This is a genomic window from Streptomyces sp. NPDC002088, assembly GCF_040296605.1.
Taxonomy (GTDB): domain Bacteria; phylum Actinomycetota; class Actinomycetes; order Streptomycetales; family Streptomycetaceae; genus Streptomyces.
The window spans coordinates 287,372-342,895 of record NZ_JBEOXO010000006.1; the positions used below are offsets into that span (position 1 = coordinate 287,372).

Below are 55,524 nucleotides of genomic sequence, written 5' to 3' on the forward strand. Positions count from 1 at the left end.
ACCGTCTGCACACAGGACCCCGGGGCCCCGGCCGCCGACCCGGTGAGCGAGGCGGCCGCGAAGAAGGCGGCCGCGCCGATCCTCAAGGCGCTGGACCAGGACGACGCGAAGATCGACGCGAGCCAGGTCATGGGCGCCCAGCGGGTGGTGAACGCCGACCCGGTGGTCGGCGGGCTGCCCACGTACGGCCTGACGACCGGGCTGACCGTGAGCGCGCAGGGCGAGGTGGTCGGCGGCAACGGCCAGGTGAAGACGCCAGTGAAGGGGGACACGTATCCCGTGCTGAGCGCGCGGAAGACGCTGGACCTGATGAACGCGGCGCCCGGGACCGAGCACCGCATGGGCATCGGCGGCTGCGCCAGCCCCGTACCGCTGAAGGACCGGCTGGAGCAGCCGTGCGGGTCGTCGACCGGGTCGCCCGGTGCCGGGCGGCAGACGATCACCATCGAGGACGCGGTGCTCGGGCTGGCGGTGCGCGGGGCGAACGGGCGGCAGGCCCTGGTGCCGACCTGGCTGTTCGAGGCACGGGGGTCGGGCGCGCAGGACGACTTCACGGTGCCGTATCCGGCGGTGGACCCGAAGTACCTGACCCCGGCGGCGTCGGCCACCCCGTCCGCGCCGACCGCGGCGCCGACGTCGTACGACGTGAAGGTGGACGGCTACACGGCCGACGGCAAGGAGCTCACGGTGAGCTACACGGGCGGGGTGTGCGCCGACTACAAGGTGGCGGCGGTCGAGAGCTCGGACAAGGTGACGGTGACGGTGACCGCGAAGCCGTGGCCGAACAAGATCTGCATCAAGATCGCCGAGATCTTCCACCAGACGGTGCTGTTGGACGAGCCGCTGGGCGGACGGAAGGTCGTGGGGTCGGACGGCAAGGCGATCCCGCTGGAGAAGGCGGGGGCACGGCTGCCGGGGGCGTCGACGCAGCCGCAGTAGTGGTTGCGTGACGCGGACTGCGGATACGAGAAAGCGGCGGCCCCGCCGGAGGGGGCCGCCGCTTTCTCGTTGCTCAGACTTGGCTGAGGTCGCCAAGTGACTTAGCTGAAGGAGTCACCGCAGGCGCAGGATCCCGTCGCGTTCGGGTTGTCGATCGTGAAGCCCTGCTTCTCGATCGTGTCCACGAAGTCGATGGACGCGCCGCCCAGGTACGGAGCGCTCATGCGGTCGGTGACGACCTTGACGCCGCCGAAGTCCTTGACGACGTCACCGTCGAGGGAACGCTCGTCGAAGAACAGCTGGTAGCGCAGGCCGGAGCAGCCGCCGGGCTGAACGGCGACGCGCAGGGCGAGGTCCTCGCGGCCTTCCTGGTCGAGCAGGGCCTTGACCTTGGACGCGGCGGCGTCGGTCAGGATGATGCCGTCGGTGACGGTGGTGGTCTCGTCCGATACGGACATCTACATCTCTCCCGGGTTGTACGGAGACTGCTTGCCGACGGTTGCAACCGGCGGGGCCGCGGATTCATTCCGGGCCGGGCGCGTGTCTTTCGGGTTCCTTCGGTTCCTTCTGTTTCCTTCGGATCCCACTTCATGCTCGCACACGTGGCGGAAAGCGGAAAACAGCTGACCGGGATTCATGTCACACCGACACTATGGCCATCGTCAAAGTGACGTGAAGCGGTTATGATAGATAGCGTCATTTCGACGAAAAGTAGCGCCGGCCCGATGTCCGAGCCGGCGAGCCGCAGAACAGAAAGGGTGCGTGTCGTGACCACCGCCCAGACCCAGGAGCTCGACGTACAGCCGACGCCCCTCGCCCTGCTGCTCCTCGGCCGTGAGGCCGACCCGAAGAGCGAGCGCGGCGTCGAGTGTCCCGGCGACCTCCCCTCGCCGTCCGACCCGGACCTGGTCGAGCGCGCCCGCGCGGCCAAGGAAAAGCTCGGCGACAAGGTCTTCGTGCTCGGCCACCACTACCAGCGCGACGAGGTCATCCAGTTCGCGGACGTCACGGGCGACTCCTTCAAGCTGGCCCGGGACGCGGCCGCCCGCCCGGAGGCCGAGTACATCGTGTTCTGCGGTGTGCACTTCATGGCGGAGTCCGCGGACATCCTGACCGGCGACGACCAGAAGGTCGTCCTCCCCGACCTCGCCGCCGGCTGCTCCATGGCCGACATGGCGACCGCCGAGCAGGTCGCCGAGTGCTGGGACGTGCTGACCGAGGCCGGCATCGCCGAGCAGGTCGTCCCGGTCTCGTACATGAACTCGTCCGCGGACATCAAGGCGTTCACGGGCAAGCACGGGGGCACGATCTGCACTTCGTCGAACGCCAAGAGGGCGCTGGACTGGGCGTTCGAGCAGGGCGAGAAGGTTCTCTTCCTTCCCGACCAGCACCTCGGCCGCAACACCGCGGTCCGCGACATGGGCATGTCGCTGGAGGACTGCGTGCTCTACAACCCGCACAAGCCGAACGGCGGCCTGACGGCGGAGCAGCTGCGTGACGCGAAGATGATCCTGTGGCGCGGCCACTGCTCGGTCCACGGCCGTTTCTCGCTGGACTCGGTGAACGACGTGCGCGAGCGCATCCCGGGCGTGAACGTCCTGGTCCACCCCGAGTGCAAGCACGAGGTCGTGGCCGCGGCGGACTACGTCGGTTCGACCGAGTACATCATCAAGGCGCTGGAGGCCGCCCCGGCCGGCTCCAAGTGGGCCATCGGCACGGAACTGAACCTGGTCCGCCGCCTGGCGAACCGTTTCGCACCCGAGGGCAAGGAGATCGTCTTCCTCGACAAGACGGTCTGCTTCTGCTCGACCATGAACCGCATCGACCTCCCCCACCTGGTGTGGACCCTGGAGTCCCTGGCCGAGGGCAACCTCGTCAACCGCATCGAGGTCGACAAGGAGACCGAGGCGTTCGCGAAGCTGGCGCTGGAGCGGATGCTGGCGCTGCCGTAGGGCCCAGATTTCCAGGAGATACCAAGATGCCCCTTCCTTCCGGAGGGGCATCTTGGTGTTGGCTTGTCACTACCGTTCTGCGTACGAGTGGCGGGGCCAGTTCGACAACGCCTCCCTCAACGCGCTGCACGCCGACGGCTTCGGCCACCGGGTCGCTCAGACCCGTCAACGTTGTCTGGGACGGCGGAGCTCATGCCTTCATCCTGGACACGGTGGTCGCCCCCGATTGCCGAGCGAGAGGGGTCGGCGCCGCCCTTGTCGCCGCTGCCGCCGAAGAAGCCCGTGTCGCAAAGTGCGAGTGGCTTCACGTCGACTTCGAAGAGCATCTGCGTTCGTTCTACTTCGATGCCTGTGGCTTCAAGGAGACGGCAGCCGGGCTGATCGCCCTGTAACGCGTGGCCAAAGCCCTCGTCGCGACTCCTGACCACCCCAGATCAGTCGTCACGGAGCGGGTCCGGCCAACGGTGCCCCCGACTCCCCGCGATCCGCAACGCGTCCGCCAACGCCTCGGCCATGCGAACCCCCGCGAACCGCAACTCCCGTCTGCGCGCCTCCGGTTCGTCGAGCAGCGCCCGCGCGGCGAACAGGACCGACTCGGCGGAGTCGAGCAGATCCGCCTCCACCTCGTCCGCCAGCCGTGACAGCCGGCTGTTCGGATCATCCGTGCTGAGGTAGCACGGCAGCCCCTCCGGCGTGGTCCACGGAAGTAACCGGAGGGCAGTACCCGTACCGTCGCGCAGCATCTGACGCCTCTCTCTTCGAAACAGCCCCTCGGGCGGACTCGAACCCGCATGATTACTGTGTGCGACGCAATCATCGCTCCGCGCACACGACCCTCGACAAGGACGACGCGTCCCGACATCAGGAGCGGGACAACAGAGAGGCGAGACAATGACGTTCAGGCCGCAGACGCTGACCCCGTACCTGTCAGCCCGCCACTACTTCGGCGCCGAGCAACGCCGACACCGCGAGACCGCGGGACTGTCACTCGTACAGCTCGCCGGCATCGTGAACTCCAGCAAGAGCACGCTCGCCCGCATCGAAACGGCCGAGTTGATGCCACCGCCGGACCTCCCGGACCGGCTCGACGCCGCGTTCGGCACGGACAAGCACTTCCACGGGCTGTACGAACTGGCCAAACGCGAGGCCCACCCGGACCAGTACCGCCGCTTCATGGACTTCGAGGCGCAGGCGGAGGTCATCGAGAACTACGAACCGCAGGTCATCCCAGGGCTGTTGCAGATCAAGGAGTACGCCGACGCTCAGCTCAGCCTCCAGGAGGAGCTGGCCCGGGAGAAAGTGGAGGAACTCGTCAACGCCCGTATGTCCCGCCAGGAGCGGCTGCATGCGGCCCAGCCCCCGCTCCGCTGGGCGATCATCGACGAGGCGGTCCTCCGGCGGCCGTTCGGCGGCAGGGAGTGCATGCACAAACAACTGGCCTCGCTGCTCGGCCAGGTGGATACTCCGGACAGCAAGGTCCAGGTGATGCCCTTCAGTGCCGGTCCGCACTACCTGATGGGCGCCTCGCTGACCCTGCTGACCCTTCCCAACGGCTCCACCATGGCCTACGAAGAGGGCATCGAGGTCGGCCACCTCTACGAGGACCGGGACTCGGCGAAGAAATGGCGACGGCGGTACGAAGTGCTCCGCGCCAACGCCCTCTCGCCGACCGCCTCGGCGGAGCTGATCCGACAGGCGATGGAGGACTACAAGCCATGCGACACACCCCCGAGCTGAACTCGGCCCATTGGCGCCGGAGCAGCTACAGCAATGCCAACGGGGGTAATTGCGTCGAGATCACCGAGGACTTCCCCGGCGTCGTCCCCGTCCGCGACAGCAAGAACCCTCACGGCCCCGTACTCGTCGTCCCCGCCTCCGCCTGGGACGCTTTCGTCCACTCCCTGAAGGCATAAAAGCAAGGACGGCCGGGCCTCCTTCGAGACCCGGCCGTCACGCTGTCACACCCCTACCGGCTCCGGCACCTCCACCTTCGCCTCCCGCTTGGCCGCCCGCTTCTTCGCCCGGCGCTCCTTGCGGAGCTCCAGCATCGCGTACAGCGTCGGGACCAGCAGCAGCGTCAGCAACGTGGACGTGATCAGACCGCCGATCACCACCACCGCCAGCGGCTGCGCGATGAAGCCACCCTCGCCCGTGACGCCCAGCGCCATCGGCAGCAGCGCGAAGATCGTCGCCAACGCCGTCATCAGGATCGGGCGGAGACGGTGGCGGCCACCCTCCACCACGGCCTCGACGACGCCGTAACCCTGTCGCCTGTACTGGTTGATCAGGTCGATCAGGACAATCGCGTTCGTCACCACGATGCCGATCAGCATCAGCATGCCGATCATCGCGGGGACGCCCATCGGGGTACCGGTCGCCAGGAGGAGACCGATCGCGCCCGTTGCCGCGAAGGGGATGGAGACCAGCAGGATCAGAGGCTGGGCCAGCGAGCGGAACGTCGCCACCAGCAGCATGAAGACGATCGCGATGGCCGCCAGCATCGCCAGGGCAAGGTTCTTGAACGCGTCGTCCTGGTTCTGGGAGACGCCGCCGATCTCCGCCGTCGCGCCCGCCGGGAGCTTCAGGGAGTCGAGCTTCGAGGTGAGGTCTGCGCTCACCGCGCCCGTGTTGTCGCCGGTCGGCTTCGCGGTGATGGTCGCCGCTCGCTGGCCGTCGATACGGGTCATCGAGACCGGACCGTCCACCAGCTTCACCGTCGCGATGTCGCCCAGCTTCACCGCGCCCAGGCGCAGTTCCTGAAGCTGCTTCAGGGTCTGGGCCGGCTTGGCCGACTTGATGACCACGTCGCGCTCGGTGTCGTCGACGATCGCCTTCGCGGCCGTCGTACCCCGTACCGCCTGAGCCACCGCCGCGCCCAGCGTCTGGTCGTTGAAGCCCGCCGTCGCGGCCTTCGGGTTCGCCTTGACCGAGATGCGCGGCACGCTCTGCGCCAAATCGCTGGTGACGTCCGTGACATCGTCCAGACCGGCCACCGCGTCGCGGACCTCTCCCGCCGCCTTGCGCAGCACGTCCGCGTCGGCCGCCTTGACGACCACACTCAGGTCCTGGTTGCCGAAGCCGTCACCGGCGGCGACCGTGGTCGTGCCGATGCCCTTCAGGGCCTTCAGACCGTCCTCGATGCGGTTCTGCACGTCGTCGTACGACGCCGAGTCGTCCAACATGACCTGGTACGACGCCTGGTTGGTGTCGGTGCTGCCGCCGAAGGCCGCCATGAAGCCGGACGAGCCGACGGTGACCTGGTAGTCCTTGACGCCCTTCACCCCGGCGAGCAGCTTCTCGACCTTCTGCGCCTGCTCGTCGGTCGCCGTCAGGCTCGTGCCCGGCGCCAATTCCTGCTTGACGGTGAGGACTTCCTGGTCGCCCTGGTCGAAGAAGTTCGTCTTCAGGAGCGGGGCCATGGCGAAGGTGCCGATCAGGACCACCACCGCTATCGCCACGCTGGTCAGGCGGCGGCGGGTCGCGAAGCGCAGGACGGGGACGTAGACGCGCTGGAGGCGGCTGCTCGCCTCCTTCTCCTCCGCCTTGCGGCGGGCTTCCGCCGCGTCCGCCGGGGTGCCCTTGGGGGCGCGCAGGAACCAGTACGACAGGACCGGGACGACCGTCAGCGAGACGAGGAGGGAGGCCAGCAGGGCCGCCGTCACCGTGATGCTGAACGAGCCGAACAGTGCGCCCACCATGCCGCCGACCAGGCCGATCGGGAGGAAGACCGCGACCGTGGTCAGGGTCGAGGAGGTGACCGCGCCGGCCACCTCGCGGACCGCGTTCAGGATCGCGGCCTGGCGCTCCTCGCCGTAGCCGAGGTGGCGTTTGATGTTCTCCAGGACGACGATCGAGTCGTCCACCACCCGGCCGATCGCGATCGTCAGCGCGCCGAGCGTCAGCATGTTCAGGGAGAGGTCCCTGGTCCACAGGACGATCAGGGCCAGCACCACGGACAGCGGGATGCTCACCGCCGTCACCAGCGTCGAGCGGACCGACGCCAGGAAGACCAGGATGACGAGGACCGCGAAGAGCAGGCCCAGCCCGCCCTCCGTGGTCAGGCCCTTGATGGACTTCGACACGGCGGGGCCCTGGTCGCTGACGACGGTGATCGTCGCGCCGGAGCCCAGGTCCTTGCGCATGTCCGGCAGCTTGTCGTCGACGGCGTTCGAGATGGCGACCGCGCTGCCGTCGTGGTCCATGGTGACCATCACGGCGAGGCTCGGCCTGCCGTTCGTGCGGGTGATGGAATCGGCCGGGGCCTCCTGCTGCTTCACCGTCGCCACGTCGGCAAGACTGACCGGGCGCTTCCCGCCCGTCACCATCAGGTCCTCGATCTGCTTCAGCGAGGTGAAGCCGCCGCCGACCTGGACGGTGCGGTTCTTGCCGGACTCGTCGAAGGAACCGGCCGGGACGGTCGCGCCGCCCGCCTGGAGGGCCTGGGCCAGGGCGGCCGTGGTCAGACCCGCCTTCGCCAGCTTCGCGTCGTCGGGGGTGACGGTGACCTGGAGGTCGCGTACGCCGTTGACGGTGACCTGGCCGACGCCGTCGATGTCCTTCAGGTCCGGTACGACCGTCCGGTCGAGCTGGTCGGCCAGGGCCTGCTGGTCCTGGCCGGAGGTGACGGCGAGGACGACGGTCGGCATGTCGTCCGTCGAACCGGCGACGACCTGCGGGTCCACGTCGTCCGGGAGCTGGGCCCGGGCCCGGTTGACGGCCTGCTGGACGTCGGCGACGAGCTGCTTGGAGTCGTTGCCGTAGTCGAAGGACGCCACGATCACGGCGTTGCCCTCGCCGGCCGTGGAGGTGACGCCGGAGATGCCGTCGACGGCGTCGAGGGTGTCCTCGATCGGCTCGACGACCTGCTTCTCGACGACGTCCGGGGACGCTCCCTGGTAGGGCGCCAGCACCGACACCATGGGCAGTTCGATGGTGGGGAGGAGTTGCTGCTTGAGCTGCGGGATCGCGATCGCGCCGAAGGCGATCGCGATGATGGACATCAGGCCTATCAGGGCCCGTTGCGCGAGGCTGAACCTGGACAGCCAGGACATGGATCGGGTCTCTCTTCTGGGAGCGGCAGAAGTCATGGAACGCACGCACATGCACATGTGAGCGCCCACTCCTACACCCTGCGCCATCGCCAGGGGGCGATCCCTAAGCCCCAGGTCCATTTCCTTATACGGCGCATACTCCCGGCGCAGTACGGCCGGGTTGAGGTCAGTCCACCCTCGGGCGTACCAGGCCGGACTCGTACGCGATCACGACGAGCTGGGCCCGGTCCCGGGCGCCGAGCTTGGCCATGGCCCGGTTGACGTGCGTCTTCACCGTGAGCGGGCTGACCTCGAGGCGTTCGGCGATCTCATCGTTGGAGTGGCCTCCGGCGACCTGGACGAGCACCTCGCGCTCGCGCACGGTGAGCGTCCCGAGCCGCTCGGAGCGGACCGGGTCGGCGGCCTCGTCCGCCGCGTCGCCCTGGGCGAGGAAGCGGGAGATCAGGCCCTTGGTGGCGGCCGGGGACAGCAGGGCCTCGCCGCCGGCCGCGACCCGGATGGCGTTGAGGAGTTCCTCCGGCTCGCTGCCCTTGCCCAGGAAACCGGAGGCGCCGGCGCGCAGCGACTGTACGACGTAGTCGTCGACCTCGAAGGTCGTCAGGATGACCACCCGGACCTGGTCCAGGGCCGGGTCGGCGCTGATCAGGCGGGTGGCCGCGAGGCCGTCCGTGCCGGGCATGCGGATGTCCATCAGGACGACGTCGGCGCGTTCCTCCTTGGCCAGCCGGACCGCCTCCGCGCCGTCGGACGCCTCCCCCACCACCTCCATGTCGGGCTCGGAGTCGACGAGTACCCGGAAGGCGCTGCGGAGCAGCGCCTGGTCGTCGGCGAGCAGGACACGAATGGTCATACGGACTCCCCCGGCTCTCCCGCGGCGGCTGTGCGGGTCTTGACCGGCAGGATCGCATGGACGCGGAAGCCACCGCCGTACCGGGGACCGGTGGTGAGGGTGCCGCGCAGGGCGGTGACGCGCTCGCGCATGCCGAGCAGCCCGTGGCCGCCGCCGGAGTCGAGAGTGCCGCCCGCCCCGGACGGCACCGCGGCGGGGCGGCCGTTGTCGAGGACGGTGACCTCGATGTGCGGTCCCACGCGTACGACGCTGACCTCGGCCTTGGCTTCGGAGCCCGCGTGCTTCTGCACGTTGGTGAGGGCTTCCTGGATGACGCGGTAGGCGGCCAGGTCGACGGCGGCGGGGAGGGTGGTGTCCTGGTCGGCGCGGGCCACCTCGACCTGGAGGCCGGCGCTGCGGAAGGTGCCGGCGAGCTCGTCCAGGCGGTCGAGGCCGGGGGCGGGCTCGGTGGGGGCCTCTGGGTCGCCGGACTGGCGGAGCAGGCCGACGGTGGCGCGCAGTTCGTTGAGCGCGGAGCGGCTGGCCTCGCGTACGTGGGCGAGGGCTTCCTTGGCCTGGTCGGGGCGCTTGTCCATGACGTGGGCGGCGACTCCGGCCTGGACGTTGACCAGAGCGATGTGGTGGGCGACGACGTCGTGCAGGTCGCGGGCGATGCGCAGGCGTTCCTCGGCGACCCGGCGGCGGGCCTCCTCCTCGCGGGTGCGTTCGGCGCGGTCGGCGCGGTCGCGGATGGCCTGGACGACGGCGCGGCGGCTGCGGACGGCGTCCCCGGCGGTGGCGCCGATGCCGGTCCAGGCGAAGATGGCGAGGTTCTCCTGGGCGTACCAGGGGAGGGGGCCGGCGAGCATGGACGCGCCGGTCAGGACGGTCATGGTGAGCAGGCCCGCACGCAAGGTGGTGGGGCGGTCGGTGGCGGAGGCGACGGTGTAGAGGGCGATGACGGCGCACATCGCGACCGGGGCGCGGGGATCGCCGGTGACGCTCTCGACGAGGGCGAAGGTGCCGGTGAGGGCGAGGACCGTCATGGGGGCGCTGCGGCGGAAGACGAGGGCCACGGCACCGAGGGTGATCAGGACGAGGCTGAGGGGGTCCGGGGTGCGGAGGCTCCAGCTGACGCCGTTGTCACCGCGCGGCTCCACGAAGGAACCGGCCACCATGCAGACGAGCACGCCCGCCGCCAGCGCCGCGTCCAGCGCCAGGGGGTGCGCTTTCAGCCGGCAGCGGGCGCGTTCGAGGGTGCTCACGGTTGAACAGTACGGGGGAGTCGTCGGCGCCGGAACAGGTGTCGGCGTAACCCCCCGCACGGTCGACGTGACCCCGTAAGGGCCCCGGTACGGCACCCGTAAGGGCCCCGGCATGGCAGCTGTCAGCCCGGGATGAGGCCGTCGTTGCTCAGCAGGTCCCGGACTTCCTCCAAGGTCGAGTCCTCGGAGGGGAGGATGAGCTCCGACGGTTCCAGGGAGTCGTCCGGGAGGGGCTCGCCCAGGTCGCGGACCTTGGTGAGGAGTGCCTGGAGGGTGCGGCGGAAGCCGGGGCCGTCGCCCTTCTCCACCTCGGCCAGAAGCTCGTCGTCCAGTTTGTTCAGCTCGGTGAGGTGGCTGTCGGCCAGCCTCACCTGCCCCTCCCCCATGATCCGTACGATCATGTCGCCCTCCTCGGCGTGGGCCCCGGCTGCGGTCCGGTGATTGCTGCTGATTACTGCTTGTCGAAGCGCGGGGTGTCCTGCGGCTGCTGCTGGGACTGCGACTGGTCCGTGCCGCCCTCGATGGCCTGCTGGCCCGAGGACGTGCCGCCGGCCAGCTCCGCCTTCATGCGCTGCAGTTCCAGCTCTACATCCGTACCACCGGAGAGCCGGTCCAGCTCGGCCGTGAGGTCGTCCTTGGCCATGCCGGTGGGGTCGTCGAGGGCGCCCGAGGCCATCAGTTCGTCGAGGGCGCCGGCGCGGGCCTGGAGCTGGGCGGTCTTGTCCTCGGCGCGCTGGATGGCCAGGCCGACGTCGCCCATCTCCTCCGAGATGCCGGAGAAGGCCTCGCCGATCCGGGTCTGGGCCTGGGCCGCCGTGTAGGTCGCCTTGATCGTCTCCTTCTTCGTACGGAAGGCGTCGACCTTGGCCTGGAGGCGCTGGGCCGCCAGGGTGAGCTTCTCCTCCTCGCCCTGGAGCGTCGAGTGCTGCGTCTCGAGGTCCGTCACCTGCTGCTGCAGCGCGGCGCGGCGGGAGAGCGCCTCGCGGGCCAGGTCCTCACGGCCCAGCGCGAGCGCCTTGCGGCCCTGGTCCTCCAGCTTGGTCGACTGCTGCTGCAGCTGATTGAGCTGGAGTTCCAGGCGCTTGCGCGAGGTCGCCACGTCGGCGACGCCGCGGCGCACCTTCTGGAGCAGCTCCAGCTGCTTCTGGTACGAGTAATCGAGGGTCTCGCGCGGGTCCTCGGCCCGGTCAAGGGCCTTGTTCGCCTTCGCGCGGAAGATCATCCCCATACGCTTCATGACACCGCTCATGGGCTTCGCGCGCCCCCTTCTGACGGACTCCAGCTCCAGCGACTGCAACAGAACCCACAGTACGGGCCCTGCATCCATTACCGCACTGTTCGGGGACGGATGCGCTCATCCCCAAGGACGACTGCTGACGGCCCTGCTCCGGCGTGAGGAGTAGGTGGCCCCCGGGGTTGCCGACGGTGGCCTCCAGGGTGTTCGCCGGGTGAACCGCCTGCAACGTCCCCTCTGTCCCCTTACAGACGACTGGTGTTGCCGGATCGTTCCCGGCCGGGCTGGGGTCCATGCCCCCGCACCACGTACCCTTGGGTTTTGTGTTCCGTAGCCGTGCCAAGGAAGAGAAGGCCCCCGCCGACAAGGCGCAGGTGACCGACTCCAAGCAGACCCGTGACCCGCAGGCCCCGAAGGGCAGGCCCACTCCCAAGCGGAATGAGGCCCAGTCCCAGCGCCGCAGCGTCGCCAACACGTCGCTGACGCGCAAGGATGCCGCCAAGCGGCAGCGCGAGGAGCGCCGCCAAGCCATGGACCGGCAGCGCCAAGCGCTGGCCAGTGGCGACGAGCGGTACCTCCCGGCCCGTGACAAGGGCCCGGTCCGCAAGTTCGCGCGTGACTTCATCGACTCGCGCTTCAACATCGCGGAGTACTTCCTGCCGATGGCCGTGGTCATCCTCGTGCTGAGCATGGTGCGGGTGGGCTCGCTGCAGAGCATCGCGCTGCTGCTGTGGCTCGTCGTGATCGTGCTGATCGTGCTGGACTCGATCCTCTCGGGCTTCCGCCTGAAGAAGCGGCTGGCCGAGCGCTTCCCCGACCAGAACAGGCGGGGCGCGGTCGCCTATGCCCTGATGCGCTCTCTCCAGATGCGTCGGCTCCGGCTGCCGAAGCCGCAGGTCAAGCGCGGAGAGCGGCCCTGAGCACTACGTCTTTCTCCGGGGGCGCCGCCGATGCCTGGCTGAGCAAGCTGGGCGGGCTGCGGAACGTCGTACGGCAGGAGCTGGTGGCTCGGCAGCTCGATGAGCAGATAGCCGGGCGGTTTCCCGTCGGGCAGCGGCTGCGCGTGCTGGACGTCGGGATGGGCCAGGGCACGCAGGCGCTGCGGCTGGCCCGGGCCGGGCACCAGGTGACCGGGCTCGAACAGGACGCGAAGATGGTCGCGACCGCGCGGGAGACACTGGCGTCGGAGCCGGAGGGGATCCGCGACCGCATGCGGATCATCGAGGGCGACGGCCGGGACACCGGGGTGCACTTCCTGCCGGGCAGTTTCGACGTCGTGCTCTGCCACGGCGTCCTCATGTACGTCGAGGAGCCCGACCCGCTGGTGGCCGGGCTCGCGCGCATGCTCGCGCCGGGCGGCCTGCTGTCGCTGCTGGTGCGCAACGCGGACGCGCTCGCGATGCGGCCTGGCCTGTCCGGGGACTGGGCGGGAGCACTGGGCGCCTTCGACACCACGGCGTACCGCAACCGGCTCGGCCTCGATGTACGCGCGGACCGCCTCGCCACACTGACCGCCACACTCGCCGGCATCGGCGCACCCCTGCACGCCTGGTACGGAGTGCGGGTCTTCACGGACACCGCGGCGGACGGCGCCGAATCACCCGCCGACGTCGAGACGCTCCTGGCGGCCGAGGAACGGGCCGGGCGGACGGATCCGTATCGGGGCGTCGCGGCGCTGCTGCATCTGTGCGGGGTGCGGGGCTGAGTCCTCGGCGGGTGCCGGACTGAGTCCTTGCCGGGTGCGGGGCCGGCCTCGGTGGGTGTGCTCGTTCGGGCGAGCAGGGCAAGCCGGATATTCACTCCGAAGAGAGACTCGGGGCATGGACGCTTCTCTTGCGCGTGCCCGTCGGGTGGTCGCTCTCGTCTGCTTCGCCGTGCTGGTCTCCGGGTGTTCCGAGTCCGGTTCGCCGGGCAAGGAGGAGGACTCGACGAGGCAGACAGCCGCGGAGGCGGCCGCCGTGCCCAGGTCGGGCAGCGACCTGCAGAGCGACTACCAGAGGGTGATCAAGGACGTTCTGCCGTCGGTCGTGCAGATCCAGGCCAGAAGTGACCTGGGGTCGGGGGTCGTCTACGACGACAAGGGGCACATCGTCACCAATGCGCACGTGGTGGGGAACGAGAAGTCCTTCCAGGTGACGACCGCCAACAGCGAGGACCCGCTGACCGCGAGCCTCGTCTACTCGTACCCGGAGCAGGACCTCGCCGTCATCAAGCTCGACCAGGTGCCGGAGGGGCTGAAGGCCGCGACCCTGGGGGACTCCGCCAAGGTCGAGGTGGGGCAGATCGTGCTGGCCATGGGCTCGCCGCTCGGGCTGTCGTCCAGCGTGACCCAGGGCATCGTGTCCGCGACGGGGCGGACGGTCAGCGAGGGGCGGACGGGTGGGGGCACCGGAGCCACCATCGGCAACATGGTGCAGACCTCCGCGGCCATCAACCCCGGCAACAGCGGGGGCGCGCTCGTCAACCTCGACGGCCAGGTCATCGGCATCCCGACGCTCGCCGCCACCGACCCCGACATCGGGGGCGGTGCGGCGCCCGGGATCGGGTTCGCGATCCCCGCGTCGATGGTGCAGACGATCGCCGACCAGATCGTCAGGGACGGCAAGGTCACCGACTCGGGCCGGGCGGCGCTCGGCATCGTCGGCCGTACGGTCGTCGACGAGACCTACCAGGCCGCCGGGGTCGCGGTGGTGGAGGTGAAGACCGGCGGCGCCGCCGACAAGGCCGGCATCGAGCCCGGGGACATCATCACCAGGCTGGGCCGCGTGGCCGTCACGTCGATCACCTCACTGTCGGAGGCACTGGTGGCGGACCAGCCCGGCGACAGGACCACGGTGACGTTCACACGCAACGGCATCGAGAAGACGGTGGATGTGACGCTGGGCGAGCAGTGAGGCGGGCGAGGGCCGGCCGGCAGCCCTCGCCCCAGGGCTCAGGACTCCTCGGCGTGCAGGCTCATCGGCCCGTAGATCTCCGTCGAGTCCTCGAACAGCCGCACCTGGTCCGCGCCACCTTCGAGCAGGTCCTTCCAGACCTCCCCGATCCAGGACTCGGCGTCCCCCTGCGTCGTGAACTCCTCGGGCTGCACCGCGGGCTGGACCTCTGTCCCGTCGGCCTTCTCGAACCGCCACAGCCATGCCGCCATGTACGCCTCCCAGATGTGAGCACATGCAGAGCAGAAGCCGGATCTTGGTCCGGCTCCTGCCCTGAGCCTATGCGCTCCGCCGGTTGCGAGGTCAGAGGAGTGCGGGTTGTTCGCGGCTGCGGCTCATCCGCGGCCGGACGCGCCCACGCGGCCCGGCCGCACCTGGACGCGCGCTGTCTCCGGCGACACGGGAAAATCGGGTCCGTGGAACTGACTCTGCTCGGCACCGGTGCCCCCGCGGGACTCCCCCGCCCCGACTGTCCCTGCGCTGCCTGCGCGTACGCGCTCGGCGCGGATGCGCGGGCGGCCACCGCGCTGCTCGTGGACGGCACGCTGCTGCTGGACCTGACGCCCGGCGCGGTCTTCGCGGCGGCGCGTGCGGGGCTTTCGCTGGGCGGCGTACGGCAGGTGCTGCTGTCGCATCCGCACAACGGGCCCGCGCTGGAGGTGCCGGTGGGGCTGCCGCAGCCCGGGCGGGTGCCGGACGGGCGGGAGTTGGCGCTGCTGACGGGGCATCGGGTGCGGGCGGTGGCGATGGACGCGCCCGGCACGGGGTACGCGGTGACCGGGCCGGACGGGCTGCGGCTGCTGTATCTGCCGCCGGGGTGTGCGCCGGCGGGGCTGGAGGAGGGAAGCGAGCTGTCGGCGCCGTACAACATGGTGCTCAGCGATGTCGTGGGGCGGCCGGACGCGCTCGCGAAGCTGCGGGCGGTGGGGGCGGTGGGGGCGACGACCGACGTCGTGGCGGTCCACCTCGACCACGATGTGCCGCCGGGGCCCGAGTTGCGGCGGCGGCTCGCGGCGGCCGGAGCGCGGGCGGTGCCGGACGGGTCGACGCTGACCGTGGGGGTGTACGAGGACGTACCGGACGTACCGCGGCGGACGCTGGTGCTGGGCGGCGCGCGGTCCGGGAAGTCGGTGGAGGCCGAGCGCAGGCTGGAGGCCTTTCCCGACGTGCTGTACGTCGCCACGGGCGGTTCGCGCAGCGGCGACCAGGAGTGGGCGGAGCGGGTCTCGGCGCACCGGGAGCGGCGTCCGGGGTCGTGGCGGACGGTGGAGACGTGCGACCTGGTGCCACTGCTGGCGGAGGACGGGGCGCCGCTGCTGATCGACTGTCTGTCGCTGTGGCTGACGGACGCGATGGACTCGGTCGGGGCGTGGGACGACGCGGTGTGGGCGGACGGCGGTGAGCGGGCGCTGCGGAAGCGGGTGCGGGAGTTGACGGCGGCGGTGCGCGCCACCCGGCGGACCGTTGTCGCCGTGTCGAACGAGGTGGGGTCGGGGATCGTGCCGGCCACGGCGTCGGGGCGGCGGTACCGGGACGAACTCGGGCGGCTGAACGCGGCGTTCGCCGGTGAGTGTGAGCAGGTGCTGCTGGTGGTGGCGGGGCAGGCGCTGGTGCTGCGCGGATGAGCGCGAGCGTCGAGGCGGGGTTCAGTTCCTGCGGGCGATGACGCGGTACGTGTTCGCGAAGCGGGTGCGGCGGAGCAGCGGGGCCAGAGTGTGGTCGAGGGTTGCCGCCGCGGCGACGAGGGGGGTGCTCGTCCCGAGCAGGGCCGTGCGCAGTCGGCGCTGGAACTCGCCGGGCGGGACCGCTCTCCAGGGTGCGTCCGGCGTGGGGAGGGCCCGGGTCAGGGCCAGGGCCAGCGCGGCGGCCAGGTCGTGCGGGACGTGGGAGGCGCGGCGGTCGGTGGTGACGATCGTGCAGCCCTGGGACTCGAGTTCGGTGCGCAGGTTGGGCAGCGGGATCAGGTGGAGGTGGCGGGGCTGGCCGTACGGGAGCCACCACTTGCCCAGCAGGGTCGCGAACACGCAGCGCGGGTCGGGGAGTTCGAGCAGGAGGTGGCCGCCGGGGCGGAGGGCCGTGAGGGCGGCGCGGAGTTCCTCGCGGGGGTGGGGGATCTGTGGCAGGTGGTGGAGCATGCTCACCACGTCGTAGCGGGCGCGCAGCCGCGTGGTGATCTCCGGGATGCTCAGGTGGCCCACGTACGCCTCCTCGACGCGGCCGGCCTCCCTGGCCCGCGCCACCCGCGGCGTGGGATCCAGTCCGTCGAACGAGGTGTAGGGGAACACCTCGTTCGCGACCTCCGGGAAGTGGGCGTGGCCCGTCCCCACGTCGAGCCAGCTCTCCGGCTCGGGGAACCGCAGCATCGCGCGGGCGGTGGCGCGCAGGTGCCGGCGGCGGCCGCGAACCCCGAGGGCACGTTCCGCGAGGACGGCGACCTCCTCGGGGCGTCCTTCGTACAGGCCGCGGTGGTAAAAGGCCAGGCCTTCGGCGGTCAGACGGGGGTTCTGGAAGGCGTGCGCGCAGTCCCCGCACTTGTCGACGACGAACGTGCCCGGTTTCCCCTGGAGCAGGTCGGGGGCGCGCAGGCGGGTGCGCAGCCGGGTCGAGCCGCACCAGGGGCAGTCCTCGCGGCGCGGCTCGTGGAAGCGGTCGGTGCCCTGGGCGAGTTCGGCGGTGTAGAGGGCGCGGCGGTGCTCGGCCGGGTGGGGGACGGAACGCGAGGCGGGGTGCGGGACAGGGGGCGGGACGGGCTTCGAGGACATGTGCGGCTCCCGGTGAGGCGAGAGGGCGACGGCAGGGGCAGAATCGGAGGCTGGCCAATTCACCGCAAAGTGGAACGTATGGGATCGCGATCTTGGGTGCAACGACGTCGCGCCCACGGGGTGGCGATGTGACGCCGACACGTTCGATCAGTGCCGGTACTGTTCGGCGAATGAGCTCGCTTAATCTCGACGACTTCACCGATCTGATCGAGCGCCCCGACGGTGGGGTGCGCCGCGACGCCGAGGCGCGCCGGGAGCGCCAGATCGTGCCGCCCGGATCGCTGGGGCGCCTCGACGACCTGGGTGAGTGGCTGGCCGCGGCGCAGTCGGCCGTGCCGGTGCGCCCGGTCGAACAGCCGCGGGTCGTGCTCTTCGCCGGGGACCACGGGATCGCCGGACGCGGCGTCTCCGCACGGCCCGCGGGCAGTGCCGCGGAGCTGGTGCGCGAGGTACTGGAGGGCGGCCGGCCCGTCTCCGTGCTCGCCCGCCGGCTGGGGGTGCCCGTACGGGTGGTGGACATGGCCCTGGACTGTGAGCCGGACGCGCTGCCCGCGGACGTCGTACGGCATCGGGTACGGCGCGGCAGCGGGTCCATCGACGTCGAGGACGCGCTGACCCTGGAGGAGGCGGAGGCCGCGTTCCGGGCCGGCGTCGCGGTGGCCGACGAGGAGGCCGACTCCGGTACGGATCTGGTGGTGCTCGGCGATGTGAGCGTGGGCGGGACCACGGCGGCGGGGGTGCTGGTCGCCGCGCTGTGCGGGACCGACGCGTCCGTGGTGACCGGGCGGGGCGGGCTCGCGATCGACGACCTCGCGTGGATGCGCAAGTGCGCGGCGATCCGTGACGCGCTGCGGCGGGCCCGGCCGGTACTCGGGGACCAGTTGCGACTGCTGGCGACGGTGGGCGGCGCCGACCTCGCCGCGATGACCGGGTTCCTGCTGCAGAGCGCGGTGCGGAAGATGCCGGTGGTGCTGGACGGGGTCGTGGCGGCCGCGTGCGCGCTGGTGGGTCAGCGGGTCGCGTTCCGGGCGCCGGACTGGTGGCTGGCCGGGCACAGCAGCGGGGAGCCGGGCCAGGCGAAGGCGCTGGACCGGATGGCGCTGGAGCCGCTGCTGGATCAGGGGGTGACCGTCGGCGAAGGGGCGGGGGCCCTGCTGGCACTGCCCCTGGTGCAGGCCGCGGCGGCACTGGCGGCGGAGCTGCCGGAGAAGCCGGAGGCGAAGAAGGAGGAGCTGGAGGAGCAGGAGGAGGAGCCGGAGCAGCAGGAGGCCTAGCCAACAGAAAGGGCGGCGGCGAAAGAGCGGTTCACGGGAGGTACCCCCATATGATCGCCCTTCATGGGAGATGTCCGAATCGCGCCTGTCCGGGATCGCCGTAGTACCGGAGTCTCGCGGCGGGCTGCCGGCCTCGCCGTCTGGTACCTGCGGGCCGTCGCCTTCGTCAACTTCCTCAGCGCGGTGTGGGTCTCCCTGGGGCAGGACGTGCGGCGGCACAACCAGGAGAACTTCTTCACCCCGTACCTGCTGACGGCCGGGTTCGCCTCGGGTGTGTTCACCGCGTTCCTGGCCGTCACCATGCGGCGCCGCAAGCGGGCCGCATGGATCCTGAACCTCGGACTCAGCGGGCCGTTCCTGCTGCTGTTCGCCCTCGCGATGGCGTTCCCCGAGGTCCGGCAGTACGCGCAGAACTGGATCTCCCTGGGCCTCACCGCGGCCTTCGTCGGCGTGCTCCTCGTCGGGCGGCGCGAGTTCTACGCCAAGGGCGACCGCGCCAATCCCCGGCTCGCCGCCGTCGTCGGCGTCGGCGGGCTGCTGCTCTCCTCCCTGCTGGCCGCGCTGCTGGTGACCATCACCAACCAGGCGGCGGACGCGGGCCGTTCGACGTTCCCTGAGCGGTGGTGGTACGGGACGCTGCGGCTGGTCTCGGTCGCGGCCGACGAGTCCCGCTTCCCGGGGATCTCGACGCCCAACTGGGCCAACGTCGCCGTCAACGTACTCAGTACGGCACTGGTGCCGGCCGTGTTCTACGCCGCCTTCCGCTCCCGGCGCGCCGTCGACCCGCTCACCGAGGACGACGAGAAACGGCTGCGGGTGCTGCTCGAACAGCAGGGCGAGCGGGACTCACTGGGGTACTTCGCGCTGCGGCGGGAGAAAAGCGTCGTCTGGTCGCCGACGGGCAAGGCGGCGGTCGCCTACCGGGTCGTGGGCGGGGTGTCGCTGGCGTCCGGGGACCCGATCGGGGACCCGGAGGCGTGGCCGGGGGCCATCGAGCCGTGGCTCGCCGAGGCCCGGGTGCACGGGTGGATTCCGGCCGTGATGGGGGCGAGCGAGGAGGCCGGGACCGTGTACCGGCGGCACGGCCTTGACGCGCTCGAACTCGGGGACGAGGCGATCGTGGAGGTCGCCGAGTTCACGCTGGAGGGCCGGGCCATGCGGAGCGTGCGGCAGGCGTACAACCGGGTGAAGCGGGCGGGCTACGGCGTACGGATCCGGCGCCACGAGGACATCGGCGCGGACGAGATGGCCTACCTCGTCCGGCGCGCCGACGACTGGCGCGACGGGGCGACCGAGCGCGGGTTCAGCATGGCGCTGGGCCGGCTCGCGGACCCGGAGGACGGGCGGTGCGTGATGCTCGAGTGCACCGACGCGCAGGGGGAGTTGAAGGCGCTGCTCTCCTTCGTGCCGTGGGGGCCGCACGGGCTGTCTCTCGACCTCATGCGGCGGGACCGGGACTCCGACAACGGGCTGATGGAGTTCATGGTCATCGAGCTGCTGCGGCGGGCCCGCGAGATCAGGATCACGCAGGTCTCGCTCAATTTCGCCATGTTCCGTTCGGTCTTCGAACGTGGTGCGCGTCTCGGCGCCGGGCCGGTGCTGAGGCTGTGGCGGTCGCTGCTCAGCTTCTTCTCCCGCTGGTGGCAGATCGAGTCGCTGTACCGCGCCAACGCCAAGTACCGGCCCATCTGGGAGCCGCGGTTCCTGCTCTTCGAGAAGAGCGCGGATCTGCTGCGCATCGGCGTCGCGTCGGGGCGGGCGGAGGGGTTCCTGGAAGCGCCGGGACTGCCGAAGTGGCTGCACCGCAGGCACCTGGACACGCACAGATGAGACCACGGGGATGAGGAACACCGGATGAACAGGCTCGCCCGCTGGGCCCACGCCGAATGGGGCCTGCTGTACGTCACGGTGCGGGAGCCGCTGCTGAAGCGGCACTGGCGGGCGATCCCGATGAGCATCGGGGCGGTGTGCCTGACGACGGTCGCACAGGTCGTGCAGAACCAGTCCTGGGGTTACCGGTTCGTACAGAACATCGGTGCCGTGCGTGCCGAGGACCCGCTCTGGCCGGCCCTGCTCCGTACGCCCCTGTCGCTGTTCGTTCCGGCGCTCGACCTGCCGGTGTGGGGTGCGCTCGCGCAGCTCCTGCTCGTGTTCGGGATCGCGGAGATCTGTCTGGGCTGGTCGCGGACCCTGGTCATCGCGTACGCCGCCACCCTCGCCGGAACGCTCTACGCCCGCCTCGGCATCCGGCTCGGCCCCGACCACCCCCTGGGCCTGCCCGCCTCGGACGCCCACGTCGTGGACACCGGGCCGTCGGCGGCCGTGGTGGGGCTGGCGATCTTCCTGGGCTGGCGCTACGGCGCGTACGCGACCGCGGGTGCGGTGGCCCTCGCGATAATCATCGAGGTGCTCCTGAAGGAGAACCTGGCCGGCAAGGAGCACTTGGCGGCGCTCGCGGCGACGGTGCTGCTGTGCGGCGCCTCGGCACGACGACACCGCCCACGGGGCCGCGGACCGGGACTGTACCGACCGTCAGGCCTGGGCCGGGGCCCGGGGAAACGGGCCGGCACCGGCACCGGCCCGCCGCCCAACCCGCCCTGAGAAACCCCACCCCACCACCGAAACCCTCACCGCTCGCCAGGGCCCGGACCCGGGCCGGGAAGCCGGGTCGGCAGGGGGTCGGGTTTGCCGCCGATCCAGTCCTCGAGGGCGCGGCGGGGACCCGCCCAGCGACGGTCGTGGTGGTAGGCGCGCAGGCGGGATCTGGCGCGGGCGCGTGGGCGGCGGCGGTAGAAGCGCTTGGCCCAGGGGGATCCGGGACGGGCCAGGCGGATCGCGCCGACCAGGGCGACGACGGGGACGATCACACCGAAGATCGCGGTACGCGCCTTCCCCTTGCTCAGCGCGACGAGGGAGAAGAGGAAGCTCGTGGCGACGGTCACGATGACGCCGCCGCGGTCCTGGAATTCCTCCTGGGAGACGTCGTTGACGCCGAACGGGACGAAGCCGGCGAGGACCAGGCCGACCAGGGCCGCCGTGACCACCACGACCTCCACGCTCTTGCGCCCCTCCTCGGTCCAGTAGACGTCGTCGAGGTGCAGGATCAGCGCGAACTCGTCCAGGACGAGACCCGCGCCGACACCGAAGAGGATCGCGCACAGGACCGAGCCGAAGCCGTTCCGGCCGCTGGCGACCGCCCCGAAGCCGCCGATGACGGTGAGCACGACACCGGGCACCACGTGGTGGATGTGCATGCCGCCGGCCTTGACGTTGCGGAAGGGACCCTTTCCGGCCCGGATCGTGCGGGTGATGACCCGGGTGACCACGAAGGTGACGACGAAGGACGTGAGGGCGAGGAGCAGCGGAAGTTTGCCCGGTTCGATGATGTTCCGGTGCAACCAATGTCCCATATAGGCACTTTATCCACGGCTGCCGTGGGCACTCTCCCGACCGCCGGGTAATCTGCGCCGGTGCCCAAGACCCCCACCTGGCCGGACGGCCTCCGTTTCGCGTTCGGCACCCTGACCGTGCTCCCGGTGCGGGTGACCCGGTGGGACCGGGAGGCCGCGCGCGGCGGCATGCTGTGCGCTCCGCTGGCCGGTCTGGTGGTCGGCGTCTGCGCCGCCGCACTCGGTGTGCTCCTGCTGTTCCTCGGCGCCGGCCCGCTGCTCGCCGCCGTCGCCACCGTCGCCGTACCGGCCGTGCTCACCCGCGGGCTGCATCTCGACGGGCTGGCCGACACCGCCGACGGGCTGGGCAGCGGCAAGCCCGCCGAGGACGCACTGCGGATCATGAAGCAGTCGGACATCGGGCCGTTCGGGGTGATCACGCTCGTCCTCGTGCTGCTCGCGCAGGTGGCCGCGCTGGCACAGGCGTACGGCGACTCCTGGGCCCGCGGCGCTCTCGCCGCCGTCGTCGCGGCGACCGCCGCACGGCTGGTGCTGACACTGGCCGCACGCGGCGGGGTGCCGGCCGCCCGGCCGGAGGGGCTGGGGGCCGCGGTCGCCGGGGTGGTTCCGGTGCGCGGAGCGGTGGGAGCGGTGGCCGTCGTCGTCCTCGCCTCCGGCACCGGCGGCGCGCTCTTCGGGACGTACGACGTCGTCCGCACGGCCCTCTCCGTCCTCGCCGCAGCCGCCGTCGCCGAACTCCTGCTGCGCCGCTGCACGCGCCGCTTCGGCGGGGTCACCGGTGACGTGTTCGGCGCCCTCGCGGAGACGGCCGCGACGGCTGTGTTCGTGATCCAGTCGCTCGGTCGCTGATCTGTTCCGCCGTACACGGACAGGTGATCGCGATCGGGGGGTGTTCGTGCCGAAGCTGCGCCGTGCCACGGTGACCGGGTTCGGGCTCGGGCTCGGGCTCGGCAGGGGCGACGCCGCGCCCCCCCGTTCGCACTTCTTGAGCACGAACTCATCTTCAGGCGCCGGGACTCGGCGCACTGTTCGTTGACCGCTCGTTGACCGCTCATCGACCGCTCGTCGACCGCGAAGTCGAAGTCGTCGGCCAGGTCGGGCATTTGGTCGAGGTCGCTCTTCGGACCGACCGACATGCCACGCTCGTGGGCCAGTTGGGCGATGAGGTGGTTGTAACGGAGCCGGTTGGCAAGGCGGGCCGCCATCAGGAGGATCGCCGACACCAGGCACCGAAAAGCGCTCATCTGTACCCGATGCGCGTGACTCAGGCCACGGAGTGCGAGGATCGGGAAGTGACCAGGACGCCACCGGCGGGTGAACGCCCGCCGGAATGAGCGGACGCCCGTACGCGCGTAGGCTCCTCCCAGGTGTCCGCACCGGTTCGCCGCACCGGTGAGGGCCCCGGTGGAGACCGCTCCCGCCGACCGGATCTAGGGTCGACAGTCGGGCCCGGTCGACCCACACAGAACGACCACAGAAACTTCACATCGGAAGCGAGATTTCACCACCGTGACTGCTCTCACTCTCAGCACCGCCGCGGCGCCCGGTCTGCGGGCCGACGCCATCGTGATCGGTGTCGCCAAGGGCCCGAAGGGTCCGGTCGTCGCACCGGGCGCCGAGGCCGTGGACCAGGCCTACGACGGCCGGCTCGCCGGCGTCCTCGAGACCCTCGGCGCCTCCGGTGCCGAGGGCGAGGTGACGAAGCTGCCCGCACCGACGGGCTTCAAGGCACCCCTCGTGGTGGCGGTGGGGCTGGGCGCGGAGCCCGCGAAGGACTCCTCCTACGACGCCGAGGCGCTGCGCAAGGCCGCCGGCGTGGCCGCCCGTACCCTCACCGGGGCCAAGAAGGCCGCCTTCGCGCTGCCGCTCACCGACGCCGCCGACATCGGCACGATCGCCGAGGGCGTGCTGCTCGGCGCGTACTCCTTCGACGCCTACAAGGACAACGGCAAGGACGCCAAGGCCCGGGCCGGCAAGGCCCCGCTCGCCGAGGCCTCGCTGCTCGGCGGCAAGCCCCGCGACAAGGAGCACAAGGCCGCGGTCGAGCGCGCCACGGCCGTCGCCCAGGAGCTCAACCGCGCCCGCGACCTGATCAACATGCCGCCGAACGACCTCGACCCGGCGGCGTTCGCCGCCATCGCACAGGCCGCGGCCAAGGAGCACGGCCTCAAGGTGCAGGTGCTCGACGAGAAGGCCCTGGAGAAGGGCGGCTACGGCGGCATCCTCGGCGTCGGCCGGGGCTCGGCCGCCGGTCCCCGCCTGGTGAAGCTGTCGTACACCTCGTCGAAGGCGGACAAGCACCTCGCCTTCGTCGGCAAGGGCATCACCTACGACTCGGGCGGCATCTCGCTGAAGCCGGCCGGTCACAACGAGACGATGAAGTGCGACATGAGCGGTGCGGCCGCGGTCTTCGCCGCGGTGGTCGCCGCCGCACGGCTCGGCCTCGAGGTCAACGTCACCGGCTGGCTGGCGCTGGCGGAGAACATGCCGTCGGGCTCCGCGACCCGTCCGGGTGACGTGCTGCGCATGTACAGCGGCAAGACCGTCGAGGTGCTCAACACCGACGCCGAGGGCCGTCTGGTCCTCGCGGACGCGCTGTGGGCCGCCTCCCAGGAGAAGCCGGACGCCGTCGTGGACGTGGCGACCCTGACCGGCGCGATGATGCTGGCGCTCGGCAGTCGCACCTTCGGGATCATGGCGAACGACGACGCGTTCCGCTCCGCGGTGCACGAGGCCGCCGAGGAGGTCGGCGAGCCGGCGTGGCCGATGCCGCTGCCGGAGCACCTGCGCAAGGGAATGGACTCCCCCACCGCGGACATCGCGAACATGGGCGAGCGGATGGGCGGCGGCCTGGTCGCCGGTCTCTTCCTGCGCGAGTTCGTCGGCGAGGGCGTCACCTGGGCGCACCTCGACATCGCCGGGCCGGCCTTCAACGAGGGCGGGCCGTTCGGTTACACGCCGAAGGGCGGTACGGGCACGGCGGTGCGGACGCTGGTGCGTCTGGCCGAGCTGACGGCCGCGGGCGACCTCGGTTAGTTCCTGTGGGTGCGGGGGACTGTGCGCCTGATCACTCGGGCCGACCCGTAGCTGGTCGCGCCCACGCGGCGTAGCCGCAGATCGGCACAGTCCCGCGCCCCTGAGCGGGACCAGTCTGCCCTCGTTGCAAATGAGCGTGGGGTGTCTCACACACCGGCCCCGCGTCTCGCCTGCCTCCTACAAGTGCGAAGATGGGGCTCGGCAGGACAGGGCCCCCACCGAAGGGCCGAAACAGAGCGGCCGGACACCAGCCGCCGACCGGTCACTGGAGACCGGCGTGGCGCACATGCATGGAGGACGTGACGTGGCGAACGACGCCAGCACCGTTTTCGACCTAGTGATCCTCGGCGGTGGTAGCGGTGGTTACGCCGCGGCCCTGCGCGGGGCCCAGCTGGGTCTGGACGTCGCCCTGATCGAGAAGGACAAGGTCGGCGGTACCTGCCTGCACCGGGGTTGCATCCCCACCAAGGCCCTGCTGCACGCGGGCGAGATCGCCGACCAGGCCCGCGAGAGCGAGCAGTTCGGCGTCAAGGCCACTTTCGAGGGCATCGACGTCCCGGCCGTCCACAAGTACAAGGACGGCGTCATCTCCGGCCTGTACAAGGGTCTGCAGGGGCTCATCGCCTCCCGCAAGGTGACCTACATCGAGGGTGAGGGCCGCCTGTCCTCCCCGACCTCCGTCGACGTGAACGGTCAGCGGATCCAGGGCCGCCACGTCCTCCTGGCGACCGGCTCCGTGCCGAAGTCGCTGCCGGGCCTGGAGATCGACGGCAACCGGATCATCTCCTCCGACCACGCCCTCGTCCTGGACCGCGTGCCGCAGTCCGCGATCATCCTGGGCGGCGGCGTCATCGGCGTCGAGTTCGCCTCCGCGTGGAAGTCCTTCGGCTCGGACGTCACCGTCATCGAGGGCCTGAAGCACCTCGTTCCGGTCGAGGACGAGAACTCCTCCAAGCTTCTTGAGCGCGCGTTCCGCAAGCGCGGCATCAAGTTCAACCTGGGCACCTTCTTCTCGAAGGCCGAGTACACCGCGAACGGTGTCAAGGTCACCCTCGCCGACGGCAAGGAGTTCGAGGCCGAGGTGCTGCTCGTGGCCGTCGGCCGCGGCCCCGTCTCCGCCGGTCTCGGCTACGAGGAGCAGGGCGTCGCGATGGACCGCGGCTACGTCCTGGTCGACGAGTACATGCGCACCAACGTGCCGACCATCTCCGCCGTCGGCGACCTGGTCCCGACGCTCCAGCTCGCGCACGTCGGCTTCGCCGAGGGCATGCTGGTTGCGGAGCGTCTGGCCGGCCAGAAGGTCGTCCCGATCGACTACGACGGTGTCCCCCGGGTGACGTACTGCCACCCCGAGGTCGCCTCCGTGGGCATCACCGAGGCCAAGGCCAAGGAGATCTACGGCGCGGACAAGGTCGTCGCTCTGAAGTACAACCTCGCGGGCAACGGCAAGAGCAAGATCCTGAACACCTCGGGCGAGATCAAGCTCGTCCAGGTCAAGGACGGTGCCGTGGTCGGCGTCCACATGGTGGGCGACCGCATGGGCGAGCAGGTCGGCGAAGCCCAGCTGATCTACAACTGGGAGGCGCTGCCGGCCGAGGTCGCGCAGCTCATCCACGCCCACCCGACGCAGAACGAGGCGATGGGCGAGGCCCACCTGGCCCTGGCCGGCAAGCCGCTCCACTCGCACGACTGACCCTCGGTCACCCACGCGACGACACAGACTTCCGCAATTCGTAAGGAGCAACCGAAACCATGGCGGTTTCCGTAACCCTTCCGGCGCTCGGTGAGAGCGTCACCGAGGGCACTGTCACCCGCTGGCTGAAGGCCGAGGGTGAGCGCGTCGAGGCCGACGAGCCGCTGCTCGAGGTCTCGACCGACAAGGTCGACACCGAGATCCCCTCGCCCGCCGCCGGTGTCCTGGCCTCCATCAAGGTCGCCGAGGACGAGACCGTCGAGGTCGGCGCCGAGCTGGCCGTCATCGACGACGGCACGGGTTCGCCCGCTGCCGCTCCGGCTCCCGCTGCCGCCGAGGCTCCGGCCCCGGTTGCCGAGCCCGCCCCGGCGCCCGTCGCCGCGGCCCCGGCCGCCCCCGCCCCCGCTGCGGCCCCGGCCGCTCCGGCCGGTGGCGCCACCGGCACGGACGTGGTCCTGCCGGCGCTCGGCGAGTCCGTCACCGAGGGCACCGTCACCCGCTGGCTGAAGGAGGTCGGCGAGGAGGTCACGGAGGACGAGCCGCTGCTCGAGGTCTCCACGGACAAGGTCGACACCGAAATCCCGGCGCCCGTCTCCGGTGTGCTGCTCGAGATCACGGTCGCCGAGGACGAGACCGCTGAGGTCGGCGCCAAGCTCGCCGTCATCGGCGCGGCTGGCGCCACCCCGGCCGTGGCTGAGGCACCGGCCGCTCCGGCGCCCGCCGCTCCGGCTCCCGCCCCGGCCGCCCCCGCGGCTCCGGCGCCCGCCGCTCCGGCTCCCGCGCCCGCCCCGGTCGCCGCCGTCCCGGCTCCGGCCGCCCCGGTCGCCGCCGTCCCGGCTCCGGCTGCCCCGGCCCCCGCTCCGGCCGCCCCGGCTCCGGTCACTCCGGCCCCGGCTGCTGCGGCACCCGTCGCCGCGCAGGCCACCGACGAGGGTGCCTACGTGACCCCGCTGGTGCGCAAGCTCGCCGCCGAGAACGGCGTCGACCTGGCCGCCGTCAAGGGCACCGGCGTCGGCGGTCGTATCCGCAAGCAGGACGTCATCGCCGCCGCCGAGGCCGCGAAGGCCGCCGCCGCTGCTCCGGCTCCGGCCGCTGCCGCTCCGGCCGCCAAGAAGGCCCCCTCGCTCGAGGTCTCCCCGCTGCGCGGCCAGACCGTCAAGATGACCCGCATCCGCAAGGTCATCGGCGACAACATGGTCAAGGCCCTGCACGAGCAGGCCCAGCTGTCCTCGGTCGTCGAGGTCGACATCACCCGCCTGATGAAGCTCCGCGCGCAGGCGAAGGACTCCTTCGCGGCCCGCGAGGGCGTCAAGCTCTCCCCGATGCCGTTCTTCGTGAAGGCGGCGGCCCAGGCGCTGAAGGCCCACCCGGCCATCAACGCCCGGATCAACGTGGACGAGGGCACGATCACCTACTTCGACGCCGAGAACATCGGTATCGCGGTGGACTCCGAGAAGGGCCTGATGACCCCGGTCATCAAGCACGCGGGCGACCTGAACATCGCCGGTATCTCCAAGGCCACCGCCGAGCTCGCGGGCAAGGTGCGGGCCAACAAGATCACCCCGGACGAGCTGTCCGGCGCGACCTTCACCATCTCCAACACCGGCTCGCGCGGCGCGCTCTTCGACACGATCATCGTGCCGCCGAACCAGGTCGCGATCCTCGGCATCGGTGCCACGGTCAAGCGTCCGGCCGTCATCGAGACGGAGGAGGGCACGGTCATCGGCGTCCGCGACATGACGTACCTGACCCTGTCCTACGACCACCGTCTGGTGGACGGCGCCGACGCCGCGCGTTACCTGACCGCGGTCAAGGCGATCCTGGAGGCCGGCGAGTTCGAGGTCGAGCTCGGGCTGTAGTCCTCAGGAGCAGTCGTACGGTGCCCCCGACCGGAGTTTTCCGGCCGGGGGCACCGGCGTTTCCGTCGGCCGTCGCGCGGGCGGAGGTCACGGGTCACGCCCTGGTGGGAGCGTGTAAGCCTCGTCTCACCTGCGCGAAAGCGCCCCCATGCGCCCCTCCGGGAGGCGCCCGCGGCCTTATTGTCTAAACGTCAAACGCCCCGGGGGCCCGTAGGCCTCTCCCTAAGGAGCTCTCATGACCGCGCCCGTCGTCCACTCGCTGCGCGAACAGATCCGCGAGCACATCGTGGAGGGGATCGTCAGCGGGCGCTGGCAGCCGGGCGAGCGGATCGTGGAGCGGCGGATCGCGACCGAGCTGGAGGTCAGCCAGACGCCGGTGCGGGAGGCGCTGCGCGAGCTGGAGTCGCTGCGGCTGATCGAGTCCGCGCCGAACAAGGGCGTACGGGTGCGGAATCTGACCGCGGCCGACCTTGAGGAGAGCTACCCCGTCCGGGCCGGTCTGGAGGCCATCGCGGCGGAGCTCGCGGCGGAGCGGCTGTCGGAGGACTGCTCGGCCCTGGAGCCGCATGTCGCCGCGCTGTACGAGGCCGACCGCAAGGCGGACGGCACGGCCCAGGTACGGCACACGGTGGGCTTCCACCGGGAGCTGGTCCGGGCGGCCGGCAACTCGGTGCTGCTGCACACCTGGGAGGGGCTCGGCATCGAGGTGTTCACCGCGCTGTCGATCCGCTGGCTGGGGACGGTGCAGCAGTCGTACGCCGAGGAGCACGAGGAGCTGGTGCAGGCGTTCCGGCGCCGGGATCCGCGGATCGCGGAGCTGGTGAAGGCTCACGTTCTGGGGTGCGCGCCGCGGGCGTGACACAGCCGAGCATCTACGCGCTCACCTGCGGAAACCCTATGAGAAACACCCCAAAAACACGGCACCGCGTGCCTATGGCGCAGGCACCCCGTGCCGACTTTCTCGTAATCAAGAGGTTTTGCCCCTCAACCCTTTGATCGATCATCGATCAGCGAGTTAGAGTCTCCGACGGGCTTCCACCAGAGCCCATGCCCTGTCCTGCCAAAGACCAAGGGCAAACCCGAAACACCTCATAGGGAACCCCCTTCGACTGAGGAAGGCGGCGAAATGACCGACCCCAACGCCATCCAGCCGAGCGCGCTCGACCAGCTCCCGGACCGTGACCCGGAGGAGACCGCCGAATGGCAGGCCTCACTGGACGCGGTCGCCAAGGCGGCCGGACCGCACCGTGCGGCGTACCTGATGCGCCGGACGCTGGAGCGCGCGGAGGGCAACGGCGTCGCGCTGCCCAAGCTCCTCGAGACGGACTACGTCAACACCATCCCGACCGCCGCCGAGCCGTCCGCGCCCGGTGACCCGGAGATGGAGCGCCGGATCACCGCCTGGAACCGCTGGAACGCGGCCGCCATGGTGACCCGCGGCGCGAAGCACGGCGTCGGCGGTCACATCGCCACCTTCGCCTCCGCGGCCTGGCTGTACGAGACCGGCTTCAACCACTTCTTCAAAGGCAAGGAGGCCGACGGCTCGGGCGACCAGCTCTACATCCAGGGCCACGCCTCCCCCGGCATCTACGCCCGCGCCTTCCTCGACGGACGGCTCAGCGAGCACCACCTCGACAACTTCCGTCAGGAGGCCGGCGGCAACGGCCTGCCCTCCTACCCGCACCCGCGGCGCCTGCCCTGGCTGTGGGAGTTCCCGACGGTGTCGATGGGCCTCGGCCCGCTCTCCGCGATCTACCAGGCGCGCTTCAACCGCTACCTGACCAACCGCGGCATCAAGGACGTCTCCGCGTCCCACGTCTGGGCCTTCCTCGGCGACGGCGAGATGGACGAGCCGGAGTCGACGGCGGCACTCGCGCTCGCCTCCCGCGAGGGTCTCGACAACCTGACCTTCGTCATCAACTGCAACCTGCAGCGCCTCGACGGCCCGGTCCGCGCGAACTTCAAGATCGTGCAGGAGCTGGAGGCCCAGTTCCGCGGCGCCGGCTGGAACGTCATCAAGACGCTGTGGGGCACCGCCTGGGACGAGCTGTTCCAGCTCGACACCACGGGCGCGCTGGTACGCCGGCTGCGCGAGGTACCGGACGCCCAGGTGCAGACGTACCAGACCCGCGGCGCCGCCTACATCCGCGAGGACTTCTTCGGCAAGGACCCGGCGCTCGCCGAGATGGCGAAGCTGCTGAGCGACGACAAGATCCTCGAGTGCTTCCACCTCTCCCGCGGTGGTCACGAGGCGCGCAAGGTCTACGCCGCGTACAAGGCGGCCGTCGAACACAAGGGCGCGCCGACCGTCATCCTGGCGCAGACGGTCAAGGGCCACACCCTGGGCGAGGGCTTCGCGTCGAAGAACGCCAACCACCAGATGAAGAAGCTGACGGTGGACGAGTTCAAGACGATGCGTGACCTGCTGGAGCTGCCGATCTCGGACAGCCAGTTCGTCGACGGGGTCGTGCCGTACGGCCACCCGGGCGCCGACTCCCCCGAGGTCCGTTACCTCCAGGAGCGCCGCGCGGCCCTCGGCGGCCCGGCCCCGGCCCGCCGTACGCACGCCCTCGCGCCGCTGCCGACCCCGGCGGAGAAGGCGTTCGCCTCCTTCGACAAGGGCTCCGGCTCCCAGAACGTCGCCACCACCATGGCCTTCGTCCGCCTGATCAAGGACCTGGTCCGCGACAAGGAGACCGGCAAGCGCTGGGTGCCGATCGTTCCCGACGAGGCGCGCACCTTCGGTATGGAGTCGCTCTTCCCGTCGCTCGGCATCTACTCGCCCAAGGGCCAGACGTACGAGCCGGTCGACCGCGACCAGCTGATGTACTACAAGGAGGCCAAGAACGGCCAGATCCTCAACGAGGGGATCACCGAGGCCGGTTCGATGGCCGACTTCATCGCCGCGTCCACCGCGTACGCCACGCACGGCGAAGCGATGATCCCGTTCTACATCTTCTACTCGATGTTCGGCTGGCAGCGCACGGCCGACCAGATGTGGCAGCTCGGCGACCAGCTCGGCCGCGGCTTCCTCGTCGGCGCCACGGCCGGCCGTACGACGCTGACCGGTGAGGGCCTCCAGCACGCGGACGGCCACTCCCCCGTCATCGCCGCGACCAACCCGGCGGCCCTGACCTACGACCCGGCCTTCGCGTACGAGATCGCGACGATCGTCAAGGACGGTCTGCGCCGCATGTACGGCGAGGCGGCCCCGGGCGAGGACCCGAACGTCTTCTACTACCTCACCGTCTACAACGAGCCGATGCCACAGCCGGCCAAGCCGTCCGGCCTCGGTATCGACGAGGGCATCATCAAGGGCCTGTACCGCTTCAACACGGCGGAGTCGGCCGGGCTCTCGCCGGTGGCCAACGCCCCGCGCATCCAGCTGCTGGGCTCCGGCACCGCGATCCACTGGGTGCTCGAAGCCCAGAAGCTGCTCGCCGAGGAGTGGGGCGTGGCGGCGGACGTGTGGTCCGCGACGTCCTGGACCGAGCTGCGGCGCGACGCGCTGGAGGCCGACGCGGCCCTGCTGCGCGGCGACGAGCGGGTCCCGTACGTCCGCCAGGCGCTGCACGGTGCCGAGGGCCCGGTGCTCGCGGTCTCCGACTACATGCGCCAGGTCCCGGACCAGATCGCGCAGTGGGTCGAGCAGGACTACTCGTCCCTGGGCGCGGACGGCTTCGGCCTCTCCGACACCCGCGAGGCGGCTCGCCGCCACTTCGGCGTCGACGCCCAGTCGGTCGTCGTCGCGGCCCTGGCCCAGCTCGCCCGGCGCGGCGAGGTCAAGGCGACCGCGGTGAAGGAAGCGCGGGACAAGTACGGCCTGTAACACCGGGTCTCAGTGGAGGGGTACGGCGACCGACCGCCGTACCCCTCCACTGTCAGTGGGGCCCGGCATCATGGCCGTATGCGCGCTGCCCGGCTCATCAAGATGGTGCTGCTGCTCCAGTCCCGGCCCGCCATGACCGCCGCCGAACTCGCCGGGGAACTGGAGGTGTCGGAGCGGACCGTGACACGGGACGCGCAGGCGCTGTCGGAGGCGGGAGTGCCGGTGTACGCGGAGCGGGGGCGGGCCGGGGGGTACCGGCTGGTCGGCGGGTACCGGACTCGGCTGACCGGGCTGGCCCGCGGTGAGGCCGAGGCGCTGTTCCTGAGCGGCGTGCCGGGGGCGCTGCGGGAGATGGGGCTTCAGGACGCGGCCTCGGCGGCCCGGCTGAAGGTGTCGGCGGCACTGCTGCCCTCCCTGCGCGACGCCTACCGTACGGCGGCGCAGCGGTTCCATCTGGACGCGCCCAACTGGTTCGCGGAGCCCGAGACGCCTGAGCTGCTGCCGGCCGTGGCGGACGCGATGTGGGACGACCGGCGGATCACCGCGCGCTACCGGCGCGCGGAGCGGGAAGTCGAACGGGAGCTGGAGCCGTACGGGCTCGTGCTCAAGGCGGGTGTCTGGTACCTGTGCGCGCGGGTGGCGGGCGACGGGGCCTTCCGGGTGTACCGGATCGATCGGTTCACGGCGGTGGCCGCCGACGAGGAGCGCTTCACCCGTGACGAGCGGTTCGATCTGCCCTCCTTCTGGGAGGAGCGGGCCGAGCAGTTCGCGCGGTCGATCCTGCGGGCCGAGGTCGTGGTGCGGCTGTCCGGGGACGGGGTGCGCAGGTTGCCGTACGCCGTCGGTCCCCGGTCCGCGCGGGAAGCACTGGCGGCGGCCGGCGCCCCCGACGGTGATGGCTGGGTGACCGTGACCCTGCCGGTGGAGTCCGAGGAGGTCGCGCACACGCAGCTCACGGGGCTCGGGCCGGAGGTCGAGGTGCTGGCGCCGGAGGGGCTGCGGGAGCGGTTCGCGCGGGACGCGGCGCGGCTCGCCGGGCTGTACCGCCCATAACAATCCGCCGCACTCCACGTGCGTCCCTCTGCGCCAGGCACGATGCTGGACCCGTGATGGACGAGATGGAGTTCTGGGAGCTCGTGGACGCCGCCCGCGAGACCGCCGACGGCGATCCCGAGGAGCAGGCCGACCTGCTCATGGACCGCCTGCTCCAGCAGGACCCGGAGTCGGTCCTCGACTTCGCCCGTCACTTCGAGTCCCGCTACAACCGCGCCTACACCTGGGATCTGTGGGGCGCCGCCTGGGTGCTGCTCGACGGGGCCAGCGACGACGCCTTCGACTTCTTCCGGTGCTGGCTGATCGGCCAGGGCCGGGACGTCTTCGAGGGCGCGATGCACGACCCGGACTCGCTGGCCGACCTGCTGGACGACTTCGACGAGGAGATCGACGGCGACGGCGAGGAGCTCGGCTACGCGGCCGACGAGGCGTACGAGCAGCTCACCGGCACCGTCGCCCCGGACCTGGGCATCCCGCCCGCGCCCGCGGAGCCCGAGGGCACGCCGATCGACTTCGAGAGCGAGAGCGCGCTCGCGGAGCGGTACCCCAAGCTGTGGGACCGGTTCAGGGACTGAGGTTCACGTTCAGGACTGAGCTTCACACGGACAGCCGACGGCGGCCCGGGTCCGACGGGATGTACGCCTGCGTCTGCTCGGCCTTCACCGCGTGGTGGAGCGGCGCCTGGTTGGCCTGGTCGAGGGCGGACGCGGTCACCGCAGCCGGGCCCAGGACGACGGTCGCGACGGCGCAGACCATCGCCCAGGGACTGCGCGCGGCCCTGGCCCAGCCCGCCGTCCGCTCCGTGGCTTCCGCGGGACGGCTGTTCGTACGACTGCTGCTCATGAGATCCCCACCTCCAGTCGGCTTGTGTTGTCCATGACCGTAGGCGGCCGGGATCTGTGGACCCTGCGTGCCGCCTATGGCGTTCCTGTGGACGTCCTGCCCTGCAGCCGTGCCGCCGCCTGCCTGATGTCCGGGAGCCGGGCACTGAGGGCCGCGCCCGGGCAGTTGGTCGGGTAGCCGTCGTTGTGGCCCGCCAGGGCGGGGAGCGTGGCGGTGCGGCCGGCGGCGTAGCGGCTGAGGCTGTTGCTGGAGATCAGGTGGACGGAGGCGCGCGGGTCGATGTCGGCGAGGCCCAGCTTCCAGGCGGCCAGCGCCGCGATCGCGTCGGTCATCACCTTGGGGACGGTGGCCCCGGCCGTGAAGGTGCCGATGGCGGCGATGCCGGCGCTGCGGTGGTTGAAGCCCTGGGTGTGGGCGCCGGTGACGGCGCGGTCGACGCCGCCCGCACGGCCCTCGTAGATCGTGCCGCAGCGGTCGACGAGGAAGTTGTAGCCGATGTCGTCCCACTGGCGGGCGCCCGTCTGACCCTCGTAGAGGTGGCGGATGATGCGGGGGGAGTCGGCGCAGGCGTAGCCGTTGGGCGAGTCGGTGTGGTGGACGAAGACGGCGAGGACCTTGTCGTCGTAGCGCGGGGGCGGCTGGGAGTGCGGTGCGGTGGTGTCCATCCAGGCCGCACGCGGCACGATGCGCGGTTTGTCCGCCAGGTGCCGGCCGGCGGGACGCTGGGCCACGTCCGGCCGCCCCGGCCGGGCGGCCAGGGCGGCCGTCGCCGCGCTGTCGACACCGCCCGCGCACAGCGCCAGCGCGATGACGGCGGTGAATCCAGGCAGACAGGCCAGCAGAACCAGCACGACGCTCGGCACCCGCCGCTCGCGTGCCCCTCGTGTTCTTCGGAGGCCCGGTCGGAAGAAACGCATGGGTCCCACTGTCGATGCGAACCGCACCGCCCGCGATGTGTGCTGTGCCACCCGGTGGAACCATCGTCCCGGTCCATGACGTTTTTCTGGGTACACGCACGCGTGGCCGCTTCCGATCAGCCACGCGCGCGTGGCTGATCACTGGGACCGTCCCGCGCGTACTAGGAGACGCCCCCTGAGGGTCCGAGAGAAAGGCGGCTCCGTGGACCTGCTCGACATCGTGCTGTTGCTGGTGATCCTGGCCTACGCCGGGTCCGGCTACCGGCGCGGGCTGGTGGCCGGCTGCGTCTCGCTCGCCGGGTTCGTGGGCGGTGCGGTGGTCGGCGTGTGGATCCTGCCGTGGGTGATGGACCTGGTGACACCGGGGACGACGGCGGCGACGGTGACGGCCGTGCTGACCGTGCTGGTCCCGGCGGCGGTGGGCCATGAGCTGGCCGGGCGGCTGGCGCTGAAACTGCGCCGGGAGCTGGACCGGGGGCCGCTGCGGGTGGCGGACGGGGTCGGCGGGGCCGCGGCCAACGCGGTCGCCGTGCTGATCGTGGCGTGGGTGGCCGCGAGCGTCCTGGGCGCGTCCTCGTCCCCGCTGGTGACGACGGCGATCCGCGACTCGGCGCTGCTCGGGACCGTGCAGAAGGCGATGCCGGACACCACCCCGGCGTGGTTCTCGAACGCCACGTCCGCGCTCACCCAGGCGGGTTTCCCGCAGGTCTTCAACCCGTTCGAGAACGAGTCGACGGCCGAGGTCGCCGAGCCCTCCGGCGACAGCGTCACGGCGAGCGCGACCAACGCCGCCAAGCTGAGCACGGTGAAGATCGAGGGCGTCTCCGGCGACCAGGGCCGCGAGGGCAGCGGCTTCGTGTACGCCTCGCAGCACGTGATGACCAACGCACACGTGGTGGCGGGCATCGACAGCCCGGCCGTGCGCGTCGGCGGTGTCGGGCAGTCGTACGAGGCGCGGGTCGTGCTCTTCGACCCGGACAAGGACGTGGCGGTGCTGTACGTGCCCGGTCTGCGCGCCCCCGTGCTGCGCTTCGACGGCAGTGCCGCGCGCGGCGACCAGGCGGTGGTCGCGGGCTATCCCCAGGACGGCGACCTGAACCTGCAGGCGGCGACGGTCGCGAACCGGGTGAAGGCGACCGGCCAGAACATCTACAACGACGCCACCGTCACCCGCGAGATCTACTCGATCCGCTCGACCGTCCGCCCGGGCAACTCCGGCGGCCCGCTGCTGACCACCGACGGCCGCGTGTACGGCGTCGTCTTCGCCCGCTCCACCTCGGACGACCGGACCGGTTACGTCCTGACGGTGGCCGAGGTCTCCGCCGACGCCGAGCGCGCGTCGAGCGCGACGGCGCCGGTGGACACGGGCGACCTGATCACTTCGTAGCCCCGGAAGGAGCAACGAGGGGCAGCTTCGCGAGCGTCACAGGGCCGGCGCGCTCCGTGAAGAAAGGCTCGTGGGGCCGGCCTGGCGGCGGGGTGACCGCGTGCAGGTACGACCAGGTGGCGCGGTCGAGCCCGCCCAGGGTCTCCTCGTCGTTCCACGTGGCTTGGCGTATGTACGGCACCGGCATGGATGTCACCCTACGACGAAGACGACGAGCCGCCCGGCGGGGTTTTCGTGGGCCCACCCGGCAGGATGGTGAGCATGGAACGTGCGCGAATCGCGGTGGCCGGTGCGTCCGGTCTCATCGGCAGTGCTCTGGTGCGGTCCCTGACCGCGGACGGGCACGAGGTGGTGCGCCTGGTGCGCCGTGCGGCCCATGGCGCGGACGAGGTCTGCTGGGACCCCGCGGGGCGGTACGTGGACCCGGCCGGGCTCGACGGGTGCGACGTCGTGGTCAATCTGGCGGGGGCCGGGGTGGGTGACCGGCGCTGGACGGAGGCGTACAAGAAGAAGATCCACGACAGCCGGGTGCTCGGTACGGCGGCGCTCGCGGAGGCGGTGGCCACGCTGGACCGGCCGCCGCGGGTGTTCGTCAACGGCAGTGCGATCGGCATCTACGGGGAGACCGGGGAGCAGGTCGTCGACGAGGACGCGCCGGCCGGTCACGGCTTCCTGCCCGAACTGTGCGTGGAGTGGGAGGCGGCCGCGGCGCCCGCGCGGGAGGCGGGCGTGCGGACGGTGTTCCCGCGGACCGGGCTGGTGGTGGCGCGCGGGGGCGGGGCCTGGGGACGGCTGTTCCCGCTGTTCAAAGCCGGGCTCGGGGGACGGCTGGGCGACGGGCGGCAGTACTGGTCGTACATCTCGCTGCACGACGAGGTCGCCGCGATCCGGCATCTCATCGAACGTGACGACCTTTCGGGGCCGTTCAACCTGACGGCCCCGCAGCCGCTGACGAACCGTGAGATCACAGCGGCGATGGGGCGCGTGCTGCGCCGGCCGGCGCTCTTCTCGGTGCCCGAGCCGGTGCTGCGGGCGGCCCTCGGGGAGATGGCCGGAGACGTGCTGGGCAGCCAACGGGTGGTGCCGAAGCGGCTGCTGGAGTCGGGGTTCGCGTTTGCGTTTCCGGGGATCGAGGACGCGATCCGGGCAGCGTGACAGCTGCCGCGACCGTATGCGACCGCCGTGCGACCGTGCCCTGTACATGCGCGACTGTCCCTGACCGAACACAGCCCTACCCTCGATCCGAACTCGGGCATCCCGGACGCCCGTTGGGGGCATGACGTCTCCACCGGCCGCGCAACCTCGAGGAGGGGCACGTGCTTGAGCCCGCGTACCAGGCAGATGTCGTCGTAGTGGGAGCCGGGGTCGCCGGACTCACGGCGGCGCATCGGCTGTCCAGCGCAGGAGTCACGATCGCAGTCCTGGAGGCCGCCCCTTGCGTGGGCGGCCGCATGTCGACCGAGAAGGTCGACGGGTTCCGGCTGGACCGGATCGGACAGCTGCTGTCCACGTCGTATCCCGAACTGGGCCGGACCCCGGGGCTCGACGCGCTCGTGCTGCGCCCCTTCGCGCCGGGGGTCCTGCTGCACAGCGACGGCCACCGGCGCCGTGCGGGCGCCCCGGCGGGCGGAGGGGGCGCAAGGGGCGCACTCCACGCCGTACGCGCCCTCGCGAGCGCCCCCCGGCCCGCCCCCCTGCCCAGGCCCCTGCCCCGACCGCTCCCCCGGCCCCGGAACGGCACCCCGCGGCCGTCGTCCGTGCCCCGGGCCCGCACGGGCGCCCCGCTGGGCACCCCCGTCGACCAGGCCCGCCTGGGCGCCGCGCTCACCCGTATCGCGCACACCCCGGTCGAACGGCTGCTGTCCCGCCCCGAGGCGCCGGCGGCCCTCGCCCTCGCCGCCCGTGGCGTCCCCGCCCGGACGGTCGACGGCTTCCTGCGCCCGCTGCTCGCCGCCCTGCTGTGCGACCCGGACCTCACCACCTCCAGCCGGTGCGCGGACCTCGCGCTGCACTCCTTCGCGTCCGGCCGGCTGTGTCTGCCGGAGGGCGGGGCCGAGGTGCTGCCCGAGCTACTGGCGCGGACGCTGCCGCCGGGCACGGTGCGCACCGGCGTGCGGGTCACCTCGGTCGCCACCAACTCGGTGACCACGGCGGAGCACGGCGAGTTCCGCTGCCGTGCCGTCCTGGTAGCCACCGACGCGCGCAGCGCCGCCGAGCTGCTGCCCGGGCTGCGCGTGCCGGACTTCCATCCCGTGACGGTCGTCCACCACGCCACGGACGAGCCGCCGGAGACCGGCGCGGCCCTGCTGCTGGACGCCGACCGCGGCGGTCCCGTCGCGCACACCGCCGTGGTCAGCCGGGTCGACCCCAGCCGTGCGCCCGAGGGCCGGGCGCTCGTGTCGTCCACGGTGCTGGGCACGCCCCCGGCCGACCTCGACACCGCCGTACGGACGCACCTGGCCCGGCTGTACGGCACCTCGACCGCGCGCTGGGAGACCCTCGCCGTGCACCACACGGCCGAGGCCGTGCCCGCGATGCGGCCGCCGCACGACCTGCGGCGGCCGGTGCGGCTGCTGGCGGGCCTGTACGTGTGCGGCGACCACCGCGACACCGGCACGGTGCAGGGGGCGCTGCACTCGGGCCGGCGGGCCTCGGCGGCGATCCTGGCGGACCTGGGGGCAGCGGGGTCGATGCACGCGGCGGAGCAGCTGCGGTCGGCAGCCTGAGCCGGGCGGCCGCCCGCCCCTGGACCTGAGCGGGGCGGCCACCCGCCCCGGGCCTGAGCGGGGCGGCCGCGCCCGCCCCTCACCCCAGGGCGGCGGCCACCTTGTCCCGGTAGCCGCGCACGGGCGCCGCGTCCTTGTACGGCTCCAGCCTCCGCTCGAAGTCCCTGACGTACTCGATCGCCCGCACCGACCGCATCTCCGCCGCCTGCCCGGCCGCCTCGGCGCCGAGCTGGCATGCCTGGTCGAGTTCACCGAGGCCGAGCCGGGCGGAGGCGAGCACGATCCGGCAGAAGACCCGGCTGCGGGCGAAGGAGGGGGCGCGCAGTTGCAGGGAGCGCTCGGCGTGCTGGGCGGCGGCCCGGAACTGTTGCAGGTCCCGGTGGCAGTGCCCGAACTCGTCGGCGAGCTGCGCCTCGTCGAAGAACCGGGCCCAGTACGGCACCTCGTCCCCGGTCCGGGCCGCCTCCAGGGCGCGCTCGGCCCGGACGAGCGAGGAGGTGCAGGCGCGCACCTCGCCCAGCACCCCGTGCGCGCGTGCCTCGACCGAGTGCAGCAGCGCCTGCACGACCGGCGGGGCGTTGGTGCCGACCCCCTGCTGGGCCACGCGCGCGAGCTGCACGGCCTCGCGTCCGTGCGCGAGGTACACGGCCTGCCGGCTCATGGTGACCAGGACGAACGAGCCGTAGGCCCGGTCACCGGCCGCCTGCGCCAGCCGCAGCGCCTGCACGAAGTAGCGCTGGGCGAGTCCGTGCGCGGCGATGTCGTACGACGTCCAGCCGGCGAGCCGGGTCAGGTCGGCGGCCGCGGCGAACAGGCGGCGGCCGGTCTGCTCACCGTAGGTGCCGCGCAGCATCGGCTCGCACTCGTGCTCCAGGTAGCGCACGAGGGCCTGGCGGGCGTGGCCGCCGCCGTAGGCGTCATCGAGGGTGCGGAACAGCTCGCCGACCGAACGCAGCGCGGCGATGTCGCCGCCGGTGACGCGCTGCCCGGGGCCGCGTTCGGACTGGCCCTGGCCGCGCTGGCGGGGGACGGCGGGGCGGCCCTGGGCGGGCACCCGGGCGGGTGGTTCGCTGCGGGCGACCTTCTCGTCGGGCCGGCCGATCAGCCAGTCCCGGCTGGGCACGACGAGCCCCGCCGGAGTGAACGCGATCTTGCGGAGCTCGGCGTGGCTGCCGGAATCCTTGCGCCACAGCCCGCTGACGATGTCGATGGCCTCCTCGGGGGTACCGGCGAACTCCAGGCCCGCGTACACGGGGGCGCAGGCGTCCAGGCCGAGATCCTGGGCCGAGAGCCTGCGCCCGAGCCGGCGCGTGAAGACCTCGGCGATCAGCGCGGGCGTGGTGCCCCGGGGCTGCTGTCCGCGCAGCCATCGCGTCACGGACGTCTTGTCGTATCTCAGGTCGAGCCCGTGCTCGAGACCGAGCTGGTCCACGCGACGGGCGAGACCTGCGTTGGAGAACCCCGCTTCTGCGATGAGCGCGGCGAGCTGGCGGTTGGGAGTGCGCTGCGCGGGTCGGTCCGTCATCTGCGGTGCGGTCTCCTGCCTTTCGGGCCTCACTAAGGCCCTGCGGTGCCCGGATTGCCTGTGAGCAGCCCATATGGCCTCATGAACGGCGCGAATGTAGCGGAGCGTAAGCATCCGATCGCACATCTCGACGCTCATTCATCCGATCGTGTGAGGATTGGCCGCGCGGCTGACGGAATTCGGCCGGACGTACAGTGGCGTGGGCACGTTTCGTGCCTTACGACCCGACCTTCTAGGGAGGCGCTTGCCGTGAGTGAGTTGCGGTTCGTCCGCATGGGGTTCGGTGCCGATGCCGTCGAGTACCAGGAGGCGTGGGACGAGCAGCGCCGGGTGCACGCGGCACGGTTCGCCGACGAGGTCCCCGACACCGTACTGCTCCTGGAGCACCCCCCGGTCTACACGGCCGGCCGGCGCACGGCGGACAACGAACGCCCGCTCGACGGCACCCCGGTCGTCGACGTGGACCGCGGCGGCAAGATCACCTGGCACGGGCCGGGCCAGCTGGTGGGCTACCCCATCCAGAAGCTCCCGCGTCCGGTCGACGTCGTCGCTCACCTCCGCCGCCTCGAGGACGCGATGATCCGCGTCTGCGCGGAGTTCGGCGTCGAGACCAGCCGGGTGGAGGGCCGGGCCGGCGTCTGGGTGCTGGGCGACCCGGTGGAGCAGCGTCCGTCGATCGGCGGCCTCTCCCTGGACTTCGACCCGCGGCTGGCCGACGAGGAGTTCGACCCCCGCCTCAACGGCCCCGAGTACGCCCCCTCCAACGCCGGCCAGCGGCGCGAGGACCGCAAGATCTGCGCCATGGGCATCCGGGTCGCCAAGGGCGTCACCATGCACGGCTTCGCGCTGAACGTGAACCCGGACACATCCAGCTTCGACAAGATCATCCCGTGCGGCATCCGCGACGCCGGTGTGACCTCCCTCGCCCATGAACTGGGCCGCGACCTCACCATCGCCGACGTCCTGCCGGTCGCCGAGCGGCACCTGAAGGACGTACTGGGGAACGCGGAGCTGAAGCCGCGGGAGATCGAGCGGGCGTCGGTCTAGCCGTACGGGGGAATGCACCCCCGTTCCGCAAGGTTGCCCACACGCAGGGCCGGAAACAGTACGGGCGTACCCTGGTGTACGCCGACGAATCGAAGCTACAGGGAGCCGACGTGTCCGCAGTCGCACCCGACGGACGCAAGATGCTGCGCCTGGAGGTCCGCAACAGCCAGACCCCCATCGAGCGCAAGCCCGAGTGGATCAAGACCCGGGCGAAAATGGGTCCCGAGTACACGAAGATGCAGAACCTCGTGAAGAGCGAGGGCCTGCACACGGTCTGCCAGGAAGCCGGCTGCCCGAACATCTACGAGTGCTGGGAGGACCGCGAGGCGACCTTCCTCATCGGCGGCGACCAGTGCACCCGGCGCTGCGACTTCTGCCAGATCGACACCGGCAAGCCCGAGGCGCTCGACCGTGACGAGCCGCGCCGCGTGGGCGAGTCCGTGGTCACCATGGACCTGAACTACGCCACCATCACCGGCGTCGCCCGCGACGACCTGGCGGACGGCGGCGCCTGGCTGTACGCGGAGACGGTCCGCCAGATCCACGCGCAGACCGCCGGGCGCGAGGCCGGCCGCACCAAGGTCGAGCTCCTCGCGCCCGACTTCAACGCCGTCCCCGAGCAGCTGGCGGAGGTCTTCTCCTCCCGGCCCGAGGTCTTCGCGCACAACGTCGAGACGGTCCCGCGGATCTTCAAGCGGATCCGCCCCGGCTTCCGCTACGAGCGCTCCCTGCAGGTGATCACCGCCGCGCGCGACTACGGCCTGGTCACCAAGTCCAACCTGATCCTCGGCATGGGCGAGACCCGCGAGGAGGTCAGCGAGGCGCTCAAGCAGCTGCACGACGCCGGCTGCGAGCTGGTCACCATCACGCAGTACCTGCGCCCCTCCGTGCGCCACCACCCGGTGGAGCGCTGGGTCAAGCCGCACGAGTTCGTGGAGCTGAAGGACGAGGCCGAGCAGATCGGTTTCTCCGGCGTGATGTCGGGCCCGCTGGTCCGCTCGTCGTATCGTGCCGGCCGGCTCTACCAGATGGCCATCGAGAAGCGGGGCACCTACGTCGCCACGCAGGCCGTCTGACAGACCGTCACCCCCCTTGCCCCATACGGGCGCGAGACATACGCGTGAATTCGCGCACAAGATACTACCGGCCGGTAATGGCCGATACGACGCGGTCCTGACCGTCCTCGCAGATGAGGGCGTCCGTCAGGGCCGCGTCAGTCTTTCGGGCCCCCGCATCAAGGTTTCATTCGTGTTTGACCGGTCGGTCATGCCCTGGTAACACCAATCAGTGACGCTGGTATCACAGCACGTACACCCGCACCCGTACCCGGAGCCATACCGAGGGGGGACCTACACCATGCAGGCCGCGCCCGTTCGCGCCACAGCGATCCCGTCCTTCACCGACGCACTTCGCGCAGTCGAGTCGCTGCTCATGAGCAGCGGCCAGCGCACCGCCCGCCGCAACGCCTGGACCTCCGTCCTGGAGGACCGCCGCCGCGCCAAGGACCGGGTCGAGACGCAGCGCGTCCTCGAGGAGACCCTGTCCGCCCGCCCCTGAAACACACACCCTCCCGCTCTCCGGGCACTGCCGTCGTCGGCACTCCCGGGGACACGTAGACTTCGTGGCATGGCGAGGAAGGACAACGCGGCGGACGCCGCGAACCCCGGGCGACTGAAGCAGATCGCCCTGACCTACAAGATGACCCGCAAGGCCGACAAGAAGATCGGTCTTGTACTCGCGGCTGTCGGCATCATCACCTTCGGTGTCTTTCTCGCGATCGGTTTCCTGATCGGTCACCCCATCTATCTCGGCATCCTGGGCTTTCTGCTCGCCTTCCTCGCGTCGGCGATCGTGTTCGGGCGCCGGGCCGAGCGGGCGGCCTTCGGGCAGATGGAGGGCCAGCCGGGCGCCGCAGCGGCCGTACTGGACAACATCGGCCGGGGCTGGACGACGACCCCTGCGGTGGCGATGAACCGCAGCCAGGACGTGGTGCACCGCGCCGTCGGCAAGGCCGGCATCGTCCTGGTGGCCGAGGGCAACCCGAACCGGGTGAAGTCCCTGCTGGCCGCCGAGAAGAAGAAGATGAACCGCGTGGTCGCGGACGTGCCGGTGCACGACGTGATCGTCGGTACGGGCGAGGGCCAGGTCGAGCTGAAGAAGCTGCGCACGACCATGCTGAAGCTTCCGCGCGTACTGACCGGCCCGCAGGTCACCACGACCACCGACCGGCTGCGCGCCATGGGCGACCTGATGAGCAACATGCCGCTGCCGAAGGGGCCGATGCCGAAGGGCATGCGCCTGCCGAAGGGCGGGCCGAACGGCCGCTGACACCCCTCCTGCGCTACGACGACCTTCTACGAAGTAGGGGGCGCCCGGATCACTCCGGGCGCCCCCTACTTCGTGTCCCGCCCCGTAGGTTCTTCGTCTCCAGTCTCTTGGGTGCGCGCCTCCAGACCTCTTGGATGCGCACCTAGATCTCTTAGATGCGCACCTCGACCGTGCGGGCCAGCCGGTCGTGGAGCCCCCGGCCGTCGCGGTCCCAGATCAGAGCCGGGATGGCGAGGCACAGCAGGACCGTGCGCAGCAGGGCGCGCAGCGGCTTGACGGTGCCGGTCTCCAGGGCGACCACCCGCAGGCCGAAGAGGCGCTTGCCGGGGGTGCAGCCGACCGTGCCGAGGGTCAGGACGCCCAGCGCGAAGAAGACGAGCAGCGCCCAGTTGCCGGTCCGCTGGTCGTAGCCGTCCGTGATCAGGCCGTATGCGATCAAGAGGCACAGGCCCCAGTCCACGGCGAGGGCGCCGAGCCGCCGTCCCGGGCGGGCGATCGAGCCGGGCCCCTCCTCCGGCAGACCGAGCTGTTCGCCCCGGTATCCGAAGTCGGCACCGGCGTCTTCCATGGCCGCGCGCGGCCCGGAAAGCCACGATCCGATTGCTTGCCTGTTGTCCACCCGTCCACGGTACTGCGCCCGTATATGACCGGGGGACGTCGGGGTGTGTCGGGGCTACCTTGGAACCAGGGCTGGTTAACTTCTGCGAAACAAATGGGTCACGCCCGAGAAATCACGCATCCCTAGTGTCGAGGCAGCGTGTGCCACCGCACTGGCCGCACGAACGAACTACCACCCCGGCAAGACGGTCGGGAGTAGGAGGAGCTGGATGTTCCAGAACGCCGACGAAGCCAAGAAGTTCATCGCGGATGAGGACGTCAAGTTCGTCGACGTCCGCTTCTGCGACCTGCCGGGCGTCATGCAGCACTTCACGCTGCCCGTCGAGGCGTTCGACCCGGACGAGGAGCTCGCGTTCGACGGTTCGTCGATCCGCGGTTTCCAGGCCATCCACGAGTCCGACATGGCCCTGCGCGCCGACCTGTCGACGTCCCGTGTCGACCCGTTCCGCCGGGACAAGACCCTCAACATCAACTTCTTCATCCACGACCCGATCACGGGCGAGCAGTACTCCCGTGACCCGCGCAACGTGGCGAAGAAGGCCGAGGCCTACCTCGCCTCGACCGGTATCGCGGACACCGCGTACTTCGGTCCCGAGGCCGAGTTCTACGTCTTCGACAGCGTGCGCTTCAAGACCGCCGAGAACGAGTCCTTCTACCACATCGACTCCGAGGCCGGCGCCTGGAACACCGGTGCCATCGAGGACAACCGCGGTTACAAGGTCCGCTACAAGGGCGGTTACTTCCCGACCCCGCCGGTCGACCACTTCGCCGACCTGCGTGCCGAGATCTCCCTGGAGCTGGCCGCCTCCGGCCTCCAGGTCGAGCGCCAGCACCACGAGGTGGGCACCGCCGGCCAGGCCGAGATCAACTACAAGTTCAACACGCTGCTCGCCGCGGCCGACGACCTCCAGCTCTTCAAGTACATCGTGAAGAACGTCGCCTGGCGCAACGGCAAGACCGCGACCTTCATGCCGAAGCCGATCTTCGGTGACAACGGCTCGGGCATGCACGTCCACCAGTCGCTGTGGAGCAACGGCGCCCCGCTGTTCTACGACGAGGCCGGCTACGCGGGTCTGTCGGACATGGCCCGCTACTACATCGGCGGCATCCTCAAGCACGCTCCGTCGCTGCTGGCCTTCACCAACCCGACGGTGAACTCGTACCACCGCCTGGTGCCCGGCTTCGAGGCCCCGGTCAACCTGGTGTACTCGCAGCGCAACCGCTCCGCGGCCATGCGTATCCCGATCACCGGCTCGAACCCGAAGGCCAAGCGCGTCGAGTTCCGCGCGCCCGACTCCTCCGGCAACCCGTACCTGGCGTTCTCGGCTCTGCTGATGGCCGGCCTGGACGGCGTCAAGAACAAGATCGAGCCGGCCGAGCCGATCGACAAGGACCTCTACGAGCTGGCGCCCGAGGAGCACGCGAGCGTCGCGCAGGTCCCGACCTCGCTCCCGGCCGTCCTCGACCGCCTCGAGGCCGACCACGAGTTCCTGCTCGCGGGCGACGTGTTCACGTCCGACCTGATCGAGACGTGGATCGACTACAAGCGCACGAACGAGATCGCTCCGCTGCAGCTGCGTCCGCACCCGCACGAGTTCGAGCTGTACTTCGACGTGTAAAGAAGGACGCCGAAGTCCTGCACTTCGACGTCACAGGCTGAGGGCCGCCACCTGAAACGCTTCAGGTGGCGGCCCTCAGCCGTGCTCCCGGTCACCTCACCTTCAGCCCACCACGATCACGACGACGGCGCCGTTGTTGAAACCGTTGTTGAAGCCGTTGTTGAAGCCGAAGCGGTTGCCGAAGCCGTAGTTGCAGTTGTTCCACCAGCCGCCACCGTAGAAGCAGCCACGGTTGGTGGAGACCTGGGCCGGAGCGGCCGCCGAGGCCGTGCCGGCCGCGGCGATCGTGGCGCCACCGGCCATCAGGATGCCGACAGCGGACGCCGCGGCGAGACGCCTAGCACGATGTGCATTCATGGACGTACCTTCCTTCCACCCTTCGTGCGGTTCTCGAAGCACGAAACGGATGGCCGCGACCTCAGAGTGAAAAGTCCGGCGCGGTCGTAGGTCTGGCCGCCTGAGTTACCAGGAACAGGGCATTCGGATGCCCTGGTGAGCAGGGATGACGCCAGCGAAGGGCGTACCCCGCACTGCGGCTCTCTCCTGATCAATGCTAGCCGCCCCTCGATCGCTCAGCATCCTGGACGAAAAGCGCTGCTGGGGCGTGGTGGCCCGGGCAACCTTCCGCGCTTCACAGACTTCCTACAGTCGGGGGATCATCCCTCCTGGAGTCTGTTGGACGAGAAAGGTTGAACGGGGATGACTGAACAGGACGACTGGGAGCGCGAGTTCGACCACAGATGGGCGAGCGCGGCCGAGCACAAGGAACCCTCGGCCCGGGCCCGGATGCTCGCCGCCCGCTGGAAGGAGAACCCCCCGGACCCGGCGCCGTTCCGCGCCCACCCCGCCCCGGCCGGGCCCCGCCGGTCGTCCTGGGTGTCGACGGCCATAGTCCTCGGCTGCGTGGTCGCCGTCATAGCCGTGCTCGGGTACGCCCAGATGCGGGCGACCTACTAGGGAGACCGGGCGTGCGCTGACGCAGCGCGGGCGGGCGGCGACGCACAGGGACCTTTTGCTGCTCCTAGGGCCGTTCGGAACCACTTCATGGGAATCCGCAGGTGCACACTGGGCAGTGGGGACGAGTGCCTGACTGCGGGGTGAGGCAAGATGCAGAGCCGCTTCCAAAGCGATCGGCGGCTGACCGTGCGGATGGCGGTCACGCTGTTCCTGCTCGGACTGCTGTACGTGGCGTTCGTCGCCGCGTTGATCGTGTTGCTGAAGTCGTGGGTACTGGTCGTCGTCATCGCGGCGGGTGCCCTCGCCGCGCAGTACTGGTTCTCCGACCGGATCGCCCTGTACGCGATGCACGGCCGGGTCGTGGAGCGGGAGGAGTATCCCGAGCTGCACGCCGTGATCGACCGGCTGTGCGCAATCGCGGACATGCCGAAGCCGGTGGTCGCCGTGTCCGCGATGGACATGCCGAACGCGTTCGCGACCGGGCGGAATCCCGACCATGCGGTGATCTGCGTGACCACCGGGCTGCTGCGGCGGCTGGAGCCCGCGGAGCTGGAGGGCGTACTGGCGCACGAGCTGTCGCACGTGGCGCACAAGGACGTCGCCGTGATCACGGTGGCGTCCTTCCTCGGCGTGATCGCCGGCCTGATCGTACGGTTCGCCTTCTACTCGGAGCTGTTCGGCGGGCGGGGCCGCAAGGATCAGAACACCCTCGCCGTGTTCGCCGCCGTGATGGGCATCTCCGCAGCGGTCTACGCGATCAGCTTCCTGCTGATCAGGGCCCTGTCCCGGTACCGCGAGCTGGCGGCGGACCGGGCGGCGGCACACCTGACCGGGCGGCCCTCGGCACTGGCCTCCGCGCTGACGAAGGTCTCCGGCGACATCGCCCGGATCCCGACGAAGGACCTGCGCACGGCCCAGGCCTTCAACGCCTTCTACTTCACCCCTGCGCTGGGCGCCGAGCCCGGCATCGCGAAGCTCTTCTCCACCCACCCGAGCCTGGAGCAGCGGCTCGACCAGCTGGGGCGGATCTCCGCTGAGCTGGGCGAGGCCGCGACGCCCGGGAAGGCGGGCTGAGGATGGGGCTGCTGGACATCCTGCTCGGCCGTACGAAGCCGGCCGTGCCCGATCTCGACCAGCTGTTCGCGCTGCCGTCGGCGGCGGTGACGCTGGAGGCGGCGGCCGGGTTCACGCCGACCGGCCAGGGTGCGGTGTGCTTCGCCACGGTCGAGGGTGCGGCCTTCGAGCAGGCGCACCGGGAGGTCCAGGCACTGCTCGACGCGGACGCCGACCGCACCGGCCCCCCGGTGGAGCTGACGCAGGACGACTACGGCTACTCCTGGCTGGTCTCCCGCCGCGCCCCTGACGAACTGTCGCTCCTGGTCAACGACCTGCACGCGGTGAACACGTCAATGGAGGTCAACGGCTTCGGGCCGCAGTTGCTGTGCTCGCTGGCCGGATTCGAGGAACGGGGGACCGACCGGGGGCGCAGGCTGGCGCTGGTGTACCTCTACAAGCGCGGCACCTTCTACCCCTTCGCGCCGCTGCCCGGCCAGGGACAGCGGCGCGACAACGCGCTGGAACTCCAGGTGAAGGCGGCGCTCGCGAACGACCTGCGGGTCGAGGCGGACCTGAGCCGCTGGTTCCCGGTGTGGGGCGCCCCCGGCCTGTGACGGCCGGAGGCGTGTAGAAGGGTTGGTCTGCCGGTTCGTTTGCCGGTTCAGTTGCCGCGGTCCTGGCGGCGGGCCTCGAAGGGGCGCTCTCGACGGTAGCGGCGCTCCCACTTGGCCTGCTGGTCACGGCGGGCTCGGTACGCCTGGTAGGTGGCGGGTGCCGATCCCGTCGGGGTGCCGGCGCCCGGCGTGGACGCCGAGGACGAGCCCCGCCCGTACTGCGTGTACAGGTAGAGCAGAGCGGCGGCGGCCAGCCACCAGACGTGGTTTCCGAATCCCATGACCACCAGGACGACGGCTCCGGCCATGATGATTGTGCCCATGACTGGTATCTCCGATATCTCCGTGTCCATGGATGTGTGGGTGTGTGGTCGTCTCCAGCGTAGGGAGCCGGTCACTCCGCGTGCATCTCCTTTTATGCGGCGTGAGCGAATGGGCGCATGAGTGAGTCGTCGCGGTCAGATCTCCGGTGCGGCCGCCACCACCCCGGCCGCGACCGCCGCGCCGAGGGCCGCGTGGTCGGCGGCGGTCTGGTCGGCGTAGCTCAGGGCGAAGTCGGTGACGGCCCGGTCGAAGGTGTCGGCGCTGCCGAGGTAGGCGGCGATGGCGATACGGTCGCCTGAGCGGGCGTGTCCGCGGGCCAGGGCTGAGCCGCACAGGCGGGCGTACGTGTGGAGGGCGGCCGGGCTCATTCCGGCGACGTCCGCGGAGCCCTTCATGTCGCGCAGCTGCCGCCAGTAGTAGGCGCGGCCCTGCGGACCGGTCATCCATCCCAGGAAGATGTCGCCGGCGGCCTGGAGCAGCCGCTGCCCCACGACGACCCGGTGACCCGGGTGGGTGTACGGCCCGCTCGGCAGATGCTCCTCCAGTACGGACTCCCTGGCTTCCTTGATCTGGAGGAACAGCGGGTCGTCGTCGTCCCGTCCGGCGAGCAGCACGATGAAGCAGCGGGTGCCGACGCTGCCGACACCGACGACCTTGCGGGCGGCGTCGACGAAGCGGTAGCGGTGGAGGAGCAGGCGGCGTTCTTCGGAGAGCGTGGAGCGGTAGTCGCTGAAGATCTTGCGCAGCGCGGCCGCGTCGGAGGCTCCGGCGGACTCCAGGAACGGCGGGTCCTGGATGATGCGCCGCCGGCCGTCGACGGTCTCCGTCAGCTTGCCGAGGGCCTGCAGGCTGGTGCGGCGGCTGGCGCGGGTGAGGCTGGACTCGACGCGGCGGTCGCGGCGGCCGGAGCGGACCAGGGGCAGCAGCCGTTCGGCCTCAATGCGCTCGTGCCAGACGGCGAGTTCACCGCGCCCGGCCAGCCGTCGCATGGTGGTGCGGTATCCGGCCACGGCCGCCAGGACGCCGTGGCGGACCTTGGTCTCGGTGTGCCCGTTCTCCCGGGCGGCCACGGCGACGGAGGCCGCCAGCCGCTTGACGTCCCACTCGAAGGGCCCGGGGAACGTCTCGTCGAAGTCGTTGAGGTCGAAGAGCAGGGCGCGTTCCGGGGAGGCGTACAGACCGAAGTTGAGCAGGTGGGCGTCGCCGCACAGCTGCACGGTCAGGCCGGTGTGCGGCTGGGAGGCGAGGTCGCCGGCCATCACGGCGGCCGCCCCGCGCAGGAAGGCGAACGGCGAGCGGGCCATGCGCCCGTACCGCACCGGCAGCAGCTCCGCCAGCCGGTCCCGCCCCTGCCGTTCCAGTACGGCGACGGGGTCGGGCCGTTCGACGGAGGGCAGCCAGAGGCCGTGGGCGGAGCGGGGTACGTGTTTGCGGGCGTCCTTGCCGCGCTGGGCGCGGTCGGCCGGGGTGGTCATGGGCCGGGCCCGGGCCGGGCCGCGCCGAGCACCGGGGCGGCTCCCGGGAACGTCGCCCGCGCCCGTCTCCGCATGCCGTGCAGCTTCATCCGACCTCCCTGCCGCATTCACCCTCTGAGGGCAGTGAAGGCCCCGGGCGGGGGTGCCGCATGCCCAGTACGGCGATCGTGTGACGGGCCGCGATCGTCATGGGAGGGTCCCGGTTGTCAGTGGCGTCGGCGAGGATGCCCTCAGGACGGCGGTGCACGGCGGGCGGAGGTCGGCATGGGCGAGAAGCGGCGATACATCGGCGTGGTGGAGCGGCGGGCCCGGCTGGCGCTGCGCCACCGGCTGGCCGGTACGGCACGGGCGGCGGCCCCCGAGGACATCGCCCGCTCCCTGGTCGCCCTGCACGGCACGGACCCGGCGACGGTGTACCTGGCCGTGGGCGCGCGCCTGACGGAGCCGGCGACGACCGTCTCCGCGACCGACCGGGCGCTGTACGAGGACCGCACGATGGTCCGGATGCACGGCATGCGGCACACGGTGTTCGTCTTCCCCACGGACCTCACTGCGGTCGTGCACGCCTCGACCGGCCTCGCGGTCGCCGCCCGCGAGCGCGCCTCGCTGGTCAAGGGCATGGCGAAGGCCGGCGCGCCCGACGAGGCCTGGCTGAAGGAGGTCGAGGAGTCGGCCCTGGCCGTGCTGGGCCGACGCGGACAGGCGACGGCGGCCGAACTCGCCGGGGACGAGCCCCGGTTGCGGGAGCAGTTCGTGTACGCGGCCGGGAAGAGCTACGAGGGCGTCCACACCGTCTCGACCCGGCTGCTGCGGGTGCTTGGGGTGGAGGGGAAGGTCGTCCGAGGCCGCCCGCTGGGCTCCTGGACATCCAGCCAGTTCCGCTGGGCCCTGGCCCCCGAGCACCCCGAACTGGACGCCGCCGCGGCGCAGGCGGAGCTCATGCGCCACTGGCTGACGGCCTGCGGTCCGGCGACCGAGGCGGACCTGAAGTGGTGGACGGGGTGGCGGGTGACGGATGTCCGCCGGGCGCTGGCCGCGATCGGGGCGCGGGAGGTGGAGCTGGACGCGGGCACGGGGTACGTCACCTGCGGCGACGTCGCTCCCGTAGCGGGGCCCGGGGAGCCGTGGGCAGCGCTGCTCCCGGGGCTCGACCCGACGGCGATGGGCTGGCAGCAGCGCGACTGGTATCTGGCGCCCGAGTTGCGTCCTGCGCTGTTCGACGGCAGCGGGAATGTGGGGCCGACGGTGTGGTGGGACGGGCGGGTGGTGGGGGCTTGGGCGCAGCGGGCGGACGGGGAGATCGTCTGGCGGCTCCTCGACCCGGAGGGGGTCGGCCGGGAGGCGGAGGCGATGATCTCGGCGGAGGCCGAGAGGGTGCGGGGGTGGGTGGGGGCGACGCGGGTGACGCCGCGGTTCCGGACGCCGGTGGAGCGGGAGTTGGCGGGGTGACCTGGGTTGGTGCTGGGGGCGCACAGCCCGGCGCTCACGGGGTGCCGCACCCACCCGTCCCGCGGCACGCATGCCCGCGGACCGACGGCGCCGGGCGCCGTCGAAGAGAGACGGCACCCGGCGCCACGACTCACCTCGCGTATCGCATCAGCGCGCGCACCATGTGGCACGTCGTGTCCGACGGCGGGTGGACGCCGATCTGTTCCGCTGTGCTCCGTATCGTCTCGTTGCGGGCCTGGTTCGGCACGTAGACGCCCGAGTCGAGGAGGGCGATGGCGAGGCGCATGGCCTTGAGGCGGCGGTTGTGCGTGACGTACCACTCGCGTGGACGCCCGGGCGGCAACGGCCGCTTCTCGACCGGCGCGTAGGGCATGTCGAGCAGGACGGAACGCTTCGCGGTGGACTGGGTGGGCAACGGCTTCGGCTTCAGTGCGGCAGCGGGCACAGGCATCCTCCTGTCGCGGTCAGGGCGCCGTCCGGACTTCCCGGCGACACCCTCGAACACTGCTTCTATTCTACCGCCCGGCACTGACAAAAGCCCCTGGCCACAAGGGCTTTCGGGGGCCCAGTGGCGGCTGTGGAAAACGAGTTTTCGCGTACCGTGGGCGCCATGGAAATCTGGATCAATCCGGCCTGCTCCAAGTGCCGCAGCGCCCTCACCCTGCTCGACGCCGAGGGTGCCGACTACACCGTCCGCCGCTACCTGGAGGACGTACCGACCGAGGACGAGATCAGGGCCGTACTCGACCGCCTCGACCTCGAACCGTGGGACATCACGCGCACCCAGGAGGCCGACGCCAAGGAGCTCGGTCTGAAGGAGTGGGCACGGGACGCCGGTTCGCGTGACCGGTGGGTCAGGGCGCTCGCCGAGCACCCGAAGCTCATCCAGCGTCCGATCATCACCGCGGACGACGGCACGGCGGTCGTGGCCCGTACCGACGAGGCCGTGCAGGACGCCCTGTCCCGAACCGAGGTGTGACGCAGGTTACTTCGGTTGACTCCTGTAACCGCTGAGTAACTTCGTTCGGTATCTCGTACATAGCGGCGTACGCTCCCCTACCTCTCAGGAGGCGCGGATGTCGCGCAGGAGAACACTCAGCACGAAGAAGAAGCTCGCGCTGCTGGTCAGTGCCGCGGCGGTGGCGGGCGGCGGTGCCTTCGCCATGGCGAGCACCTCCAACGCCGCGCAGACCCCCCGGACCCTGTCCGCCGGGGACTCGACCGTCTGTCAGGGGCTCGCCACCGCCCTCGGTAACAACCAGAAGTTCATCGACGGTCAACGGGCCGCTCCGGACGCACAGTCCGCGGCCCGGATCGCCAACCGCGAGGCGGTCATCGCGCAGATCAAGGTGCAGCAGAAGGCGTCCGGATGCACGGTTGGGGAGTCGGCTCAGGGCTCCCAGACCACCCAGCCGGCGCAGACCGCCCCCGCACAGACCGCCCCCGCAGGAAACGCCGGGAACGCCGGGAACACGGGAAACACCGGCAACAACGCCGGTGGCGCCGCCGCCTCCGGTCAGCAGGTCTGCAACGGCTCGACGGTCACCCTCTCGGGTGAGGGCGGCGCTCCGGCCGCGTCCAGCAACCAGTTCCCGGCGGGCACGAAGCTGAAGGTCACCAACCTGGACAACAACAAGTCCACGACGGTGGAGGTCACCGGGGTCTCCGGCAGCTGCGCCCTGCTCAACAACGCCGCTTTCGAACAGGTCCGTGAGCCCGGCAAGTTCCTGATCCGCCGGGCCCTGATCGAGAAGGTGGGGTGAGGCTCGGGGCTGGAGGAAACCCGTGAGGTGGCGCCCCAGTTCCGCCACCTCGTACGTGTCACCGGTCCTGCTGCTCCCGGCCAGGAGCGGCAGGACCGGCAGGGCGTGAAGCAGGTACGCCGCCTTGTACCCGGCGAAGCACTGGGTCGGGTCCAGGAGGAACAGGCGGCGCACCTGGCCGGGCGCTTCTCACACCCATCGCATACGAGACGGCATGCGGGACGATCTCTCCGGGCTCTGCGACCGCGAACGGCAACCATCCTCCGCCCGGGTGTCCTCACACCGTGAAACGCGCCACAGCACCGCCAGGTAACACGGGGTTCACAATCGGGCAATGACCGGGAAATGGCCTGTTGACAGGCTGCGGGGCATCAGGTGCGGCGCCCCAGTGCCGCAGCGCCGCAGCACCCGCAAGTGCGTCTAACGACCCACCCCCGAAGGAAGTGGCCCGTGACCTTCAAGGCTGAGTACATCTGGATCGACGGCACCCAGCCGACGGCGAAGCTCCGTTCCAAGACGAAGATCCTGGCGGACGACGCCAAGGGTGCCGAGCTGCCGATCTGGGGCTTCGACGGGTCCTCCACGAACCAGGCCGAGGGCCACGCCTCCGACCGCGTGCTCAAGCCGGTCTTCACCTGCCCCGACCCGATCCGCGGCGGCGACGACGTCCTCGTCCTGTGCGAGGTCCTCAACATCGACATGACGCCGCACGAGTCCAACACGCGTGCCGCGCTGACCGAGGTCGCGGAGAAGTTCGCCGCCCAGGAGTCGATCTTCGGCATCGAGCAGGAGTACACCTTCTTCGACGGCGCCCGTCCGCTGGGCTTCCCCGAGGGCGGCTTCCCGGCCCCCCAGGGCGGCTACTACTGCGGTGTCGGCGCCGACGAGATCTTCGGCCGCGAGATCGTCGAGGCCCACCTGGACAACTGCCTGAAGGCGGGTCTGGCGATCTCCGGCATCAACGCCGAGGTCATGCCCGGCCAGTGGGAGTTCCAGGTCGGCCCGGTCTCCCCGCTGGAGGTCTCCGACCACCTGTGGATCGCCCGCTGGCTGCTCTACCGCACCGCCGAGGACTTCGGCATCTCCGCGACCCTCGACCCCAAGCCGGTCAAGGGCGACTGGAACGGCGCCGGCGCGCACACCAACTTCTCCACGAAGGCGATGCGCGAGGGTTACGACGCGATCATCACCGCGTGCGAGGCGCTCGGCGAGGGCTCCAAGCCGCTCGACCACGTCAAGAACTACGGCGCCGGCATCGACGACCGTCTGACCGGCCTGCACGAGACCGCCCCGTGGAACGAGTACTCGTACGGCGTCTCCAACCGTGGCGCCTCGGTCCGTATCCCGTGGCAGGTCGAGAAGGACGGCAAGGGCTACATCGAGGACCGCCGTCCGAACGCCAACGTCGACCCCTACCTGGTGACGCGTCTGATCGTCGACACCTGCTGCACCGCGCTGGAGAAGGCCGGCCAGGTCTGATCCCCCGATCGTCCCGGAAGGGGCGCCCGCCGTCATGGCGGGCGCCCCTTCCGTGTTTCCCGCGCTTCCGTGGAGACGGCCAAGGCGGTCGGCTGACGTCAACTCCTCGCCAAGGAAGCGTCCAAGCAGTGAGAGAAGGCTCCTGCTACAGGCGTGTGTCTGCTTCAATAGGCCCATGGCCAGCTTCCAGAAGTACACCGCGACGGGTCGCCATGACCTCGAGCCCTTCTGGCCTTCCCGTCAGCACCACGACTTCGACCGGGTGTGTTGTCGCGCGA

General features: G+C 70.9%; 53 protein-coding genes and 3 pseudogenes (1 of these 56 running past the window's edge). 35 read left to right on the top strand and 21 right to left on the bottom strand.

Going from position 1 to position 55,524, the window contains the following annotated elements; translation table 11 throughout:
- On the top strand, positions 1–939 hold the 3' portion of the coding sequence (locus ABT114_RS15680) for a hypothetical protein (RefSeq protein ID WP_351142713.1). It extends 888 nt beyond the left edge of the window; only the last 939 of its 1,827 coding nucleotides appear in the window; its start codon lies off the left edge, out of view; its stop codon occupies positions 937–939.
- A 101-nt stretch (positions 940–1,040) separates the two neighbouring features.
- Here the strand turns inward: ABT114_RS15680 and ABT114_RS15685 are convergent, their stop codons facing one another.
- Positions 1,041–1,397, bottom strand: a complete 357-nt coding sequence (locus ABT114_RS15685; RefSeq protein ID WP_351142715.1) for a HesB/IscA family protein — start codon at positions 1,395–1,397, stop codon at positions 1,041–1,043.
- A 309-nt stretch (positions 1,398–1,706) separates the two neighbouring features.
- Here ABT114_RS15685 and nadA point away from each other — a divergent pair, with 309 nt between their 5' ends.
- Together nadA and ABT114_RS15695 are read left to right on the top strand one after the other, a co-directional pair.
- Positions 1,707–2,891 carry a quinolinate synthase NadA gene (nadA, locus tag ABT114_RS15690; protein WP_351142717.1) on the top strand — a complete coding sequence of 395 codons (1,185 nt, stop codon included), beginning with the start codon at positions 1,707–1,709 and terminating at the stop codon, positions 2,889–2,891.
- A 58-nt stretch (positions 2,892–2,949) separates the two neighbouring features.
- Positions 2,950–3,283, top strand: a pseudogene (locus ABT114_RS15695) (GNAT family N-acetyltransferase).
- 42 nt (positions 3,284–3,325) lie between these two features.
- Here the strand turns inward: ABT114_RS15695 and ABT114_RS15700 are convergent.
- Positions 3,326–3,634, bottom strand: coding sequence for a hypothetical protein (locus ABT114_RS15700; protein WP_351142719.1), 309 nt, complete (start codon positions 3,632–3,634; stop codon positions 3,326–3,328).
- A gap of 148 nt (positions 3,635–3,782) precedes the next feature.
- On the opposite strand from ABT114_RS15700, the gene ABT114_RS15705 reads away from it, so the two are divergent.
- On the top strand, positions 3,783–4,628 hold the full coding sequence (locus ABT114_RS15705) for a helix-turn-helix domain-containing protein (RefSeq protein WP_351142721.1): 846 nt from the start codon (positions 3,783–3,785) through the stop codon (positions 4,626–4,628).
- The gene (locus ABT114_RS15710) at positions 4,607–4,804 is read left to right on the top strand and encodes a DUF397 domain-containing protein (protein WP_351142723.1); all 198 of its coding nucleotides are present in this window, start codon (positions 4,607–4,609) and stop codon (positions 4,802–4,804) included. The genes ABT114_RS15705 and ABT114_RS15710 overlap by 22 nt, the downstream gene beginning before the upstream one ends.
- A 45-nt stretch (positions 4,805–4,849) precedes the next feature.
- Here ABT114_RS15710 and ABT114_RS15715 read toward each other — a convergent pair whose 3' ends face one another.
- The 5 genes from ABT114_RS15715 to ABT114_RS15735 form a co-directional block, all read right to left on the bottom strand.
- Positions 4,850–7,942, bottom strand: coding sequence for an efflux RND transporter permease subunit (locus ABT114_RS15715; protein WP_351142725.1), 3,093 nt, complete (start codon positions 7,940–7,942; stop codon positions 4,850–4,852).
- Between the two features lie 166 nt (positions 7,943–8,108).
- Entirely contained in the window at positions 8,109–8,792 is a 684-nt protein-coding gene (locus ABT114_RS15720) for a response regulator (RefSeq protein ID WP_351142727.1), read from the bottom strand.
- Positions 8,789–10,036, bottom strand: coding sequence for a sensor histidine kinase (locus ABT114_RS15725; RefSeq protein WP_351142729.1), 1,248 nt, complete (start codon positions 10,034–10,036; stop codon positions 8,789–8,791). The genes ABT114_RS15720 and ABT114_RS15725 overlap by 4 nt, the downstream gene beginning before the upstream one ends.
- Positions 10,037–10,158: 122 nt before the next feature.
- Positions 10,159–10,437: a PspA-associated protein PspAA gene (gene pspAA, locus ABT114_RS15730; RefSeq protein WP_351142731.1), complete on the bottom strand. Its 279-nt coding sequence runs from the start codon at positions 10,435–10,437 to the stop codon at positions 10,159–10,161.
- Positions 10,438–10,487: 50 nt separating this feature from the next.
- On the bottom strand, positions 10,488–11,285 hold the full coding sequence (locus ABT114_RS15735) for a PspA/IM30 family protein (RefSeq protein ID WP_351142733.1): 798 nt from the start codon (positions 11,283–11,285) through the stop codon (positions 10,488–10,490).
- A 278-nt stretch (positions 11,286–11,563) separates the two neighbouring features.
- Here ABT114_RS15735 and ABT114_RS15740 point away from each other — a divergent pair, with 278 nt between their 5' ends.
- From ABT114_RS15740 to ABT114_RS15750, 3 genes are all read left to right on the top strand, one after another.
- Positions 11,564–12,190: a DUF3043 domain-containing protein gene (locus ABT114_RS15740; RefSeq protein ID WP_351142735.1), complete on the top strand. Its 627-nt coding sequence runs from the start codon at positions 11,564–11,566 to the stop codon at positions 12,188–12,190.
- 83 nt (positions 12,191–12,273) lie between these two features.
- A complete protein-coding gene (locus tag ABT114_RS15745; protein ID WP_351142737.1) occupies positions 12,274–12,975 on the top strand; it encodes a class I SAM-dependent methyltransferase in 702 nt (233 codons plus the stop codon).
- 115 nt (positions 12,976–13,090) lie between these two features.
- On the top strand, positions 13,091–14,164 hold the full coding sequence (locus tag ABT114_RS15750) for a S1C family serine protease (RefSeq protein ID WP_351142739.1): 1,074 nt from the start codon (positions 13,091–13,093) through the stop codon (positions 14,162–14,164).
- Between the two features lie 38 nt (positions 14,165–14,202).
- Here ABT114_RS15750 and ABT114_RS15755 read toward each other — a convergent pair whose 3' ends face one another.
- Entirely contained in the window at positions 14,203–14,415 is a 213-nt protein-coding gene (locus ABT114_RS15755; protein ID WP_351142741.1) for a hypothetical protein, read from the bottom strand.
- A gap of 204 nt (positions 14,416–14,619) precedes the next feature.
- Between ABT114_RS15755 and ABT114_RS15760 the strand changes: the two genes are divergently transcribed.
- Positions 14,620–15,828: a bifunctional adenosylcobinamide kinase/adenosylcobinamide-phosphate guanylyltransferase gene (locus ABT114_RS15760; RefSeq protein WP_351142743.1), complete on the top strand. Its 1,209-nt coding sequence runs from the start codon at positions 14,620–14,622 to the stop codon at positions 15,826–15,828.
- Between the two features lie 21 nt (positions 15,829–15,849).
- Here ABT114_RS15760 and ABT114_RS15765 read toward each other — a convergent pair whose 3' ends face one another.
- Positions 15,850–16,965 carry a class I SAM-dependent methyltransferase gene (locus ABT114_RS15765; protein WP_351142745.1) on the bottom strand — a complete coding sequence of 372 codons (1,116 nt, stop codon included), beginning with the start codon at positions 16,963–16,965 and terminating at the stop codon, positions 15,850–15,852.
- A gap of 170 nt (positions 16,966–17,135) precedes the next feature.
- Between ABT114_RS15765 and cobT the strand changes: the two genes are divergently transcribed.
- From cobT to ABT114_RS15780, 3 genes are all read left to right on the top strand, one after another.
- Entirely contained in the window at positions 17,136–18,239 is a 1,104-nt protein-coding gene (gene cobT, locus ABT114_RS15770; protein WP_351142747.1) for a nicotinate-nucleotide--dimethylbenzimidazole phosphoribosyltransferase, read from the top strand.
- 63 nt (positions 18,240–18,302) lie between these two features.
- Positions 18,303–20,069 carry a phosphatidylglycerol lysyltransferase domain-containing protein gene (locus ABT114_RS15775; RefSeq protein WP_351142749.1) on the top strand — a complete coding sequence of 589 codons (1,767 nt, stop codon included), beginning with the start codon at positions 18,303–18,305 and terminating at the stop codon, positions 20,067–20,069.
- 24 nt (positions 20,070–20,093) lie between these two features.
- Complete coding sequence (locus tag ABT114_RS15780) at positions 20,094–20,840, top strand: hypothetical protein (protein WP_351142751.1); 747 nt, start codon at positions 20,094–20,096, stop codon at positions 20,838–20,840.
- Between the two features lie 26 nt (positions 20,841–20,866).
- On the opposite strand, the gene ABT114_RS15785 is transcribed toward ABT114_RS15780, so the two are convergent.
- A complete protein-coding gene (locus ABT114_RS15785) occupies positions 20,867–21,649 on the bottom strand; it encodes a hypothetical protein (protein WP_351142753.1) in 783 nt (260 codons plus the stop codon).
- A 60-nt stretch (positions 21,650–21,709) separates the two neighbouring features.
- Here ABT114_RS15785 and ABT114_RS15790 point away from each other — a divergent pair, with 60 nt between their 5' ends.
- Positions 21,710–22,498, top strand: a complete 789-nt coding sequence (locus ABT114_RS15790) for an adenosylcobinamide-GDP ribazoletransferase (RefSeq protein WP_351142755.1) — start codon at positions 21,710–21,712, stop codon at positions 22,496–22,498.
- 185 nt (positions 22,499–22,683) lie between these two features.
- Here the strand turns inward: ABT114_RS15790 and ABT114_RS15795 are convergent.
- A pseudogene (locus ABT114_RS15795) lies at positions 22,684–22,893 on the bottom strand (endo alpha-1,4 polygalactosaminidase); the annotation flags it as partial.
- Between the two features lie 265 nt (positions 22,894–23,158).
- Between ABT114_RS15795 and ABT114_RS15800 the strand changes: the two are divergent.
- The 7 genes from ABT114_RS15800 to ABT114_RS15830 all read left to right on the top strand — a co-directional run bounded on the left by ABT114_RS15800 (position 23,159) and on the right by ABT114_RS15830 (position 33,694).
- The gene (locus tag ABT114_RS15800; RefSeq protein ID WP_351142757.1) at positions 23,159–24,685 is read left to right on the top strand and encodes a leucyl aminopeptidase; all 1,527 of its coding nucleotides are present in this window, start codon (positions 23,159–23,161) and stop codon (positions 24,683–24,685) included.
- A gap of 304 nt (positions 24,686–24,989) precedes the next feature.
- The gene (lpdA, locus tag ABT114_RS15805) at positions 24,990–26,378 is read left to right on the top strand and encodes a dihydrolipoyl dehydrogenase (protein WP_351142759.1); all 1,389 of its coding nucleotides are present in this window, start codon (positions 24,990–24,992) and stop codon (positions 26,376–26,378) included.
- Positions 26,379–26,437: 59 nt separating this feature from the next.
- Positions 26,438–28,237, top strand: a complete 1,800-nt coding sequence (sucB, locus tag ABT114_RS15810; protein WP_351142761.1) for a 2-oxoglutarate dehydrogenase, E2 component, dihydrolipoamide succinyltransferase — start codon at positions 26,438–26,440, stop codon at positions 28,235–28,237.
- Between the two features lie 235 nt (positions 28,238–28,472).
- Positions 28,473–29,096, top strand: a complete 624-nt coding sequence (locus ABT114_RS15815; protein WP_351142763.1) for a GntR family transcriptional regulator — start codon at positions 28,473–28,475, stop codon at positions 29,094–29,096.
- Between the two features lie 267 nt (positions 29,097–29,363).
- Positions 29,364–32,066 (top strand): pyruvate dehydrogenase (acetyl-transferring), homodimeric type, encoded by a 2,703-nt coding sequence (gene aceE / locus ABT114_RS15820; protein ID WP_351142765.1) that lies wholly within the window; start codon positions 29,364–29,366, stop codon positions 32,064–32,066.
- 78 nt (positions 32,067–32,144) lie between these two features.
- A complete protein-coding gene (locus tag ABT114_RS15825) occupies positions 32,145–33,119 on the top strand; it encodes a helix-turn-helix transcriptional regulator (RefSeq protein WP_351142767.1) in 975 nt (324 codons plus the stop codon).
- Positions 33,120–33,175: 56 nt separating this feature from the next.
- Entirely contained in the window at positions 33,176–33,694 is a 519-nt protein-coding gene (locus ABT114_RS15830; protein ID WP_351143011.1) for a DUF4240 domain-containing protein, read from the top strand.
- Positions 33,695–33,716: 22 nt separating this feature from the next.
- Here the strand turns inward: ABT114_RS15830 and ABT114_RS15835 are convergent, their stop codons facing one another.
- Together ABT114_RS15835 and ABT114_RS15840 are read right to left on the bottom strand one after the other, a co-directional pair.
- Complete coding sequence (locus ABT114_RS15835) at positions 33,717–33,962, bottom strand: hypothetical protein (RefSeq protein ID WP_351142769.1); 246 nt, start codon at positions 33,960–33,962, stop codon at positions 33,717–33,719.
- Positions 33,963–34,036: 74 nt separating this feature from the next.
- On the bottom strand, positions 34,037–34,879 hold the full coding sequence (locus tag ABT114_RS15840; RefSeq protein WP_351142771.1) for a peptidoglycan recognition protein family protein: 843 nt from the start codon (positions 34,877–34,879) through the stop codon (positions 34,037–34,039).
- A 202-nt stretch (positions 34,880–35,081) separates the two neighbouring features.
- Here ABT114_RS15840 and ABT114_RS15845 point away from each other — a divergent pair, with 202 nt between their 5' ends.
- Positions 35,082–36,266 (top strand): MarP family serine protease, encoded by a 1,185-nt coding sequence (locus tag ABT114_RS15845; RefSeq protein ID WP_351142773.1) that lies wholly within the window; start codon positions 35,082–35,084, stop codon positions 36,264–36,266.
- Here ABT114_RS15845 and ABT114_RS15850 read toward each other — a convergent pair.
- Complete coding sequence (locus ABT114_RS15850) at positions 36,256–36,453, bottom strand: hypothetical protein (RefSeq protein WP_351142775.1); 198 nt, start codon at positions 36,451–36,453, stop codon at positions 36,256–36,258. The two genes, ABT114_RS15845 and ABT114_RS15850, sit on opposite strands and share 11 nt — an antisense overlap.
- A gap of 74 nt (positions 36,454–36,527) precedes the next feature.
- Between ABT114_RS15850 and ABT114_RS15855 the strand changes: the two genes are divergently transcribed.
- Together ABT114_RS15855 and ABT114_RS15860 are read left to right on the top strand one after the other, a co-directional pair.
- Entirely contained in the window at positions 36,528–37,421 is an 894-nt protein-coding gene (locus tag ABT114_RS15855) for a TIGR01777 family oxidoreductase (protein ID WP_351142777.1), read from the top strand.
- Positions 37,422–37,582: 161 nt separating this feature from the next.
- The gene (locus tag ABT114_RS15860; RefSeq protein WP_351142779.1) at positions 37,583–38,992 is read left to right on the top strand and encodes an NAD(P)/FAD-dependent oxidoreductase; all 1,410 of its coding nucleotides are present in this window, start codon (positions 37,583–37,585) and stop codon (positions 38,990–38,992) included.
- 79 nt (positions 38,993–39,071) lie between these two features.
- On the opposite strand, the gene ABT114_RS15865 is transcribed toward ABT114_RS15860, so the two are convergent.
- On the bottom strand, positions 39,072–40,517 hold the full coding sequence (locus ABT114_RS15865; RefSeq protein WP_351142781.1) for an NsdA family TPR-like regulatory protein: 1,446 nt from the start codon (positions 40,515–40,517) through the stop codon (positions 39,072–39,074).
- A 249-nt stretch (positions 40,518–40,766) separates the two neighbouring features.
- Between ABT114_RS15865 and lipB the strand changes: the two genes are divergently transcribed.
- The 4 genes from lipB to ABT114_RS15885 all read left to right on the top strand — a co-directional run bounded on the left by lipB (position 40,767) and on the right by ABT114_RS15885 (position 43,892).
- Positions 40,767–41,564 (top strand): lipoyl(octanoyl) transferase LipB, encoded by a 798-nt coding sequence (lipB, locus tag ABT114_RS15870; protein ID WP_351142783.1) that lies wholly within the window; start codon positions 40,767–40,769, stop codon positions 41,562–41,564.
- 110 nt (positions 41,565–41,674) lie between these two features.
- Positions 41,675–42,640 carry a lipoyl synthase gene (gene lipA / locus ABT114_RS15875; protein ID WP_351142785.1) on the top strand — a complete coding sequence of 322 codons (966 nt, stop codon included), beginning with the start codon at positions 41,675–41,677 and terminating at the stop codon, positions 42,638–42,640.
- Positions 42,641–42,920: 280 nt separating this feature from the next.
- Positions 42,921–43,121, top strand: coding sequence for an SCO2195 family GlnR-regulated protein (locus ABT114_RS15880; protein WP_351142787.1), 201 nt, complete (start codon positions 42,921–42,923; stop codon positions 43,119–43,121).
- Between the two features lie 69 nt (positions 43,122–43,190).
- Positions 43,191–43,892, top strand: a complete 702-nt coding sequence (locus tag ABT114_RS15885) for a DUF4191 domain-containing protein (protein ID WP_351142789.1) — start codon at positions 43,191–43,193, stop codon at positions 43,890–43,892.
- Positions 43,893–44,043: 151 nt separating this feature from the next.
- Here ABT114_RS15885 and ABT114_RS15890 read toward each other — a convergent pair whose 3' ends face one another.
- On the bottom strand, positions 44,044–44,511 hold the full coding sequence (locus ABT114_RS15890) for an RDD family protein (RefSeq protein ID WP_351142791.1): 468 nt from the start codon (positions 44,509–44,511) through the stop codon (positions 44,044–44,046).
- Between the two features lie 208 nt (positions 44,512–44,719).
- On the opposite strand from ABT114_RS15890, the gene glnA reads away from it, so the two are divergent.
- Positions 44,720–46,129, top strand: coding sequence for a type I glutamate--ammonia ligase (gene glnA / locus ABT114_RS15895; RefSeq protein WP_351142793.1), 1,410 nt, complete (start codon positions 44,720–44,722; stop codon positions 46,127–46,129).
- A 102-nt stretch (positions 46,130–46,231) separates the two neighbouring features.
- Here glnA and ABT114_RS15900 read toward each other — a convergent pair whose 3' ends face one another.
- Positions 46,232–46,486: a hypothetical protein gene (locus ABT114_RS15900; RefSeq protein WP_351142795.1), complete on the bottom strand. Its 255-nt coding sequence runs from the start codon at positions 46,484–46,486 to the stop codon at positions 46,232–46,234.
- A gap of 342 nt (positions 46,487–46,828) precedes the next feature.
- On the opposite strand from ABT114_RS15900, the gene ABT114_RS15905 reads away from it, so the two are divergent.
- The 3 genes from ABT114_RS15905 (at position 46,829) to pspAB (ending at position 48,756) form a co-directional block, all read left to right on the top strand.
- On the top strand, positions 46,829–47,086 hold the full coding sequence (locus ABT114_RS15905; protein WP_351142797.1) for an SCO2583/SCO2584 N-terminal domain-containing protein: 258 nt from the start codon (positions 46,829–46,831) through the stop codon (positions 47,084–47,086).
- Between the two features lie 150 nt (positions 47,087–47,236).
- Positions 47,237–48,160, top strand: coding sequence for a zinc metalloprotease HtpX (gene htpX / locus ABT114_RS15910; RefSeq protein WP_351142799.1), 924 nt, complete (start codon positions 47,237–47,239; stop codon positions 48,158–48,160).
- A gap of 2 nt (positions 48,161–48,162) precedes the next feature.
- Entirely contained in the window at positions 48,163–48,756 is a 594-nt protein-coding gene (gene pspAB / locus ABT114_RS15915) for a PspA-associated protein PspAB (protein ID WP_351142801.1), read from the top strand.
- 47 nt (positions 48,757–48,803) lie between these two features.
- Here the strand turns inward: pspAB and ABT114_RS15920 are convergent, their stop codons facing one another.
- Together ABT114_RS15920 and ABT114_RS15925 are read right to left on the bottom strand one after the other, a co-directional pair.
- A complete protein-coding gene (locus tag ABT114_RS15920) occupies positions 48,804–49,079 on the bottom strand; it encodes a hypothetical protein (RefSeq protein WP_351142803.1) in 276 nt (91 codons plus the stop codon).
- Between the two features lie 135 nt (positions 49,080–49,214).
- On the bottom strand, positions 49,215–50,555 hold the full coding sequence (locus tag ABT114_RS15925; RefSeq protein WP_351142805.1) for a DUF2252 domain-containing protein: 1,341 nt from the start codon (positions 50,553–50,555) through the stop codon (positions 49,215–49,217).
- 264 nt (positions 50,556–50,819) lie between these two features.
- Here ABT114_RS15925 and ABT114_RS15930 point away from each other — a divergent pair, with 264 nt between their 5' ends.
- Positions 50,820–52,004 (top strand): winged helix DNA-binding domain-containing protein, encoded by a 1,185-nt coding sequence (locus ABT114_RS15930; RefSeq protein WP_351142807.1) that lies wholly within the window; start codon positions 50,820–50,822, stop codon positions 52,002–52,004.
- 130 nt (positions 52,005–52,134) lie between these two features.
- On the opposite strand, the gene ABT114_RS15935 is transcribed toward ABT114_RS15930, so the two are convergent.
- Positions 52,135–52,449 carry a hypothetical protein gene (locus ABT114_RS15935; protein WP_351142808.1) on the bottom strand — a complete coding sequence of 105 codons (315 nt, stop codon included), beginning with the start codon at positions 52,447–52,449 and terminating at the stop codon, positions 52,135–52,137.
- A gap of 165 nt (positions 52,450–52,614) precedes the next feature.
- On the opposite strand from ABT114_RS15935, the gene ABT114_RS15940 reads away from it, so the two are divergent.
- Together ABT114_RS15940 and ABT114_RS15945 are read left to right on the top strand one after the other, a co-directional pair.
- Positions 52,615–52,983 carry an arsenate reductase family protein gene (locus ABT114_RS15940; RefSeq protein WP_351142810.1) on the top strand — a complete coding sequence of 123 codons (369 nt, stop codon included), beginning with the start codon at positions 52,615–52,617 and terminating at the stop codon, positions 52,981–52,983.
- A 97-nt stretch (positions 52,984–53,080) separates the two neighbouring features.
- Positions 53,081–53,767: an SCO2207 family protein gene (locus tag ABT114_RS15945; protein WP_351142812.1), complete on the top strand. Its 687-nt coding sequence runs from the start codon at positions 53,081–53,083 to the stop codon at positions 53,765–53,767.
- Positions 53,768–53,857: 90 nt separating this feature from the next.
- Here ABT114_RS15945 and ABT114_RS15950 read toward each other — a convergent pair.
- A pseudogene (locus ABT114_RS15950) lies at positions 53,858–53,953 on the bottom strand (alpha/beta hydrolase); the annotation flags it as partial.
- A gap of 264 nt (positions 53,954–54,217) precedes the next feature.
- Here ABT114_RS15950 and glnII point away from each other — a divergent pair.
- Positions 54,218–55,246: a glutamine synthetase gene (gene glnII / locus ABT114_RS15955; protein ID WP_351142814.1), complete on the top strand. Its 1,029-nt coding sequence runs from the start codon at positions 54,218–54,220 to the stop codon at positions 55,244–55,246.
- Positions 55,247–55,524 lie beyond the last annotated feature (278 nt).

Excerpts from the sequence above, each read along its gene's own strand:
- sucB (WP_351142761.1), top strand. The coding sequence starts at position 26,438 with ATGGCGGTTTCCGTAACCCTTCCGGCGCTCGGTGAGAGCGTCACCGAG.
- ABT114_RS15735 (WP_351142733.1), bottom strand. The coding sequence starts at position 11,285 with ATGAGCGGTGTCATGAAGCGTATGGGGATGATCTTCCGCGCGAAGGCG.
- ABT114_RS15685 (WP_351142715.1), bottom strand. The coding sequence starts at position 1,397 with ATGTCCGTATCGGACGAGACCACCACCGTCACCGACGGCATCATCCTG.
- ABT114_RS15815 (WP_351142763.1), top strand. The coding sequence starts at position 28,473 with ATGACCGCGCCCGTCGTCCACTCGCTGCGCGAACAGATCCGCGAGCAC.
- ABT114_RS15700 (WP_351142719.1), bottom strand. The coding sequence starts at position 3,634 with ATGCTGCGCGACGGTACGGGTACTGCCCTCCGGTTACTTCCGTGGACC.
- ABT114_RS15840 (WP_351142771.1), bottom strand. The coding sequence starts at position 34,879 with ATGCGTTTCTTCCGACCGGGCCTCCGAAGAACACGAGGGGCACGCGAG.
- pspAB (WP_351142801.1), top strand. The coding sequence starts at position 48,163 with ATGGGGCTGCTGGACATCCTGCTCGGCCGTACGAAGCCGGCCGTGCCC.
- ABT114_RS15865 (WP_351142781.1), bottom strand. The coding sequence starts at position 40,517 with ATGACGGACCGACCCGCGCAGCGCACTCCCAACCGCCAGCTCGCCGCG.
- ABT114_RS15720 (WP_351142727.1), bottom strand. The coding sequence starts at position 8,792 with ATGACCATTCGTGTCCTGCTCGCCGACGACCAGGCGCTGCTCCGCAGC.
- ABT114_RS15710 (WP_351142723.1), top strand. The coding sequence starts at position 4,607 with ATGCGACACACCCCCGAGCTGAACTCGGCCCATTGGCGCCGGAGCAGC.
- ABT114_RS15945 (WP_351142812.1), top strand. The coding sequence starts at position 53,081 with ATGTCGCGCAGGAGAACACTCAGCACGAAGAAGAAGCTCGCGCTGCTG.
- ABT114_RS15775 (WP_351142749.1), top strand. The coding sequence starts at position 18,303 with ATGGGAGATGTCCGAATCGCGCCTGTCCGGGATCGCCGTAGTACCGGA.
- ABT114_RS15900 (WP_351142795.1), bottom strand. The coding sequence starts at position 46,486 with ATGAATGCACATCGTGCTAGGCGTCTCGCCGCGGCGTCCGCTGTCGGC.
- ABT114_RS15855 (WP_351142777.1), top strand. The coding sequence starts at position 36,528 with ATGGAACGTGCGCGAATCGCGGTGGCCGGTGCGTCCGGTCTCATCGGC.
- pspAA (WP_351142731.1), bottom strand. The coding sequence starts at position 10,437 with ATGATCGTACGGATCATGGGGGAGGGGCAGGTGAGGCTGGCCGACAGC.
- ABT114_RS15750 (WP_351142739.1), top strand. The coding sequence starts at position 13,091 with ATGGACGCTTCTCTTGCGCGTGCCCGTCGGGTGGTCGCTCTCGTCTGC.
- ABT114_RS15740 (WP_351142735.1), top strand. The coding sequence starts at position 11,564 with ATGCCCCCGCACCACGTACCCTTGGGTTTTGTGTTCCGTAGCCGTGCC.
- ABT114_RS15765 (WP_351142745.1), bottom strand. The coding sequence starts at position 16,965 with ATGTCCTCGAAGCCCGTCCCGCCCCCTGTCCCGCACCCCGCCTCGCGT.
- ABT114_RS15825 (WP_351142767.1), top strand. The coding sequence starts at position 32,145 with ATGCGCGCTGCCCGGCTCATCAAGATGGTGCTGCTGCTCCAGTCCCGG.
- htpX (WP_351142799.1), top strand. The coding sequence starts at position 47,237 with ATGCAGAGCCGCTTCCAAAGCGATCGGCGGCTGACCGTGCGGATGGCG.
- glnA (WP_351142793.1), top strand. The coding sequence starts at position 44,720 with ATGTTCCAGAACGCCGACGAAGCCAAGAAGTTCATCGCGGATGAGGAC.
- ABT114_RS15850 (WP_351142775.1), bottom strand. The coding sequence starts at position 36,453 with ATGCCGGTGCCGTACATACGCCAAGCCACGTGGAACGACGAGGAGACC.
- ABT114_RS15785 (WP_351142753.1), bottom strand. The coding sequence starts at position 21,649 with ATGGGACATTGGTTGCACCGGAACATCATCGAACCGGGCAAACTTCCG.
- ABT114_RS15885 (WP_351142789.1), top strand. The coding sequence starts at position 43,191 with ATGGCGAGGAAGGACAACGCGGCGGACGCCGCGAACCCCGGGCGACTG.
- aceE (WP_351142765.1), top strand. The coding sequence starts at position 29,364 with ATGACCGACCCCAACGCCATCCAGCCGAGCGCGCTCGACCAGCTCCCG.
- ABT114_RS15780 (WP_351142751.1), top strand. The coding sequence starts at position 20,094 with ATGAACAGGCTCGCCCGCTGGGCCCACGCCGAATGGGGCCTGCTGTAC.
- ABT114_RS15830 (WP_351143011.1), top strand. The coding sequence starts at position 33,176 with ATGGACGAGATGGAGTTCTGGGAGCTCGTGGACGCCGCCCGCGAGACC.
- ABT114_RS15755 (WP_351142741.1), bottom strand. The coding sequence starts at position 14,415 with ATGGCGGCATGGCTGTGGCGGTTCGAGAAGGCCGACGGGACAGAGGTC.
- cobT (WP_351142747.1), top strand. The coding sequence starts at position 17,136 with ATGAGCTCGCTTAATCTCGACGACTTCACCGATCTGATCGAGCGCCCC.
- ABT114_RS15920 (WP_351142803.1), bottom strand. The coding sequence starts at position 49,079 with ATGGGCACAATCATCATGGCCGGAGCCGTCGTCCTGGTGGTCATGGGA.
- ABT114_RS15705 (WP_351142721.1), top strand. The coding sequence starts at position 3,783 with ATGACGTTCAGGCCGCAGACGCTGACCCCGTACCTGTCAGCCCGCCAC.
- ABT114_RS15905 (WP_351142797.1), top strand. The coding sequence starts at position 46,829 with ATGACTGAACAGGACGACTGGGAGCGCGAGTTCGACCACAGATGGGCG.
- ABT114_RS15940 (WP_351142810.1), top strand. The coding sequence starts at position 52,615 with ATGGAAATCTGGATCAATCCGGCCTGCTCCAAGTGCCGCAGCGCCCTC.
- ABT114_RS15880 (WP_351142787.1), top strand. The coding sequence starts at position 42,921 with ATGCAGGCCGCGCCCGTTCGCGCCACAGCGATCCCGTCCTTCACCGAC.
- ABT114_RS15835 (WP_351142769.1), bottom strand. The coding sequence starts at position 33,962 with ATGAGCAGCAGTCGTACGAACAGCCGTCCCGCGGAAGCCACGGAGCGG.
- ABT114_RS15925 (WP_351142805.1), bottom strand. The coding sequence starts at position 50,555 with ATGACCACCCCGGCCGACCGCGCCCAGCGCGGCAAGGACGCCCGCAAA.
- ABT114_RS15715 (WP_351142725.1), bottom strand. The coding sequence starts at position 7,942 with ATGTCCTGGCTGTCCAGGTTCAGCCTCGCGCAACGGGCCCTGATAGGC.
- ABT114_RS15930 (WP_351142807.1), top strand. The coding sequence starts at position 50,820 with ATGGGCGAGAAGCGGCGATACATCGGCGTGGTGGAGCGGCGGGCCCGG.